At 39.1% G+C, this 57,671-nt stretch carries 41 protein-coding genes and 3 pseudogenes (1 of these 44 running past the window's edge); 24 read left to right on the top strand and 20 right to left on the bottom strand.

Annotated elements, in window-relative coordinates; translation table 11 throughout:
- From HRT50_RS03500 to HRT50_RS03490, 3 genes are all read right to left on the bottom strand, one after another.
- Positions 1-245: the 5' end (the start) of a nodulation protein NfeD gene (locus tag HRT50_RS03500; RefSeq protein WP_291611373.1), read on the bottom strand. 1,081 nt of this gene lie to the left of the window's left edge; only the first 245 of its 1,326 coding nucleotides appear in the window; its start codon is at positions 243-245; its stop codon lies beyond the left edge, outside the window.
- A gap of 242 nt (positions 246-487) precedes the next feature.
- Entirely contained in the window at positions 488-703 is a 216-nt protein-coding gene (locus HRT50_RS03495; protein ID WP_291611371.1) for an acetyltransferase, read from the bottom strand.
- Between the two features lie 177 nt (positions 704-880).
- Positions 881-1,903 carry a DUF3083 family protein gene (locus tag HRT50_RS03490; RefSeq protein WP_291611370.1) on the bottom strand — a complete coding sequence of 341 codons (1,023 nt, stop codon included), beginning with the start codon at positions 1,901-1,903 and terminating at the stop codon, positions 881-883.
- Positions 1,904-2,166: 263 nt separating this feature from the next.
- Between HRT50_RS03490 and HRT50_RS03485 the strand changes: the two genes are divergently transcribed.
- The 6 genes from HRT50_RS03485 (at position 2,167) to HRT50_RS03460 (ending at position 8,815) form a co-directional block, all read left to right on the top strand.
- Complete coding sequence (locus HRT50_RS03485; protein WP_291611368.1) at positions 2,167-2,427, top strand: DUF5062 family protein; 261 nt, start codon at positions 2,167-2,169, stop codon at positions 2,425-2,427.
- A 359-nt stretch (positions 2,428-2,786) separates the two neighbouring features.
- Positions 2,787-3,845: a 3-deoxy-7-phosphoheptulonate synthase AroG gene (gene aroG / locus HRT50_RS03480; protein ID WP_291611366.1), complete on the top strand. Its 1,059-nt coding sequence runs from the start codon at positions 2,787-2,789 to the stop codon at positions 3,843-3,845.
- An 86-nt stretch (positions 3,846-3,931) separates the two neighbouring features.
- Entirely contained in the window at positions 3,932-4,993 is a 1,062-nt protein-coding gene (locus tag HRT50_RS03475) for a MoxR family ATPase (protein ID WP_291611364.1), read from the top strand.
- 22 nt (positions 4,994-5,015) lie between these two features.
- Positions 5,016-6,038 carry a DUF58 domain-containing protein gene (locus HRT50_RS03470; RefSeq protein WP_291611362.1) on the top strand — a complete coding sequence of 341 codons (1,023 nt, stop codon included), beginning with the start codon at positions 5,016-5,018 and terminating at the stop codon, positions 6,036-6,038.
- A 26-nt stretch (positions 6,039-6,064) separates the two neighbouring features.
- A complete protein-coding gene (locus tag HRT50_RS03465; protein ID WP_291611360.1) occupies positions 6,065-8,263 on the top strand; it encodes a DUF3488 and transglutaminase-like domain-containing protein in 2,199 nt (732 codons plus the stop codon).
- Between the two features lie 192 nt (positions 8,264-8,455).
- Positions 8,456-8,815 (top strand): hypothetical protein, encoded by a 360-nt coding sequence (locus HRT50_RS03460; protein ID WP_291611358.1) that lies wholly within the window; start codon positions 8,456-8,458, stop codon positions 8,813-8,815.
- Between the two features lie 590 nt (positions 8,816-9,405).
- Here HRT50_RS03460 and HRT50_RS03455 read toward each other — a convergent pair.
- Entirely contained in the window at positions 9,406-10,884 is a 1,479-nt protein-coding gene (locus HRT50_RS03455; protein WP_291611356.1) for an NAD(P)/FAD-dependent oxidoreductase, read from the bottom strand.
- Positions 10,885-11,623: 739 nt separating this feature from the next.
- Here HRT50_RS03455 and HRT50_RS03450 point away from each other — a divergent pair.
- The 9 genes and pseudogenes from HRT50_RS03450 (at position 11,624) to HRT50_RS18830 (ending at position 19,520) form a co-directional block, all read left to right on the top strand.
- Complete coding sequence (locus tag HRT50_RS03450) at positions 11,624-13,189, top strand: long-chain-fatty-acid--CoA ligase (protein WP_291611354.1); 1,566 nt, start codon at positions 11,624-11,626, stop codon at positions 13,187-13,189.
- Positions 13,190-13,280: 91 nt separating this feature from the next.
- Positions 13,281-14,051 (top strand): enoyl-CoA hydratase-related protein, encoded by a 771-nt coding sequence (locus HRT50_RS03445; protein WP_291611352.1) that lies wholly within the window; start codon positions 13,281-13,283, stop codon positions 14,049-14,051.
- A gap of 253 nt (positions 14,052-14,304) precedes the next feature.
- The gene (locus HRT50_RS18835) at positions 14,305-14,409 is read left to right on the top strand and encodes a hotdog domain-containing protein (protein WP_367238754.1); all 105 of its coding nucleotides are present in this window, start codon (positions 14,305-14,307) and stop codon (positions 14,407-14,409) included.
- Positions 14,410-14,870: 461 nt separating this feature from the next.
- The gene (locus HRT50_RS03440) at positions 14,871-15,827 is read left to right on the top strand and encodes an SDR family oxidoreductase (protein ID WP_291611350.1); all 957 of its coding nucleotides are present in this window, start codon (positions 14,871-14,873) and stop codon (positions 15,825-15,827) included.
- Positions 15,828-15,850: 23 nt separating this feature from the next.
- Entirely contained in the window at positions 15,851-17,029 is a 1,179-nt protein-coding gene (locus HRT50_RS03435) for a lipid-transfer protein (RefSeq protein ID WP_291611348.1), read from the top strand.
- Between the two features lie 15 nt (positions 17,030-17,044).
- Entirely contained in the window at positions 17,045-17,494 is a 450-nt protein-coding gene (locus HRT50_RS03430; RefSeq protein ID WP_291611346.1) for a MaoC family dehydratase N-terminal domain-containing protein, read from the top strand.
- 11 nt (positions 17,495-17,505) lie between these two features.
- On the top strand, positions 17,506-17,907 hold the full coding sequence (locus HRT50_RS03425) for a MaoC family dehydratase (RefSeq protein ID WP_291611344.1): 402 nt from the start codon (positions 17,506-17,508) through the stop codon (positions 17,905-17,907).
- 55 nt (positions 17,908-17,962) lie between these two features.
- Positions 17,963-19,102 carry an acyl-CoA dehydrogenase family protein gene (locus tag HRT50_RS03420; RefSeq protein WP_291611342.1) on the top strand — a complete coding sequence of 380 codons (1,140 nt, stop codon included), beginning with the start codon at positions 17,963-17,965 and terminating at the stop codon, positions 19,100-19,102.
- A gap of 98 nt (positions 19,103-19,200) precedes the next feature.
- A pseudogene (locus HRT50_RS18830) lies at positions 19,201-19,520 on the top strand (DUF2834 domain-containing protein).
- Positions 19,521-20,012: 492 nt separating this feature from the next.
- On the opposite strand, the gene HRT50_RS03415 reads toward HRT50_RS18830, so the two are convergent.
- The 5 genes from HRT50_RS03415 to HRT50_RS03395 form a co-directional block, all read right to left on the bottom strand.
- Positions 20,013-20,858: a universal stress protein gene (locus HRT50_RS03415; protein ID WP_291611340.1), complete on the bottom strand. Its 846-nt coding sequence runs from the start codon at positions 20,856-20,858 to the stop codon at positions 20,013-20,015.
- Positions 20,848-23,304: an MMPL family transporter gene (locus HRT50_RS03410; RefSeq protein ID WP_291611338.1), complete on the bottom strand. Its 2,457-nt coding sequence runs from the start codon at positions 23,302-23,304 to the stop codon at positions 20,848-20,850. The genes HRT50_RS03415 and HRT50_RS03410 overlap by 11 nt, the downstream gene beginning before the upstream one ends.
- A 12-nt stretch (positions 23,305-23,316) precedes the next feature.
- A complete protein-coding gene (locus HRT50_RS03405) occupies positions 23,317-24,477 on the bottom strand; it encodes a YCF48-related protein (protein ID WP_291611336.1) in 1,161 nt (386 codons plus the stop codon).
- A gap of 133 nt (positions 24,478-24,610) precedes the next feature.
- On the bottom strand, positions 24,611-25,978 hold the full coding sequence (locus HRT50_RS03400; RefSeq protein WP_291611335.1) for a DUF1329 domain-containing protein: 1,368 nt from the start codon (positions 25,976-25,978) through the stop codon (positions 24,611-24,613).
- 57 nt (positions 25,979-26,035) lie between these two features.
- Complete coding sequence (locus tag HRT50_RS03395) at positions 26,036-27,655, bottom strand: DUF1302 family protein (protein ID WP_291611333.1); 1,620 nt, start codon at positions 27,653-27,655, stop codon at positions 26,036-26,038.
- A 454-nt stretch (positions 27,656-28,109) separates the two neighbouring features.
- Here HRT50_RS03395 and HRT50_RS03390 point away from each other — a divergent pair, with 454 nt between their 5' ends.
- The 4 genes and pseudogenes from HRT50_RS03390 (at position 28,110) to HRT50_RS03375 (ending at position 33,851) form a co-directional block, all read left to right on the top strand.
- Positions 28,110-29,231, top strand: a complete 1,122-nt coding sequence (locus HRT50_RS03390) for an NAD(P)-dependent alcohol dehydrogenase (RefSeq protein ID WP_291611331.1) — start codon at positions 28,110-28,112, stop codon at positions 29,229-29,231.
- A gap of 304 nt (positions 29,232-29,535) precedes the next feature.
- Positions 29,536-29,706, top strand: a pseudogene (locus tag HRT50_RS03385) (rubredoxin); the annotation flags it as partial.
- Positions 29,692-30,957 (top strand): FAD-dependent oxidoreductase, encoded by a 1,266-nt coding sequence (locus HRT50_RS03380; RefSeq protein ID WP_291611382.1) that lies wholly within the window; start codon positions 29,692-29,694, stop codon positions 30,955-30,957. The pseudogene HRT50_RS03385 and the gene HRT50_RS03380, both read left to right, overlap by 15 nt.
- Before the next feature lie 131 nt (positions 30,958-31,088).
- Positions 31,089-33,851, top strand: coding sequence for a LuxR C-terminal-related transcriptional regulator (locus HRT50_RS03375; RefSeq protein ID WP_291611329.1), 2,763 nt, complete (start codon positions 31,089-31,091; stop codon positions 33,849-33,851).
- Positions 33,852-33,973: 122 nt separating this feature from the next.
- Here HRT50_RS03375 and HRT50_RS03370 read toward each other — a convergent pair whose 3' ends face one another.
- The 5 genes and pseudogenes from HRT50_RS03370 to HRT50_RS03350 all read right to left on the bottom strand — a co-directional run bounded on the left by HRT50_RS03370 (position 33,974) and on the right by HRT50_RS03350 (position 39,505).
- Positions 33,974-35,149, bottom strand: coding sequence for a CaiB/BaiF CoA-transferase family protein (locus HRT50_RS03370; RefSeq protein WP_291611327.1), 1,176 nt, complete (start codon positions 35,147-35,149; stop codon positions 33,974-33,976).
- 63 nt (positions 35,150-35,212) lie between these two features.
- A pseudogene (locus HRT50_RS03365) lies at positions 35,213-35,979 on the bottom strand (SDR family NAD(P)-dependent oxidoreductase).
- A gap of 114 nt (positions 35,980-36,093) precedes the next feature.
- A complete protein-coding gene (locus tag HRT50_RS03360; RefSeq protein WP_291611325.1) occupies positions 36,094-36,993 on the bottom strand; it encodes a fatty acid desaturase in 900 nt (299 codons plus the stop codon).
- A 56-nt stretch (positions 36,994-37,049) separates the two neighbouring features.
- Positions 37,050-38,018 (bottom strand): nitronate monooxygenase family protein, encoded by a 969-nt coding sequence (locus HRT50_RS03355; RefSeq protein WP_291611323.1) that lies wholly within the window; start codon positions 38,016-38,018, stop codon positions 37,050-37,052.
- A gap of 53 nt (positions 38,019-38,071) precedes the next feature.
- Positions 38,072-39,505 (bottom strand): coniferyl aldehyde dehydrogenase, encoded by a 1,434-nt coding sequence (locus HRT50_RS03350; protein ID WP_291611321.1) that lies wholly within the window; start codon positions 39,503-39,505, stop codon positions 38,072-38,074.
- A gap of 656 nt (positions 39,506-40,161) precedes the next feature.
- Between HRT50_RS03350 and HRT50_RS03345 the strand changes: the two genes are divergently transcribed.
- Together HRT50_RS03345 and HRT50_RS03340 are read left to right on the top strand one after the other, a co-directional pair.
- A complete protein-coding gene (locus HRT50_RS03345; RefSeq protein ID WP_291611320.1) occupies positions 40,162-40,695 on the top strand; it encodes a phospholipase A in 534 nt (177 codons plus the stop codon).
- Positions 40,696-40,769: 74 nt separating this feature from the next.
- Positions 40,770-41,141 carry a phospholipase A gene (locus HRT50_RS03340; RefSeq protein ID WP_367238758.1) on the top strand — a complete coding sequence of 124 codons (372 nt, stop codon included), beginning with the start codon at positions 40,770-40,772 and terminating at the stop codon, positions 41,139-41,141.
- A gap of 102 nt (positions 41,142-41,243) precedes the next feature.
- On the opposite strand, the gene HRT50_RS03335 is transcribed toward HRT50_RS03340, so the two are convergent.
- Together HRT50_RS03335 and HRT50_RS03330 are read right to left on the bottom strand one after the other, a co-directional pair.
- Positions 41,244-44,288, bottom strand: coding sequence for an efflux RND transporter permease subunit (locus HRT50_RS03335; protein ID WP_291611318.1), 3,045 nt, complete (start codon positions 44,286-44,288; stop codon positions 41,244-41,246).
- Positions 44,288-45,409 carry an efflux RND transporter periplasmic adaptor subunit gene (locus tag HRT50_RS03330; RefSeq protein ID WP_291611316.1) on the bottom strand — a complete coding sequence of 374 codons (1,122 nt, stop codon included), beginning with the start codon at positions 45,407-45,409 and terminating at the stop codon, positions 44,288-44,290. Before HRT50_RS03330 ends, HRT50_RS03335 begins: the two co-directional genes overlap by 1 nt.
- Positions 45,410-45,626: 217 nt before the next feature.
- Between HRT50_RS03330 and HRT50_RS03325 the strand changes: the two genes are divergently transcribed.
- Positions 45,627-46,586, top strand: coding sequence for an AraC family transcriptional regulator (locus tag HRT50_RS03325; RefSeq protein ID WP_291611314.1), 960 nt, complete (start codon positions 45,627-45,629; stop codon positions 46,584-46,586).
- A gap of 241 nt (positions 46,587-46,827) precedes the next feature.
- Here HRT50_RS03325 and msbA read toward each other — a convergent pair whose 3' ends face one another.
- Genes msbA through HRT50_RS03305 form a run of 4 tightly spaced genes read right to left on the bottom strand, consistent with a single transcriptional unit; the run spans position 46,828 to position 51,659 of the window.
- The gene (gene msbA / locus HRT50_RS03320) at positions 46,828-48,648 is read right to left on the bottom strand and encodes a lipid A export permease/ATP-binding protein MsbA (RefSeq protein WP_291611312.1); all 1,821 of its coding nucleotides are present in this window, start codon (positions 48,646-48,648) and stop codon (positions 46,828-46,830) included.
- A complete protein-coding gene (locus HRT50_RS03315; protein WP_291611310.1) occupies positions 48,645-49,580 on the bottom strand; it encodes a lysophospholipid acyltransferase family protein in 936 nt (311 codons plus the stop codon). The genes msbA and HRT50_RS03315 overlap by 4 nt, the downstream gene beginning before the upstream one ends.
- The gene (locus HRT50_RS03310; RefSeq protein ID WP_291611308.1) at positions 49,570-49,800 is read right to left on the bottom strand and encodes a hypothetical protein; all 231 of its coding nucleotides are present in this window, start codon (positions 49,798-49,800) and stop codon (positions 49,570-49,572) included. Before HRT50_RS03310 ends, HRT50_RS03315 begins: the two co-directional genes overlap by 11 nt.
- Positions 49,800-51,659, bottom strand: coding sequence for an AMP-binding protein (locus tag HRT50_RS03305; RefSeq protein ID WP_291611306.1), 1,860 nt, complete (start codon positions 51,657-51,659; stop codon positions 49,800-49,802). Before HRT50_RS03305 ends, HRT50_RS03310 begins: the two co-directional genes overlap by 1 nt.
- 553 nt (positions 51,660-52,212) lie before the next feature.
- Here HRT50_RS03305 and recC point away from each other — a divergent pair.
- Positions 52,213-55,860: an exodeoxyribonuclease V subunit gamma gene (recC, locus tag HRT50_RS03300; RefSeq protein ID WP_291611304.1), complete on the top strand. Its 3,648-nt coding sequence runs from the start codon at positions 52,213-52,215 to the stop codon at positions 55,858-55,860.
- The coding region (locus tag HRT50_RS03295) for an exodeoxyribonuclease V subunit beta (protein WP_291611302.1) at positions 55,860-57,671 on the top strand (1,812 nt) is incomplete at its 3' end. The genes recC and HRT50_RS03295, both read left to right, overlap by 1 nt.

Raw genomic sequence — 57,671 nt, 5'->3', positions numbered from 1 at the left:
AAGCACAAAAGAGGAATGTCTGAATCAAGTATACGTTGATTTATATCGCGTAAACTACTACTTAAACCTCCTGGTGTATCAAGAATAAGCAGTATGGCCGAAGCTTGAGCCTGTTGATTTGCTTTGCTAATTTCTTTGGCAATATAGTCACTCACCGCAGGGCCAATAGCGCCTTTGATGGTTAACACGGGGATATGTGGTTGGGCAGAAAGCGGCTGCTCTGCAGCTAATAAGTCGCTGAGCATAAAAGGGTTGCTAAGTATGATGAAAAATAACCAGCGCAACATAACTGAACACTCAAGTTAATTACCACTTAGTATTATTTTAGTTCAAATAAGGTACAGTTGCTTAATAGCAGGTGTTTTTATGATTATATGGGTGAGCTAATCGGTGATAAAAGGGGAGAATTAATTATTATCTCCCCCAATAGAAATGTCAGTATCAGTGCCTGTTATCGAGTTGTTGAGCAAAACTGTTTTTAGCAAAGCTACTTTTTATGGCTTCTATAATTAGGGTCGGTCCAACAGCGTGGTAAGTCTTCACCAGATAAAAAGGTTAATTCAGCTTTGGCAAACTCTTGTGGATCTTGTACCTCTTCGCCAACTTGATAACTACCTAAAACCTTTTCATGATACAAATTGGTTAAATCTTGGATTTTATCGACATCGACCATATCACCATTCTTTCTATTTTTTAAAAACATAATAACCTCCAGCAAGCATAACCCCTTGGTTATCAGTATAAGCGTTAACTAGGATTGATGACGGGAAAAGGACTCGAAATTAATAAAAGTAACAAAATAGATTGTTACAAAATAGCCGAACATACTTAGTGAAGACTAACTCTGTTCGGCTAAGAGTTAAATGCAGGGCAAACTTAGCTAGCCTAGTTGAAAGCCAACATGTTGATGCAATCGAACCATCATTTTTTCTTGCTCACTAGCAACAAAAATGAGTTGCACACTGTCGACTAATTTTGCCGAATTCCACTTACAGGTATAACCACAACTGGTATGTTGTGGGTTGTAGCCAAGCATTAATAACTCGCCAGCAGTGACCACATTTTCATCCTCCCCCGAACGTACAATTGGTACTAGGCCATTAGCGACGACAGCACCGTTATTTAAGTTGTGGTTTTTAGCGGTACTAATAAAAGCATCAGCGATAAGGTTATATAAGGGGTTATAACGCTCTTGCGGGTTTTCGTCATGGCTAACCAAGGCACGGACTCGTCGGTTAATAGGGAAATCGACTACCGCATAGGTTAACGCCTTCGTCTGCGCTGGTAATTGGTATTGGTCTGCTAAGTATCTGTCAGAAATAGCTCTAAATTTATGTGCCTGACTACCGTCAATGCCTTTATTTTTAGCAAACAAATCATAGGTTAAATGTTGATGATCACTGACCCTAATCTGTTGCAGGTCAATGTTAGCTTTACTAGCAAAAGCGGTTAATGCCTTAGTGACTAGCTGATGAAATTTGGCTGATTGACCACGAATATCTTCACCGTTAGCTAAAAATATTAACGTTATCTTTTTAGCTCTGTTGGCACCATTGAAAAAGGTATTTCGGCTGGTGTGATATTTAGGGTTGTATAAAAATAACACTTGCTGTTTGGTTTGGGCAGTAAATTTTTCCGGACTAAAGCGTACCCGAGCAAATTTATCATTGGCAATAAACTGAGTACTCTCTAGTGAGAAACTATCATTGATAGCAAAGAACTTGTCGGCTAAGTCTTGATAGAGTTTCTCATAAGGTCTGGCACTGCTTTGTTCAATATGCCCTTGGTATTGTGCTAATAACTCATCGGTTAAAGGAATTTTAGCCATCAAGTATTGATTCTCTCGAGCAGATAAAGGGATATAAGCTTTGTGTTGCAAATTTTTGGTACGTGATAAAGGCATAGTTACCCCTGATATTAAATAGTAATGTTAAATGGAAAAATCAAATGAAAATATAAATTTATAGGCGAATTATACAAGACTAAAAAGTTGTCTATATGATGTAAATCAATAGAATAGTCTGCAAGTCATTAAATTTGTAATTGATTGTTTATTAGTCATATTTAGAGGGCTTTGCCGGTGTTTGTCTGTGTATTTAAGCTTGTGTTTCTTGGGCATTTAACGCATGGTAATAACAATTAAGATTGCTACTAGGACACTATTCGATGAAAAAATTAAAAAATGAAGCTGAATTACTAAAGAAAGCATTAACCATTGGTGAAAAATATGCGGTAAACCGTGGCTATAATGCTTTTGCGGCAACTAATTCGGCCAAAGATAAAATCGAAAGCCTTTATCGTTTATTAGTCAGCGATAATCTCATTCAACCGTTAGCAGTCGACAATGAAGACCAACCTAACATGAAACATAAACTCGCTCTTTGGATCGCCAAGCAGTTACCAGAAGGCCATGCTTTACTTAAGTAATCATTTACTTGAAGGTGTTAAGCCATCTTAACTGTAGCAAATATTGATTAAATATTTGCTACGTCTTTACTGATATTTTCCGCGTTAGAATAAATATTCTAAAAACTAGCTTAGAACAGCAATTTTTCATGGTATTCAACCAGCAACACTGCTAGATTGATTTTGGGATTCTAATTAGGAATTAATAATAGGTACTCAGGGTCAGTTAGTTTGCGAAGACTAAACTATTTGTTAAAGTTGAAGGAAAAGTAAAACTAAGCCAATGAGTATCGTCAACATTCATGCTAACACTACATTAGTGCACAATGAGTACTATGTTAGTGATGAATAAGTAACGAAAGAGCAGTAGAGAGCCAACTATGTACCAAACTGACGATGTACGCATCAACAAAATTAAAGACTTATTACCACCAATCGCTTTATTGGAACGATTTCCTGCGTCAGAGCAAGCCACTAAATCAGTCGTTGCCGGCAGAACTGCTATACACAATATCCTCAAAGATAAAGATGATCGCTTATTAGTAGTGATTGGTCCTTGCTCTATTCACGACACTAAAGCGGCGCTTGAATATGGCCAACGCTTAGTAAAATTACGTGAAAAGTATAAAGGTAGTCTTGAAATTGTCATGCGAGTTTATTTTGAAAAGCCACGTACTACCGTGGGTTGGAAGGGTTTGATCAATGACCCTTATATGGATAACAGTTTTCAATTAAATGACGGTTTACGTCTAGGCCGTAAGTTATTAGTAGAGCTAAATGATCTCGGTTTACCTACTGCGGGCGAATTCTTAGATATGATAACGCCGCAATATATGGCGGATCTTATGTGTTGGGGAGCCATTGGCGCTCGTACTACAGAATCACAAGTTCACCGTGAATTAGCTTCAGGTCTTTCTTGCCCGGTAGGCTTTAAAAACGGTACTGACGGTACCATAAAAATCGCTATCGATGCCATAGGCTCAGCAGCCGCATCACATCACTTTTTATCAGTAACGAAATTTGGTCATGCTGCTATTGTTGAAACCACAGGTAATGGCGATTGCCATATCATTTTACGTGGTGGAAAAACCACAAACTTTGATGCACAAAGTGTTAAATTGGTAACCGAGCAGCTATCAACGTCTGAATTGAAAACCAAGGTGATGATTGACTTTAGCCATGCTAACTCACAGAAAAAGTTTGAAAACCAAATGTTGGTTTCAACAGATGTTAGCGAGCAAATAAGCCAAGGTAACGATAATATCTTCGGTGTTATGGTGGAAAGTCACTTAGTTGAAGGCAACCAAAGTCTAATAAACGGTAAAGCGGCAGTCTATGGCCAAAGTATTACCGATGCTTGTATTGGCTGGAATGATACCGAACAGTTATTAAGTCAGTTGAGTGAAGCGGTAGTTAGCCGACGTAATATTAACTACTAAGCTAAACATATAAGGGCTAGTAATTCCCTTTAATGACAATTCATGCTAAAACGTCTAATTAACTCTTTATAATTAGACGTTTTTTTATGCCGCAAACGCCGCCAATTGTCGATATCGTACAAGCCAGTCAGCAGTCCATTACTGCCATTTTAAATAAAATTGAGTCAGTGGTATTAGGTAAACCGAAAGAATGTCGCTTAGCCCTGGCTTGTTTACTTGCCCAAGGTCATTTATTAATAGAAGACTTACCCGGCATGGGCAAGACAACTCTGGCTCATGTTTTAGCCACCACGTTGGGGTTAAGTTATCAGCGTACGCAATTCACCAATGATTTATTACCCGCGGATGTGGTAGGCTTTTCTATCTTTGATAATGAAACTAATCGTTTTGAGCTCCATAAAGGTCCGATATTTAATCAAGTGGTCTTGGCCGATGAAATTAACCGAGCCAGCCCGAAAACGCAAAGTGCGCTGCTTGAAGCCATGGCTGAGCAGCAGGTGAGTATTGATGGTATTACCCATGAATTACCTATGCCATTTTTTGTTATTGCTACTCAGAACCCCTTGTTTCATGCCGGTACCTATCCATTGCCCGAGTCGCAACTTGACCGTTTTATGATGCGTTTATCGCTCGGCTTTCCTGATTTAAAAGCCGAAAAACAGATACTATTAAATACTTCACAGCGGACTAATCAAACTTCAGCTGATAGCAAAGGTAACAGTAAGGCTGACAATGAAGGCGTGATTGCCGAAGCAGAACTTATAGTGATGCAAGATGCCGTCACGCAAGTGAGTGTTTCCAATGATGTATTGGAATATATTATTGCTTTAAGTCATGTCAGTAGACGGGCATATAATGGTCACATTAGTCCGGTAAATAATACTGACACAATTACCAGCGAGATCAGCTGTAAGCCGTTATCACCACGAGCTTCCAAGGCATTATTGCAAGCCGCTAAAGCGATGGCTTTTATTGATAATCGTGATTATGTCTTACCTGATGATGTCCAGGCAGTATTTTATGTGGTTTGCCAACACCGATTAGAAATGCAACCAAACCGACAGTTAGATGCAAGTCAGCTTGAGTCCTCTAGTGTGGCTAGGCAAATACTCAATAGTGTTGATGTGCTTAATCCCCTTGGTTACTAACAAGGCAGGTAACGGGTAAGTTATGGCAGCAACTGCAAAATTTTCATTGGCTAGGCCGGTTAGGCGTTTTTTTCAAAAACACTTTGAACGTTGGTTGGCGCGAAGGATCCCAAGTCAGCAGGAACATCAGCTAAACAGTCGTAACATCATGATATACCCAACTCGCTTTGGTTTGGCGTACCTAGGGTTTGTGGTATTGGTGTTTTTATTAGGCACTAACTATCAAAATAATATTATTTTGTTGTTCAGCTATTTATTAGCCAGCTTATTTATCAGTGTTATGCTGCATAGCTTTTATAACTTTTCCCAATTGCGTTTTTATAGCGTGGCAAAACAACAAGGTTATGCTGAAGAGGTGTTATATTTTGCCATTAAAATAACCACTGAAAAAACGCATTATGATATCAATGCTCATTTTACTGATAAGGCGTTAAACAGCCAAGTAGAGAAAATAGAACTGTGCCAGCAGGGCAGTCATGAGCTCAGGCTAGTCTATAAAACATTGCAGCGTGGTAAACACTGGCTAGGCAGAGTCACTGTTTTTAGTGAATATTCCTTAGGCCTTTTTAAAAGTAAATCAATTTTGGATTTTGGCCATTACGCCATAATCTATCCTAAAGCAAAAAGCCTAATTGCCGATCAATATCAATTATCTGCGCAAGCCGATGAGCCGAGTATAGATAGTTATCAAAGTACGAATAGTGTTGGTACTGATGATTTTTCCGAATTAAAGAGCTTTGTTCGCGGTGAATCAAAAGCCAGAACGGCTTGGAAACAACTGGCAAAAGGACAAGGACATTACTCAAAACACTATCAAGCAGAGCAAAGTCAATTACATTGGCTAAAACTGAGCGAAATGCCGAGTAATGATGTCGAAATACAATTGGCCTATTTAAGTTTCCTAATTGGTGAGCTGACGGCGTCGAATCAAAGCTTTGGTTTACAGCTTTCCACTGAACTTAGCTGTCAGTCAATGAACATAGCGCCAAACTCAGGCTTTCATCACCAACAAGCCTGTTTGACTGCATTGGCTTTATACTCATGATTTTCTTCAATAATAAAAGTAAAAAAGTGTCAGCAGATGCTGTCGGCGGCGTTAAAATGCAGACCAAGAGTAAAGCCAAAAGCAACTTTGACCTAAGCCGAAAAAATGCTTGGCTACTTTGGCTGTGTCAATGTTTGAATATCTCAGTAATTGCGTTGGAATTAAGTACTTGGATGCTAGCGATTATTGCTTTGTCATTGGCATGGCAAGCATTACTATTACATCAAGGACGAGAAAAGGGTAACAGCCTATCTAAAAATAAAACCGTTTCTGGCCACACTCATCGACAAAATAGTCGCCAGAATAGTAGACAAGGTACTAATGTCTCGCCCATAGTTTTGGGCATATTTGCTTTATTAGGTTGTGTGGCCATCGTTATTACTGCAAAAGAGGTCGGTATTCTAGCTAGTATGCTGCATTTGCTTTGTTTTTCTTATGCGCTGAAAGGTTTTGAATTACGCTCGCGTAGTGATTTTTATCAATTACTGCTGTTAGGATTATTTGTCTTAGCGGCGTCACTCATATTTAGACAAGATCTAGCATTTTCCTTAATAACTTTCGCCTTACTGGTGCTGACTTTAGCGGTATTACTGCAGTTTTTCTCCTTCGAAAAAACTTTTGTTACTAACATCAAAGTGGTGGTTATTTTACTTTGCCAAAGTGCGATTTTGGCTATTGTACTGTTCTTAGTCTTTCCTCGATTATCGCCTTTTTGGCAAGTGCCGTTAGCAAAGTCGGCAGAAACAGGCTTGTCAGATACGGTTAAACCCGGTGATATTGCTAATTTAACCCGCTCGACCAAGTTGGCCTTTCGCGCTGATTTTGGTCAACAAAAAGTGCCTAACTATTCACAGCTATATTGGCGCGCCATGGTGCTAGAAGAATACGATGGTAGGCAGTGGAGCAGACAACATAAGTTCACTCGAAATAAAACTGCAGCAGCGGCTAAAAACTTTAGCTTTGATAACAGTGCAACTGGGGTTTCACCCTTAAGCTATCAGGTTCTTGTCGAGCCGAGTTTTCAAAAATATTTATTTGCCTTAGCACCATCGGTAGTGACGGGTGATGCAAAGGGTATCCAAGCACAAGCCGATCACACCTTTAATAATTCCAAAATAATTAGCCAGGCTAAATCTTATCGTTTAACTAGCTATTTAACTGCGCCACTAACATTAGAATTAACTAAGCAAAGTCGGCAACTAAACTTGAGCTATCCACAAGGCAGTAATCCAAGGCTTGAGCAATTGGCGCTGCAGTTACAGCATAATTATGTGGATGTGCAGGCGCGAGCCCAAGCGGTATTAAACATTATTAATAAAGAAAATTACTCTTATACTTTGCAGCCGCCATTATTGAAAAATAACAGCTTAGATCAGTTCTTTTTTGATACCCAAGCAGGATTTTGTGTACATTATGCCAGTGTGTTTACTTTTGTCATGCGGGCCTCAGGCAGCCCTGCACGTATGGTTACTGGCTACTTAGGCGGTGAATATAATGGCGTGACTAATACAGGTGATAATACCGGGAAATTAGCTAACAAAGGTCATTTAAGTATTTATCAATATGATGCCCATGCTTGGTCTGAAATTTGGGTAGAGGGTAAAGGCTGGTTGCGTATTGACCCAACCAGCTCGGTAGACCCAGAGCGGGTAAACTCAGGTTGGTCAACTCAGTTATTACAACAGCAATCGGAGCTTAATAATGATTTATTTAGCTTATATCGGATGAAGAATATTGCTTGGCTAAATGCATTGCGCCTACAATTTGATGCCCTTGATTATCAATGGACCCGCTGGGTTATTGGTTTTACCACCAAGCAGCAGTATGATTTATTCAAAAACTGGTTTGGTCAGATGGTTTCTTGGAAATTGGCCTTGATTATTGCCGTATCCTTAGTTATTAGCATGTCCATGCTGATGTTGTTTTTACACCTACTAAATCGTAGTAAAACAAAACCACAATCATTAACTAAGTGGCAAATACTTTACCAAAAATCGATGGCGAAATTGGCAAAGCAGGGCATGGATAAACCTTCTAGCATGACAGTTAATGACTTCGCCAAAGAAGTTCGTCAGCAATGCCCAGAATTAGCGATAGTTTTTACCCGACTCAGTGCTAGTTATAATCGATTGTGCTACCAAACGTTATCAACAAATGAACAAGAAAAATTGATGCTAACAATGCAGCAACAATATCAACACTTTATCCAAGTACTAAAAAAGTAGCGATAAAAATTCGCTCGTCTTTATTCATAAAGTTGAAACAATTAGCCGTTACCTTAAAGAGTACAAGATAGATATTTCTTGTTGAATGGCAATATTTTTCCTAAATTTAATGTAAGACCAAGTTAATACTAATACAAAATACTTGGCTGAATTATCATCAATAGAATAGTTATTAATTACGGAGTGTTTGTTATGCCACATATTCCAAGTGATTATGAAAATGTTTTTGAAAAAAAAATGAGTTGGGCCGAGCGACAAAGAATGGCTACACTCGTAGCAGTCATCAGTTACTTCACCTTAATTGGTTGGGTGGTTGCCATGGTTATCTATGATAAACATCAATCCTCCTTAGCCAGCTTTCATCTACGCCAATCGTTAGGACTTATTATTACCGGCGCCGTGCTGTCATTAATTCCCTTAGTGGGTTGGATACTCAATATTGGCGTCTTATTGGCATGGGCAGTTGGACTCTATGGTGCGATTAGAGGACTCGAAAACAAAGTTCCTTTACTCGGTGGTTTTTATCAACAACATTTAGACTTTATTAAGTGACTCTATCATTTGCCAACATGAATTTACTCTAAGCTGCTATTCTGTTGGCACAACTTACTGACAATAAAATCCCAAAGAGCATAGGGGAATTAGCTTGTTGCCCTAAGCTCTTAGCCTTACTTTAATATTATAAATAAAGCGATACCCAGGTAACTTTATAGGCTTGTAATTGTAGAAGCTAAATAAAGATAGAAATAAATTTCACAATGAAATTTTTTTATTTAAAAATGTGCCAAAAATCTAAATGAAGATGGAAACTCGCAATAATATTCCAGTAATTTATTTTATAAAATATATGGCCATTCACTGTCGTTTAGACTAGCTGATCTACCACAGAGTAGACCCTCTCTACATCGAAAAAATTATCTCAGAATAGATCATTTTGGCTACGAAAGCTGACGTTAATAAAAAATAAATTTTAAAACTTAATTTGTTCTGGTGGCATAAAGAATTAGATGAAATCAAAGTCTGCTTTATGAACACACAGCGGACATATATTTCACACTTCTATGGCGGGATGAGGCACTTAGCGAGCTAGCCAATCTGTCAATTCATGGCCAAACGAATAATAATATGCGGCTTGTTTGATATCATGACTCTTCTTTCAGTAAGCATCGTCCTCTTGGCTCATCACCTTCATGAAGTACAACATCGGAATGTAGGAACTGTGCAGCCTCTGCTGAGCCTTTCACTTTAGAAGCACTGCGGGTCAACATTTCTGCTTCAAACTCAGTTAATACACTTGCTCTTACACCCGCTTCGCGCCATTGAGACATAGGTCTACATCCTATGGATATGCCCCGAGCCAATGATAGGGCATCTAACAGAGCTTGATTTGCCCCTTGCCCTTTAAATGGACTCATCGGGTGGGCTGCATCGCCGATCAAGGTTACTTTATCTGATTTTTCCAGCCATTCTGCACTGAGTAATTCACGGTCATAAGCTGGGTAACCAGAAACTAGCGATGACTTAGTAGCCGATAAAATTTGAGGAATGGGATCATGCCACTGACACCTTTTAGAGGCTTCTTCTTTAAGTGCTTGAGGACCTTTAGCGCTCAAGGCCTTAGCATCCTCTTCTGGTATAGGGAAGCTAAGTTGCCACATTACCGACTCTGAATCATAAGGCATGATGTAGATTCGCTCATGGCCATTGGCGGTTTGAAATACCGTAGCCGAGTCGAGCAAAGGGCTTTCAAGCCCGTTGAGATCAGCCAAAGGACAGATACCTAAAATCACAATACAACCTAGGTATTGTAGCGGTCTTAACTCATCTCCAATCAATAATTTTCCTACCGAACTGCGGATACCATCGGCACCCACAACAAGGTCTGCCTTAACATGCTTTATTTCTGCGCTGCTCTCGTTCTTGGTCTTTCCCTTAGTGTTAACTTTAAAGCTCAAATCAACAGGGGCACCTTTAGTTTCCTTAAAATCGACGAATTGGTGATCCCACTTAACAGCATCATGACCTCCAAGTTCTTCAAGCAAAGCAAAGCGTAAAGATTGGCGGGCGATATGTATATTTGTGCGTTTCACCGAGGTCTTTAACTCAGACGGCAACCACTTTCTTATGCCCCATTCTCCAATCTCTTTGCCATCAGTGGTGTGTACCACATGTCTTGTAGAAATTACGCCATGCTTTAGTGATAAAATCCCTAATCCTTCGATTGCTTTACTTGCCTGTTGCAACGTGAGGCCATACCCTTGAGATCGAGCACCAAAGCCGCTATCACGTTCATAAAGTGTAAAAGGAATACCGCGGTGTTTACATGCTACAGCCAAAGCTACTCCACCTATGCCACCACCAATAATAGCAACGTGTGGGTAGCTTTCTGTATCGGCTATAGGATGACTAGCTGATTGAACTAAGCCAGAGCCGCTACAGTTCAAACAATCATAGAGGTGACCTTTCGGTCGAACGGGGGGCGTGCCTTCGCTATTCATTTCTTCAAAGTGCGCTAACGCTCTTTGAAAGTTGAGCTTCACTTTTTTGCGCAGCTTTCTCGTTTTTTTTCCGCGTCCCTGACACTCCTGACAAGTAGTCCAATTATGCTGTGTTTTTTCCAATTTTTTTACCTTTTGGTTTCGCCAGAGATGACTCAGTCGCAATGTATAAGGGGCATTTTAACCGATACATGGATGCTAGCCTAATAGTAATATTGTAGACATGATTTATATTACATTTAGGCTAAGTTAACTTGATAAAAAGTTAATTACATTTCAGTGGTTCAAAGATAGGGCTAAGGTTGAACTCATAACCTATATCGGTCATCAACTGAATTAGTGAATTCCGAATGAAGTAGCTCTTTTGTTAAAGACTTCATGGTGAGCATAGCGGAATAAAACCAGTCTGAATATCAAACGTCAACTTTACGATCATATAGCGGGCATACTCTTATTAGTTCTATCTGACTATGGGGCACATAACGCCATAGAATTAATCTTAACTTTGTACTATATGAAAGAAAATGTATTTTGTGACAAGGTGAAAGAACTTTATGCACCTCACAATGAGCAAACTCAACAATCAAACTAACAATGCTCTCTATAAATCACACGGCTAACCATAGTTGCTATAAAAACAAACTTTAGTTTGTTCATTATTTATTTATAACTAGGCAAGCTATCTACTATTATAAATTTGTTTTTGTACGTCTGTTTTATTGATGTGCTGTAGCAAAAAAATATCGATACATTGTTTGATGCTTATTTAAAATTGAAGCGAAACGAGCAATGTTCTTGCTAGGCTGATTGTGACCTGAACAAGGTTTTACAGGCTTTAGTTTAAAAAAAAAGGCGTTATAAAATGAACCTAACACAGCTTTTACACCGTAATGTATTGCTTCGTCCTGAGCAGGAAGCGATATGTTATCAAAACCAATCTTTAACTTACCGTGAACTGGTGACGCGGGTTGCATGTTTGGCAGGTGGTCTACGTAATATTGGCCTTAAAGAAGGAGAATGCTTACCTTTATTGTCAATGAACTCTTGCCGGTATTTAGAATATTTATTTGCTGTCCCTTGGGCTGGAGGTTTCTACAATTTAGTAAATGTGCGCTGGAGTATTGCTGAAATTTCCTACTCATTAGTTGATTCTGGTGCTCGGTTTCTTGTTGTTGATGATACTTTTGCGCCAATGGTTGCAGAAATAAAAAAGAAGGTACCACTGTTAGAATGTGTAATTTATGCTGGGGATAGTGAATGTCCTGAAGGTATGGTCAGTTATGAAGGCTTGGTGGCAGAGTCAGATCCGATTGAGGATATGTATCGCAATGGCGATGATCTTGCCGGAATTTTTTATACAGGCGGTACAACGGGTTCACCTAAAGGCGTTATGTTAAGTCATACCAACTTAATGGTATTTGCATTAACAGCTAGCCAAATGACCGGATTGTCTGCTGAGCCTCGTTGGTTAAATTGTGCACCACTGTTTCATATAGCTGGTCTTGGAATGTTGTTGATGTCTTTTCTTTTGGGTGGAAGTCAAATTATATTACCTGCGTTTATTCCTGCAGAGGTGATGAAAATAATTAGAGAAAAGCGTGTAAGCGATATGCTACTTATACCTACCATGGTGCAAATGTTGTTGGATGATCCATCTTTCAATAAAGATGATTTTGAGATGGTGCAAAACATTATTTATGGTGCCTCTCCTATGCCTCTGGGGACGATGAAAAAAGCATTGGAAGAATTGCCTAAAATTGGTTTTGTTCAAGGTTATGGTATGACCGAGTGTGGTTTAATTTCTATTTCATCGAAAAACCACCACACTTATGAAGCAATTGAATCAGGAAAAATTAAAAGTGCTGGCATTCCAGGGCTTGTCCAACAAGTTCGTATGGTAGATGAGCAAGGCTGCCCGGTACCAGCTGGAACTGTCGGGGAAATTACGGTTCGTGGGCCTAATGTTATGGCGGGTTACTGGGGAAAACCTGAATTGACGCAAAAAACTATTATTGACGGCTGGCTTCACACTGGAGATGGAGGATATATCGATGAACAGGGCGATATCTTTGTTGTTGATCGTGTTAAAGATATGATCATCTCTGGCGGAGAAAATATCTATTCATCTGAAGTGGAGACCATTGTTTCACAACACCCATATGTTGCTCAGTGTGCGGTAATCGGTATTCCCTCTGCTGAGTGGGGAGAAACAGTTCATGTTGTTATCGTACCTGCTCCTAATGTTGAAAATAGCGAAATTTTGACAACCAAACAGTTACGTAGTTTTTGTAAAGAGCATATTGCAGGATATAAATGTCCTAGGTCTATTGCTTTCATTGATGCTTTACCTATTTCTGGCGCAGGTAAAGTACTTAAAGCTGAGTTACGTAAATTTTATTGGAAAGATCGTGAAGCTCAGGTGTCTTGAACACGTCAATAATTTACTTGAACCAACTGTTTAACCTGTTGATAAAAGCTCAGGTTATAAATAAAAATCATAATTAAAGAGGATATGTTTAATGACACAGTTTGATAGTGTAATTGGTTTTGAGCGTCACCCTAACGGTGTTGCTGTTTTGTCTATGCTTAAGAAAAAAACGCTTAACGCGCTTGATGTTAATTTATTGGTTGAATTGTTAGCAACGCTTAAGGAAGTAGAAAGTGACGATGATGTTCGCGTAGTTATACTTACTGGTGTTGGTCGAGGCTTTTGTTCTGGTGCCGACTTGACCGGTGGTCTATTACAAGAAAACGCAGATAGACTGGAAAATTGGATCAGAGAATTTGCTAACCCAGTTGTAGAGTTTATACAATCAATGTCCAAAGTAGTAATCGCTGCTGTTAATGGTGTTGCTGCTGGTGCAGGCGTTAGTCTTGCGCTGGCCTGTGATATTGTTTTTTCAGCTGAATCTGCTCGTTATTTTTTTAGTTTTGCTAAAATTGGTATGGCTATGGACATGGGCGCATCATGGATGCTTAACCGAAGAATAGGACCTATGCGCACGGCTGCATTAACCATGTCAGCTGACTTTCTTGATGCGGAAAAAGCGCAGCAATGGGGACTTACATACGAAATGGTAATTGATGCAGATTTAATGCCGAGAACTTTAGGATTTGCTAGTCAAATTGCTTGCCAGCCAGCTCCTGCTTTGAAGGCACTTAAATCACAGATAAAATTTTCAGATACTGCTACGTTATCAGAATCGCTTGAGTATGAAGCTCTAATTCAGGGAGTGTTAGTGCGAACTGAGCAGGCTCAACAACTCATTCAAGAATTTTCAGATCGATAAATTTTTAAGCTGAAATAATCGTAAGGTAATAATATGAGAATTTGGAAAAAGAAGGCAACAATTAAAGAAATTAATAAACTTTCAGAAAATACCTTGGTATAGAAGTCATCGAAATTGGTGATGATTTTAAAACAGGTACTATGCTAGTTGAGTGGATAAAACATCAACCAATTGGCTTTCTGCATGGATGTTCGCCGGTCACCCTGGCTGAAACCTTGGGCAGTATTGCAGGTACTTAAGCAGCCGAAAAACCATGCGGTGTGTGGGACTTGAGATGAATACCAATCACCTAAAGAAAATGAAATACGGCAAAGTGATTGGCACAGCGAGGCCCACTCATATTGACAATACGACTTAAGTTTGGGGGTATTCATATTAACAATGAAGCTGACGAATTTTTTGTATCTCAGGTATTACATTAGCTGTTATAGAATCTAAATCTTGATAAGTAACCTGTCATAGAACATCTTCTTGAAAGACTCCATTAATGCTGGAATTAATGGAGTAATGACTATTCCAGCGAACTCTTTTTCTTACAGAAAATTCGTTTTATAAATTTACAATATCTTTCAGGTAAAATAATTTATTTTAAATCAGTCTGATATACCAGTAAAAAATAACCTCCTAGTTTAATTTAGTGCAGAAAACCAACGAAAGTTTGTTGTTTGACTTTCTCAGATGAATGAAAATTTTGTTGAAAATACTTAGCTAATTAAAACTTGCTCCTTAATGCTTTTAAACAAGTAGTAGGAAACTAAATATGATTTTTAGTCTTTGTCTCTCAGTAAGGTTATAGCTGAAACTAGATAAGTTTTAATAATGAATAACTCCGTTAGCAATAAGAGGAAGATAAAAGTGAATGATATCCGTTTTGATAAAAAGGTTGTAATTGTAACTGGCGGTGGCGGTGGCTTAGGCCGTGCGTATGCCCTTGAATTTGCCAAGCGTGGCGCGAGTGTAGTGGTAAATGATCTTGGTGGTACTGGTAGTGGTGAAGGATCAAGTTCAGCAGCTGCAGATAAAGTGGTTAACGAAATAAAAGCATTTGGTGGTGAAGCCGTTGCTAACTATGACTCTGTGGAAAATGGAGAGAATATCGTAAAAACCGCAATCGATAATTACGATCGTATAGATGTTGTGATAAATAACGCCGGTATTTTACGTGATGCTAGTTTTGCCAAAATGCAGGACAACGATTGGGACATCATCTATAAGGTGCATGTTGATGGTGCTTATAAAGTCACTAAGGCTGCATGGCCGTATATGCAAAAACAAGGTTTTGGTCGCATTATATTTACCACCTCAGCAGCAGGTATTTATGGCAACTTTGGTCAAGCAAACTACAGTTCCGCTAAATCAGCATTGACTGGCCTGGGTCGTACGCTAGCTATTGAAGGTGGACGTAAGAATATTCTATCTAATATTATTGCCCCTATAGCAGGCTCTAGATTAACGGAAACCATTTGGCCAGAAGAAGTATTAAAAGCGACTAGTCCAGATTTTGTGGTGCCTTTAGTGGTAAAACTTTGTGCACAAGACAGTACCGAAAATGGCTCTGTGATTGAAGTTGGCGCAGGCTGGTTTAGTAAGCTTAGATATCAGCGTTCACAAGGCCTTGCATTGGGTACAAAAAATCCAATAAGCGCCGAACAAATTGCACAGCAGTGGGATAAAGTTTGTGACTTTACCGATGCAGATGTGGCTGAGTCAATTGTTGATACCTTTAACGCTGTTAGTAAGTATGTTGGTATTGATCTTTTGAATGCCAAGAAATAAACCAATTTTTTAGGATATATAAAATGAAAAATGTACGTATCGCTGGTGTTGGAATGATTAAGTTCACTAAACCAGGAAAACAAGAACCTTATCGCGTAATGGCGTCTAAAGCTATAAAGCTAGCGCTTACTGATGCTGGTATTAACTATGATAAAGTGCAGCAGGCTTTCGCCAGCTATATTTATGGTGACAGTACCTGTGGACAGCACGGTCTTTATGATGTTGGCAAAACAGGCATCCCATTAGTCAATGTGAATAATAACTGTTCCTCTGGCTCCACAGCACTGTTTTTAGCTCGTCAGGCAGTTGCCTCAGGCGCGATTGAGTGCGCACTAGCATTTGGTTTCGAAGAGATGCAACGCGGAGCATTGGGTAGTCATTGGGAAGATCGTGAATCGCCTTTTTCTAGTATGCTTGGAGCGTTAGATAAAGCAGCACCAGAAGCACCCCAGGGACCGTTAGCGTTAAGGCTGTTCGGACAAGCAGGCACCCATTACATTGAAAAATACGGTGCCAACCCTAACATTTTCGGTAAGATTTCAGTCAAAACACGAAGCCATGCGGTGAAGAATCCCTATTCACTTTTTGATAATCCATTGACGCTTGAAGAAGTAATGGGTGCCCCTGTGATTTTTGAACCCTATTTAACTCGACTTATGGCGTGTCCTCCCACTTGTGGTGCAGCAGCGGTTATCGTTTGTAGTGAAGCTTTTGCTAAAAAACACGGTATAACTGCTGATGTTGAGATTGTTGGTCAGTCGATGGCAACCGATTTAGCTGACACTTGGGATAATCCTATCGACTTGATAGGTGCCAAGATGACTGCTAAGGCTGCTCAAGAAACTTACGAGCAAGCAGGCATGGGCCCTGAAGAAGCTCAAGTGGTCGAGTTACATGACTGTTTTACTCCTAACGAAGTGATCACTTATGAAGGGCTAGGTTTATGTGGCGAAGGCGAGGCGGAGAAGTTTATTAACGATGCTGACAATACTTATGGTGGTAAATACGTTGTTAACCCTTCAGGCGGTTTGATGTCTAAAGGTCATCCAATAGGAGCTTCTGGTTTAGCACAGGCTACTGAGCTGGTTTGGCATCTACGTGGTGCAGCGGGTGACAGACAGGTGCCGGGTGCTCGCGTGGCATTACAGCATAACTTAGGGTTAGGTGGTGCAGCAGTTGTGACTATGTACCGTAAAGTATAAAAGAAGGATTACATTATGTTAGATCGCAGTAAAGTTGGCCATGAATTTGACTCATTCAATGTTGATATTGAGAAAGGACGACTGAAATTTTTTGCTGAGGCGATAGGTGAAACTAATCCCGTATATTTCTCTGAAACGGCCGCACATGATGCTGGATATAAAGCGATGCTAGCAGCACCAACCTTTCCATTTCCATTAGATATGGAAGGGCCGGAATTATTGCCCGTATTGAACTTTTTAAGTATGGATATTAGCCGACTTCTTCATGGTTCTCAGGAGTTTGAATACTTAGGCATGATTTACGCAGGTGATAACATCACAGTAACCTCCAAGATTAAAGATATGTTTGACAAAAAGTCTGGAGCGCTAGAATTTGTTGTGTTGGAAAGCACTTACACAAATCAAAATGGTGACTTGGTTGCAAGAGCAATTAATTCACTGGTTTATCGTAATCCAAGTGTTTGAGGAAGATAAGAATGTCTGATATTACAATAGGAACTGCAATCCCATCATTAACACTACCGTCGATTTCTCGTACTACATTGGCGTTATATGCAGGTGCTTCTGGAGACCATAACCCTATACATATTGATAGTGATTTTGCTAAAAAAGCGGGTATGTCTGATGTTTTTGCCCATGGCATGTTATCTATGGCTTATTTGGGGCGTATGTTAACCAACTGGAAGCCTCAATCTCAACTACGTAAATTTAGTAATCGCTTCGCAACAATAACCCAATTGCAAGATGTGATCACCTGTAGTGGTACGGTAGTTGAATTATTTGAAGAGGGTGGTGAACAGCGTGCTCGATTAGAAATTGTGGCGGTTAATCAAGATGATGTTCGCACGCTAATAGGTGAGGCAGTTGTTGCCTTATAAAGACTGTATTGTGATAGCAGTATAGTTAAATACTAATTAAAAATGAGGAGTCGTTATGAAACGTTATTGTTACGAGCATGAGCATATAATGTTCCAAGAGGCATTTCGATCGTTTCTACAGCAAGAAGTTGTCCCTTTTCGAGATGAATGGATAGAAGCAGGGCTAGTGCCTAGAGAAGTGTATTTTAAAGCCGGTGAACATGGTTTTCTGATACCTCAAGCACCAGAATCTCTGGGAGGTGTTGGCATTGATGATTTTCGTTTCCAGCAGATTGTCGCAGAAGAGATTGGTTTATGTGGTGAAACAGGATTTATGCCACAACTTCACAGTACGATGATCGCCCCGTATATTCTTAATCATGGTAGTGATTACCTTAAAGAAAAGTATATTCCAAAAACGATCACTGGCGAGTACATTCTTTCTGTCGCAATGACGGAGCCTGATGCTGGTAGTGACTTGGCTGGTTTACGATCCTGCGCGGTCGATAAGGGGGATCATTATTTGTTGAATGGCAATAAAACTTATATCTCTAATGGAATCTGTGGTGATCTTTTTGTTGTAGCAGCACGAACCAACCCTGAAAAGCCTCGCGCAATCAGTTTGTTTGTTGTTGAAAGCAATTGGGATGGCGTAAGGGTTGGTGCAAAGCTCAAAAAGATGGGGATGAAATCTCAGGATACTATTGAGCTGTTTTTAGATAATGTCAAAGTGCCCAAGGAAAACCTGATTGGTGAAGCGCACCAAGGTTTTAAATATTTAATGGGAGGGTTATCCAAAGAGCGTTTGATCTGTGCTATTCAGAATATCGGAATGGCGGAATATGCTTTTAAATTAACGAAAGAGTTTGTTAGTAATCGTAAAGTCTTTGGTAAGCCACTTTCACAAATGCAAAATACACAGTTCAAGATGGCTGAACTGCGGGCACGAATTGATATGGCACAGGCCTTTGTTGATGCAATAGTTAGTAACACTAACCGGGGGGAACATGATTCTGTTGCCGCCTCAAAAGCAAAATTACTGACCAGTGAGTTATTATGTGATGTTGCTGATGAAGGGGTTCAATTACATGGTGGGGCGGGGTATATGGATGAGTATCCTATCTCTCGCGTTTTTACTGATTCGCGAATTACCCGAATATTTGCAGGAACGTCAGAAATTATGAAGTTGATCATTGCTCGATCTATTTTTGAATAATCCATTCTGTATTTGCAAACTTTATTTACGGGTAACTTAATAGGTAGCCCGTATTTTATTGCAAAAAAAATAAAGTGAAACCTTTCTATAAAGCTGAGATGTTTGACGTGATTTTCTCAAAAAATTGTCATTGTGTATATGCACTTGCAGCAATAACAGGTGCTTTAAGTACCTGGTATTTTAACATTAGTTTTATGATGTTCTATAAAGCGTTTTCTATTAGCCAATTTTTTGCAGACAACTATGTAAATTCTGTTCAGCGTCTATTAGAAATGTTCTGTGGGTTTGTGTATTTACTTTCTTTTTTTTGTCGTACTTTGAAGCAAAGCGAATAAATATGAAAGTTTGGTGGCTATATCTTATCTTAACCTTAAGTGTTGCAATTGCTTTCCCTTTATTTCCCTTGATGCGAGAATGATATTTATCATAACTATTGTGATAAGTGTCAAACAATACCTAAACCACCTTAAGGTGCAAATGTCTGGCTTGTATTTTTCCGGTCAGGATGTATTGGTTGTTGGCCATAGGCGCAGTTACTGCGAGTAAGGTTCTCTGTTTTCTGCTCGCAGTAACTATGTGGCGTAAAATTAGGTTAAAGTAGCCTCTGTAGGCTGGTTTCCTTTCTGTTGGCTAAGCGATACATACCTAGCTTAATGTTAGTTGATTTTGTCCTAAGCTTGGATAGTTGGCTCAAGGTATTTCTGTTATAAATAAGCCGAGGCCATCAGCCCTACACGAATGAGTTAGCCATTTTAAAAAGAAGATCGTATTTATTTTCTCAAAATTAATATCGCTACATGTAAGTCTTTAAACTCACTAAAACCATCTTAGAAGTCGAATAAATGTTACCAATCAAAGTGTCTGAAACTTTGATTGGTAACAGGTATATAGTAATCCCAAAAGTAAAGGGTTACTCAGGAGGTAAAATTAATATATCTGTTTTTAGCCGAGTTAGGACTTGTTCGGCCGTATTACCTAGCAAAATCCCTTGTAACCCTGAGCGTGCAACTGTACCTAAAACGACCATTTTCGCTTTGATTTTCTCTGCGACTTGAGGAATAAGCAACTCAGGTGGACCTTGAACGATATGAATTTGGCTATCAGGGATCTCATGGTTCCCTAACATTTTGTGACAAGCACTACGATAATCTGACTCTAATAAAGTTGGAACTTGATCACTTTCTGAGCCACTTTGCATTATCGATGGGTAGGCACTCACTAAATGACGCTGACCATTACTTACTTTGGCAAGTAAAAGGCCGACTTTAATTACATGGGCATTGAGAACTTGATGTTCACTGTCGTTTGAATTAGCATTAACACAGCATAAAAATGGGCCACCATCCTCCCAATTATTATTTGCATTTACCATGAGCACCGGGCAGCGACTGTTGCGTAATAACTTCCAGTCATCGGATAGAAAAACGTGATCAGTTAAACTGGGTTGATGAGGTTGCTTTATTAACCAACCGAATCCGTGTTCATGCTGAGCACGTAATATGGCTCGTAGTAAGTTATTTTCATCGCTGATTTCGATGGATATAGCGATACCTTTTATTGCAGCTACGCTCAATTTTTTATTAAGGGTCGCCATCAGCTTTGGGATGGCATGCTTTTTTCTAATTAATGCGGTAATAGTGCTCCCTAACTGCTCGGCGAGACGAACAGCTTTATTAAGCGCTATTTGTTCGTCTATATTAGGGTTGATGATGACGAGAATATGCCTATTGAATTGAATGTTATTATTACACAGCATGTTTATTATCTCCCTCTCGAGAATGGTTAGATATAGTCATTTGAACAACATCAACTCCAGGGCTTGATGTTTTAGTGGATGTTAATGGCGCGTTTTTTTTGTGTAATAAACTGGCAATAGCTGGTAGAAAAACCAGTGCGCCAATCATATTCCAGATAAACATAAAGGTTAGTAAGATCCCCATATCGGCTTGAAATTTTATCGGTGATAGCACCCAAGTACCTACACCAACCCCTAATGTTAACCCAGTAAAGGCAACCGCCTTACCTGTAGTTTTTAGTGTATTGAAATAAGCATCTTTGAGGTTCATACCTGCATTTAAATAAGTTGCTAGTTTACTGTAAATGTATATACCGTAATCCACACCAATACCCACACCGAGTGCTATTACTGGTAATGTGGCTACCTTAACGCCAATATTTAAATAAGCCATTAATGCCTGACAAAGCAGTGATGTTAATGCCAGTGGTAACAAAATACAGATGACAGTGCGAATTGAACGGAAAGTAATTAAACAAAGGAGCCCTACTACTGCATATACCCAGAATAGCATTTGATACTGTGCTTTTTTGATCACTATATTGGTAGCCGCTTCAATACCGGCATTACCCGCGGCAAGTTTAAACGTTAACCCCTTTACCTCTTTAAATTCATTGATGAAGGCTTCCGCCTTGGCCACTACAGCTTCGAGTGTTTCCGCCTTATGGTCATTGAGATAAATAAACACTGGGGTTAAACTACAATCAACGTTGAAGGTGCCAGGGCTGGCTGTAACAGAGGCTTGATCCAACAGCGGTTGATTGCGGTTTAGCGCTAACCATTTGATGTTTCCTTCATTGTAACCAGTCATCATCTGTTTCGTGTGATCCACAAGCGAATGGCCTGACTGTACCCCTGGTAACTGCTGCATTCGCCACTGTAACTGATCAATAGCGTCGAGTGTACGGTAGTCAGAGCACTTTTCTTTCTCTGATTGCACCATTATCACAAAGATATCCGCACTGGTGGTGTAGTTGCTGGTAATAAAAGCGTTATCGAGGTTGTAACGAGAGTCAGGTCGTAATTCGGGCGCTCCAGCATCTAAATCACCAATTTTCAGCCCTTGACTTTGATATATGCCAAACGCTGCTATTAGTATAGCTATAACAAGTATGAACCAAGCATTCTTTCGTTGCGTGAAGCGGGATAAAAAATGCCATAATAGGTGTTTACTGTGTTTTTCTACATAGAGTTTTTTGTTGACTGACGATTGACTTACCCCTACATAAGACATTAATATCGACAACAAAATCAGATTGGTTAAAATGATGACTGCCACCCCTAAACTGGCAGCAATAGCTAGATCCTGAATGACAGGAATGTTAATAACCATCAGCGTAGCAAAACCAACACCGTCACTGACTAATGCAATACAACCAGGAATATAAAGAGAGCGGAAGGCTCGGCGAGCAGCAAGTTCTTTATCAGACCCAGTGCTACTTTCATGAGCGATCGCGTTGATGATTTGCACCCCATGACTTATACCTATAGCGAACACAAGAAATGGTATTAACATGGAATAGGGATTTAAACCGTATCCAAGTGTTTTTAAAAGCCCTAATTGCCAAATAACGGCGATTACAGAGCATAGTATTGGAATGATTGCACTTCGTAGACAACGAGCATAGGTATATAACATTACAAAATTGATCAACAGTGCTACGACGAAGAAAATAACCACTTGGTTGGCACCTTCGATTAAATCCCCAACGACCTTGGCAAAACCTGTAATATGAATTTTAATTGTGTCTGTTTGGTATTTATTGCGTATTAATGTTTCTAGTTTTTGGGATAATGCTTGATAATCTATAGGCTTACCGGTTTCAGGATCACTTTCCATTAATGGGGCGTACACCATTGCAGATTTAAAATTATTAGCCACTAAAGCACCCACTTGCCCCGATTTAAAAATATTAGCTTTAAGTTTTTCTATCTCTGTTGGGGAGCCATCATAGGTATCTGCTATCAATGGGCCGCCAGAAAAACCATCTTCGGTGACTTCGTTCCAGCGAACGGCAGAGGCCCAAATTGATTTCATTGCGGTTCGATCAACACCTGAAATGTAGAACACTTCATCGTGGACTTGTTTTAGTACTTCTTGAAATTCTTTGGTGAAAATATCACCTTCTGTGGTTTCCACTGAAATTCTTACGGCACTGCCTAAGCCTTTAAGATCATCTTTGTGATCTAAATAGTTAGTAATGTAAGAATGAAGGGTAGGGATCATTTTCTCATAGCTAGCCTCTAGTCGAATCTGCTTAGCTTGATAACCGAAAAATAATGTCAAAAATACAAATAGCACTAACCAGATAGATCGGTGATTAAAAAATAATCGTTCAATGATTGGTTGACCAACAATATATGGTTTGAGCAACGACTGTTTTAATTGGGTATTTATAGTGCTCATAAGGTTTTCCCTCTAGGACTTATTGTTGTGTATGGGTAGGGGGTGAATTCCACCCAAGCCAACAGATAATAGGCTGTTATCAATTTTGTTTATTACGGCACTGAGCGGTAGTTTTCTAATGGTTTGCTTTAGGTGAGTCACTTTTCCTATGGGGTTGATCTGGATTGAGAAGCCACCATCTCCTACCAACACTATAGAACCATCGGCTAAACGAGTAGAGCCAAACAAACTTGCATCAATACCGGTGTTAATAGTTTTCCATGTATCACCTTTGTTAAAAGAAATAAAGGCATTGCCGCGTAAGCCATAGGCAACTAAAGCATGATCACCTGCACCTATTAATCCAAAGAAGGTTCCGTCATAAGGACTTTCTAATGAAATCCAGTTTTCACCATTATCGTCTGAACGAAATAAAAAACCTGCTTCAGCGGCAATATAAATACTATCATCCACGGGGCTAATTGCGTTTAAATGAAGAAGGTCGGGATTATTTATATGCCTAGTCCAAGGTTGCCAGCTTCTTCCTCCATCTGTAGTGTGTAGGAACAGTCCATATGCACCAATAATAAAACCTTCAAGTTCATTTCGAAACCATACATCTAGAAAAGGACGGCTAGCGCCTTCACCGAGAAACCTGTCAGTATCTCCAGCAGCGATAATTAGCTCCTCTAATTCCATCTCTAACTGATTACGCTGTTCTAGGGCGACTGTTTTAATTGCAATTTCAGCATTAGTTAGCACTGATTGTGCATGTTCGCTCATCAGCTGATTGACTTGTTCTCCATCTAGCTGTTTATGCCAGTGGATACCACCATCTAGCGTATTTAGAACTACACCATCGTGACCAACAACCCAACCTTGTTTCTTATTAATAAAATAGCTTGCTGTTAAAGTAACTCGCACAGGCACCTGCATCTGTTGCCAACTGATTGCCTCGTCTTCAGATATTAAGATATGACCTCGTTCACCAACGGCAACTAACTTGTTACCGACTTGCTCCAAATCTAGTAAAAAGCTGTGTGGTGTTAGTGAGCTGGGCAATGACATGTCTGTTAATGCGTCGTCTTGGGCAAATGTTGTTACTGAGTTAAGACACAAGTAGGCAGTGAGAGCTAAAGCAGTGAAATAGCGCTGTGCTTGATGTGGAGCTAAGTAGCGATAGATGTTCATCATACGTTATATTCTCATGGTCATAATGAATGGGATTGTTTATTAGGTTGTACTGTTAGTTTGAAATTATCGTCAGCGTGTAAAGCACAAAAGGTAAGCTAGTCATAATAACTAGCTTACCTTTATTGATTCTAATTTAACGTCGACTCATTTTTCGTACCTGAGCAGGAGTATGGAATTTTTCATCTTCACCTTCGTAAATTCTCACAGGTGCTCGGTCGACTACGTTAACTACATAGTTGTTGTTTTGAAGATCGACATGGGAGATCACACGTAAGCTTGTCACTGGTATATCATAGGCATTCAACAAGCTAGCAATGCCTACACGCCACAACTCTCCACGGCCGTCGTAGTTATCTGAAATAACTGCTGCCCAAGTATCTTCATCAAGGTAGAAAGTTCTTTTACCATAAACGTGACGTTTACCTTCAGCTAAAGTAGACTCAATTACCCATACACGGTGTAATTCATAGCGAGCATATTTAGGGTTTAAATGAAACGGTGTTTCGATATCCTCTAGCTTATTATTTTTACTTTCAAAAGCCGCTATTAGTCCGTTATTATTATAGGGAATGTACATTTCTTTCTTACCGATTAGCTTCCAATCGTAACGTTCAGGCGAACCGTTGAACATGAACACTTCGTCATAAATACTTTGCCCTGCGAACTGAGCGTTAGGTGTATCGAAGGCTATTGTAGGCGCTCTGCGCACTCGACGTTGACCCGGTATATACTGCCAAGCTTGGCGTGGCGTTTCGGCCGCGTTGACGGCATCACGAAACAATATTATTTCACCTTTACGTCGTACTGGTGTGTCGTATTCAGCGAGTAGCTGTAAAATATTACCGTTATAGTTGCTAGCATCTTTATTGGGGTTGTAGTAAGGGTAACTCTGCCAGACGATACCTCCACCTACAGTTCTTTCACCGTTAGGGTAAACAGTGTCACTACGAAAACTATACTCCTCACTTTGGCCAACCCAACGCAGGAGGTGATTCCAGATAGCTTCATGCCCATTTTGAGGGATAGGGAAAGGGTAACCACCATAGGCATTAATTACACCATTGCCAGCCTCTTTTAATTGCGCGTTTAACGCATTGTTTTTGGTGTTGTCGTATATCCACTGAGGAGCAGCTGCAGTACGGTGAGTTGGGTAAACTGGCATATAGAAAGTTTCAGGGTACTTTACAAATAATGCTTGTTGCCCAGCACTGAGTTTTTCAGCGTGCTGTTTATAGTTACTGGCATCTATAGTAAAAATGGGCTTCTCATTGGCAAATGGGTCAATACGGGTAGTACCTTCACCTTTATAGCCAGCAGGAGGGGTAGTCATGCCTCCAGTCCATTCAGGAATAGTTCCGTCAGCATTACTAGCGCGTTCAGCGCCCACAGGTGTTAGTTCAGCAGTTAATTTTGCTACTTCTTGTTCAGAAGACTTAGCAAGTGAGCCAGTCGAATGCAGTGCTATTAATGCGACTGAAACAGTAAAAATTATATTTTTCATTATTTAGTTCCTAAAATCTTAAAAGTTTTTATGATGTTTTTTATTTATTGCTCTTTGTTAGAAGCGATACTTGTAGTACAAGGCTGTGAAGTCACGGTCAGCATTTAAATGCCCAAGTTCTAACGCACCAGCATTAGCGATAATATCATCGGGGTCTGTTATGAAGTTTACGTAGGCAAGACCAAAACTGTGATTATTGAGATAATTGAAGTCAGCTTTAATTGATAGTTGTTTTGTTCCTTCTGTAAAGGTAAAACCTACTGAAGATACACCATCAAAGTCGTTTCTATAAATACCGCTAACAGCCAGATCTAGACCATTTGAAATGTTAAAGTAATCGGCTTTAACACTGATAGTTGCACCAGCGGCACTACGATCATTATCCAATGAGGCATCAATATTATTGACATCTATCCCTAAGGCTTGAGCAGTGTCCTCAGCATCAATACTCAGTACATTGTTGTAGCCTATTTCCCCCACTAAAGTGATACTGTCAGCAATAACTGTTGTACTGATCAAGTGTATTAATGAAACTTGAGCCTGGAATGTTTCAGCTTCACTAAAATAAAAGGCGCCTGGAACTTTTAGTTGTACTGGTTGGCCGTCACGGTAGGTGATTTCACCGCTCACATTGGTATCGCCAAATACGGCACTAAAACTCGCACCGAGCAATTTGATATCTTCAAAATATTGATGGGAGAGTTGTGGTCCAAAAAATGGCGGTAGTAGCTCTGGCGTAGGAACGAAATCATTGTATTCTAGCAAGTAAAAGCCAAATTCTGTGTAGTTTAGCTGTTTAGCCAAGTAACGTATTGCAACCCCCCATTGTCCTTCATCAGTTTTTTTTTCTGTAATTGGCAAACCTTTTAGATCCAGTGTGTCGCCGACGGAGCCTTGGCCCAAACCATCAGTGGCACTGAAGTATGTGCCAGGGGCATCGATTCTGACCTCTTCCCAATCGTACTGATAATAAGCTGCTAAGAAGATTGTTTTAGTGATATTTATCTCACCGTATACTTGCCCGATTGGTATAAAAATGTCTTTTAGTTCAACGCCTGGAACATTGATTTTGGTTGCATCAATAGGCCCTTGAGCTGAGGATATTCCGCCAAATACAAACAAGCTTTCTCCCCAGTTAACTACCTGTTCACCCACACGTAGGTTTAAGTTTCGCTCACCGATATCGAAGTCGTGATAAATAAAGGCATCGAGTAATTCAACCTTTGATTTATGCATGTCGATACCGTCTTGCTGAAAGCTCTTGGTACCCGTAAGAGTTGTATTGTTATAGGCATCGTCGTACCAGCCACGAACTCGAAGGAAAACTCCGCCAGAGTCATAGTTAATATCAAAATCAGAACTGAAGCTTAGTCGATTCTGAGTAATATCACCTTTTTCGAAATTTCTATTACCATCATCGGTCAAAAAGCCTGGGAGACCGCCACCGCCATTATCGAGGATAGTGTTATCAATGCTTTCTAGTCGCCACTGAGCGTCGTAGGTTAAAGTAGTATCTAAGTCTATTGTAACCCCATTGTCTAACGTGAACTCCAACGCATTCGCTTGGTTAATAGTTATAGCTAGTAAATAACTAGCTATAACAGGCTGGTGTATAAATCCAGCTGAAGATGGCTTTTTGATACGTGCTTTAACGATAGTTTTTTCGATAATATTCATAGTTATCTTCTACCTGTAGTTTTTATTATTTAGTCTACTTACAACAGAAAATTAAATTTTTTAGTTATTGTGCATTACCAACATATTCATATATTTTGAATCCTATCCTGAACAGTAAAAATTACAGTCATTCGAATTTTGAGTGCATTGGATAACATCACCCTAAAGGATCCTTTTTTACTTGAATAGCCAACCAAAGTTGGGGAAATTAAAAGTGATGGGTTTGCAAAATAAAAGAGGATTAATTTTTAAATGAATTTGTTACTTAGGGAAAACCAACGAAAGTTGGTTGTATCGGCTTGTAAGCTTGGATAGGTTTTACAGTAAATGGCTATTGTCGTGATAACAACATTAAGTACGATTATCAGGACGTAGCTATAGCAGGTGCCAAGGAGATACTCCTTACCCTAAATAATTAAAGTCAGTTTGACTCAAACAATAGGTGCGATTAACTATGATTAGTAAAGATAATAAATATGAAGCGACAGCAGCAATTGCCCGAGGCTCTTCTGAACCATTAACATTTGAAAAAGTCACATTGCAATCTCTTAGAGAAGATGAGGTATTGATTAAAATTGTTGCCTCTGGTCTTTGTCATACCGATTTGGTTTGCATGCATCAGATTTTACCCGTTCCAATGCCTATTGTATTGGGACATGAAGGGGCTGGAGTGGTTGTTGAGACAGGGAGAGCGGTAAAAGGTTTGTCGCTAGGTGATCATGTTGTTTTATCGTTTAATTCCTGTGGTGAATGTCCATCCTGTGAACATGAATTACCTTCTTATTGTTATAATTTTTTGGTAAATAATTTTAGCGGTGGCCGTAGTGATGGTTCAGGTACTATGGAACAAAATGGCGAACAAGTGAATGCAAATTTTTTCGGTCAATCTTCCTTCGCAACAATGGCTATTGCTAATGTTAGAAATACTGTAAAAGTGAGAAAAGATCTACCGCTTGAAATGTTGGCACCATTGGGTTGCGGCATACAAACTGGTGCAGGAACAGTACTAAATTCACTATCTGTTACCGATGCTAATTCGATAGCTATTTTTGGTGGTGGCGCTGTTGGCTTAAGTGCTTTGATGGCTGCAAAATTAGTAGGCGCATCTCCAATCTTAGTTATTGAACCGTTACCCGACAGAAGATCATTGGCGTTAGAACTTGGTGCTGATTATGTAATAGATCCTTTTTCGGTAGAAAATATTGTTGAAGAAATTCAACGTATTGTGGGTGGTGTCGACTTCAGTTTAGAGATGACTGGGTTTCCTGAAGTAGCCAAACAGTGTGTCGACATACTAAAACCATTAGGAACTTGCGCTTTGGTTGGTGCAGCGCCTGCTGATGCCGAAGTGAATATTAATATTATGGAAATGCTCTCTACTGGAAAAAAAATTGTTGGCATAGTGGAAGGTGATTCTGATCCTAAGGTGTTTATTCCTCAATTGATTAAATATTATGATGAGGGGCGCTTCCCTTTCAATCGTCTTATTGATTACTTTCCATTCAAGGCCTTAAATGAAGCTGTTAGAGCTCAGGAAAGCGGACAAAGTATTAAGCCTGTGCTTCGTATGGAATAGCTAATACGCACATTGTGGGATTACTTCTTTCTATAGGCCGTCTTAAATGGCAGCCTGTTTTAAGGCGTTTTATGAAACTATCCATAATTATATCCAACTTTAGTTTGTTGTTTCATTATTTATCTTCAGACATAATTTTTTTTAATTACAGTCGGTGCATGTATCGCAGCATTGTGATTTATTGAGTTCATCCTTTTAATGACTTAATAAGTGATGAGTTACTAGTGTCTTAAAATTTAGGTCTTAATGAAATAGCAGGAATAACAACTTATTTTATTAGGGGTTACATATTTAGAGGTGAAATATGAGTTATAACATTTTGGAATGTATGGTCTGTGGTTTTATCTACGATGAAGGTAAAGGTTTACCCAAAGAGGGAATACCAGCAGGGACTCGTTGGGAAGATGTTCCTGAAAATTGGGAGTGTCCTGATTGTGGAGTAGGGAAGTCAGACTTTGAAATGGTAGCAATAAGCCGAATTGCAGTCGCAGTAAATAAACAAGTAATTGATAGTGTTAAATCTGAGCCCGCAATTGCAGCAGTGGTTGAAAAACCATCTGTAATTGAAATTGACAGAAGCCGGAAACCAGTGGTTATTGTTGGAACAGGGTTAGCTGGCTACCACTTAGCACGTGAGTTTAGGAAACACGATCAGAAAACGCCATTGATAATGATTACCAGCGATGATGGCCGCTTATATTCTAAACCTATGTTGTCTGTAGCTTTTGCTAAAGGTAAACAACCTGATCAACTTGCTAGCGCAACTGCTGCGGATATGGCTGATGAATTACAAGCAGAGATTAGAATTTTTAACAAAGTTACAGAAATATATTCTGATCGTCAGCTGTTAAGAGTTGATGGAGAAATTATTGAGTACGGGAAACTGGTGCTAGCAACGGGTGCTAAGTTTGTTGAATCTTCTATTTCGGGAGATGGCATTAATAGTATTTATAATATAAATGACTTGTTGGATTATACCCGTTTTCGTACTGCAATTGTGGGTAAGAAAAAAGTTTTAATTATTGGCGCTGGCTTGATTGGCTCTGAGTATGCCAATGATTTGGTTCAGTCTGGCTATTCTATTGAAGTCGTTGAACCTATGTCTACTGTCCTAGGCACACTATTGCCACAACAAGCATCACTTGCTGTTCAAGAAAATCTTGAAAAATCAGGGGTGAAATACAACTTTGGTACGGTTGTTGAAAAAATAGATAAAACTGTAAAGGGAATAGAAGCGACTCTAACCAATGGCAAAGTTATCGAAGCAGATATCGTATTATCTGCCATTGGTGTGCGACCAGACTTAAAATTAGCTAATGTTGCCAATTTGAAATCAAATCGAGGTGTTTTGACCGACCGATCATTACAAACGAGTGCAGAAAATATCTACGCGTTGGGTGATTGTGCTGAGGTTGATGGCAATTTATTATTTTATGTTTCACCGTTAATGGAAAGTGCAAGAGTGCTAGGAAAAGTGCTTAGTGGTCAACAAGCGCAAGTGAATTATGGTGTGATGCCTATTATGATAAAAACCACACTGTGCCCAGTAGTTGTTGTACCACCACCAAAAGATTCTGATGGGGAATGGCTAGTTAAAGTGGATGGCTGTAATGTACATGCTCGCTTCATCACATCGGAAGGAAAACTTCTTGGATTTGCTCTAACGGGTGATGCGGTAGGGGAGAAAGATGTGTTAAGTTCAAAAACACAGCATATAATGGGATGAATTTTACTCAGTTGAACAATAAATAATTATTGTTCAACTTTGGAAAAAGTAATATTTGAGCACAAGGTTGCTGTGCTCAAATATTACTTAGAATATAGTTGTAGTTCAATTTTTATTAAAGGTGGTTGCTCGTGAGTAAAAACAGGAAAGATAGAATTGTACGTCAGCCAGCCATTTTTGGAGGAAAATTCCTCAAACCTAGAGTATTTGATAATTTTGTTCAAAGACAAATTGTCACCACATTATCCACTAAGATTATTCAGGGAATTAAAGCCGCATTAGTTGTGGCTCCAGCGGGTTATGGAAAGTCTATACTTTTAGCGCAAACTTCAGATGCTTTGACCAATAAAGATTATCATTGTTATTGGCTAAGTATTGATAATAAGGATAATGATCCCCTAAGGTTTTTATCTCATTTAATTACCTTGATTTGCACGCCCGATGTACTTGAACGTCATTTTACTACGAGCCATTTTGTCTCTGAACGAAAAGCGACGATTGATTATATTATCGCTGATATAGCTGATATTTTAGAAAGAAAAACATCTAAGCACACCATATTTATTGATGACTATCATGCGATCAATAACCCTGAAGTTCATAGTATTCTTAATCGGTTAATTCTTTATTCATCGGAGCAAACCGTTTTTGTTATTGCAAGTCGTAATGAACCTGACTTGACTCTTAATGCGGTCAAGGTCCGCAGTGAGGTTTTTCAACTATCGAGGAAAGATTTGACTTTTGACTTGGATGAAACTGAAAGGTTTCTTAATGCCTCAAAGCAATTGGGGCTGAATCATAAATTTGTATCTGCATTGGCTCATAGAACAGAAGGTTGGGTTGCAGGATTACAACTAGCTTCGCTAGCTATGATAGGAAATGATGATTATGAAACATTTGTTAATGAATTTACTGGCACTGACAGAGATGTTACCGACTATCTCGGTGAAGTAATACTTGCACAGCAAAGTGATGAAATTAGGAGGTTTTTATTATTATCATCAGTATTAGAACGTATGTGTTCTGATCTTGTTAACTATGCCCTTAATATAGAATTGGGACAGATGATGCTTGAACAGGTAGAAGATAGAAACTTATTTATTATTCCTTTGGATAGAACCCGCACTTGGTATCGTTATCATCACTTGTTTGGTGACTTTCTTCGCAATGTTTTAAATAAAGAATACCCAAATATAGCAGAAAAAATTTGCCGTCGAGCATGTACATGGTGTGTTGAACATGGCCTGATCCACGAGGCTATTAATTATGCAATATCAGGAGGGAATTACGATTTAGCACTTGAACTCATAGGTCAAATTTCTGAGGATCTGATACTAGAATCGGGTGAAAATTGGACACTAATGAATTGGATACAAAAGTTGCCAGGTGGGTTTGTATTGAATAAACCAAGAATCAGTCTAGCTTACATCTGGTCATTAGTATTTTCTCGACAATATTGTGTAGCTCGAGAACAAATTAATATGCTAAAACGATACTGCGAACAGTATAAAGATAAGACCAAACCGGAAAAAGTCATTCAAATAAATAGTGGCATCAAGTTGCTGTTATGCCTTATGGAAACCGCCAGTGATAACTCAATTTATGCTAGAGAATTACTTAAAGAATGGATCCATGAAAATCCCTCAGCAACGAATCAAGAATTACTAATAACCCATGTACTCCAGACTTATAATTCACTATTTACACTTGAATTGAATTTGGCAGAAGCTTCAGCGAAAAAGGCTATCGCATATGGGGAACAATGCTCTATTGGTTACTTGGTTTCTTGGACATATACGGTTTCGGGGTTGGTAGATAAGATTCGGGGCAACTTGAATAATGCGGCAGAGCAATATATTAAGGGGCTAAACTCTAATAACAAAGGTGCAAATGAATTTTCGTATATGGGCTCGTTAAATACCGTATTACTTGCTGAAGTTTATTTTGAGCAAAATGAGCTAGATAAAGCTGAAGAACTATTGCAAAACCGTTTTGAGTATATCGATAGTGAAGCTGTGGTGGAAGTCGCTTTTGCCGGTTATAGAGTAATGGCTAGCTTACATTTTTTAAAGGCTGGCCTTGATGAGGCTTTAGAAATTGTTCATTTAGGACAAGAGTCAGCTGACCGGGTAAAATTACCGCGATTGAAAGCATTGCTTAGTGCATTGGAAATTCATTTTTTATTAAAATCTGGCCGAGGTAAAGATGCTCAAATAGTGGCTAAAAATTGTGGTTTTGATGAATCACGGGCACCAGCATTCGATCAAGATTCACGTCAGGTTTTTCAAGAAATAAGAGAACTGGTTCGTGTAGAACTTAATCTGCATAATCATTTACCTAAAAAAGCGATGAGTATATTAAATACGCAAATTCTACTGTGTAAAGAGATTGGACGATATCGCCGTTTAATGAAACTCTTACTGAGCCGTGCCAAGGCATTTTACGCTCTAAAGCGAACTGATGATGCGGTTGCTGATTTATCACTGGCTTTAGAAATTGCCTCCAAAGGTGGTTTTTATCGACTATTTCTTGATGCGGGTGATGAAATACATCAAGTGTTGCGTCTAATCGTGAAAGATTATTCGAGTAAACAAACAGAATCTGTAATTGTATTTTTAGGTAAAATTAATGAATTATTGTTTAAAGAAAATAATAATAAACAAAGTGAAACTGCACACGATATGTTAGTTAAAACTTTACTTGAACCAATGACCAAGCGAGAGAGGCAAATGTTAGATTTTATTAAAACGGGAGAAACTAATAAGAGTATAGCTGACCAGCTATTTATTTCAGAGCAAACGGTTAAATGGCATATACATCAACTCTATAAGAAACTGGGTGTAAAAAATAGAACAAGCGCTATAGTTAAAGCAAGCTCTTTATCGCTGATATAATCTTTTGTTTTTAATGATTAATTTCAAACCCATGTTTGTTTACACTTTTATACCCTGTAATTTATTTTATCTAGAATAAAAAGGAGGAAATTACCCTCCTAGAAGAATAACGTTGTTGATTTTTAATTAGTGTTATTTACCACGCCATTTTTTTTAAGCATTGCTATGCTTGTAGCATTAAACCCAAGTTGACTGAGTATCTCGTTACTATCGGCGCCAACTTCACCACCGGTTTGCTGATATTTTACTTGATAATTTGAAAATTTAATTGGATTACTTAGCTGCTTTTGTAGGCCATTCTGTTTTTGTGGTACGTCAATAATCATGTTTCTAGCAATTAATTGAGGATGGTTACTGGCCTCTTTAAGATCTAATACTGGTTCAACACATAAATCTAAATCTGCAAATATGCTTTGCCATTGAGTAAAAGACTTTTGCTTAAAAGTCTGTGTAAAACTGTCTTTTATCTGTTTCTGTGCTGAGGCTTTATTAGCGAGTGGTATCAAACTCTCTAAATTAAGTAACTTACACAAACCATTAAAAAACTTCGGCTCTATGCTTCCAATAGATATATACCGTCCATCGCTAGTTGGATAATAATCATAAAAACTCCCACCATTAAGTAAATGTGACTCGGCATTTGTTGCATTATTGCTAGCCAATGTTTCCGGCATGCCCATCGCATTTAAAGCAAAGGCACAATCGGTCATACTGATATCAATGAATTGACCTTGACCCGTTTTTTGACGGTGATGTAGGGCCGCTAATATACCAATAACGCTATGCAGGGAGCCTCCTGCTACATCAGCGATTTGTATCCCTTGTGGAACAGGAGCTTGTTTTTTTCTTTTTGAGTAACTGCTAATACCAGAAATTGAAAGGTAGTTTAGATCATGACCGGCACGATTTTTATATGGACCTGTTTGGCCATAACCAGTAATTGCACAATAAATTATACTTGGATTTATTGCTTTTATTTTTTCATAACCAATGCCTAATCTATTCATAACACCGGGTCTAAATTGTTCAAGTACGACATCATATTTTTTGACAAGCGCTTTGATTATTTCAATAGCCTCGGGTTTCTTTAAGTCGAGAGCAATTGATTTTTTTGAACGATTTAAATATTGATGTGCAGCAGACGATTCACCCACTTTTGGCATCATTTCACGCAATAAATCAGTACGAGTTGAAGACTCAACACGTAACACTTCTGCGCCTAAATCGGCAAGCATCATTGAAGCGTATGGCCCTGGTAGTAAGGTTGATAAATCTAATATTTTAATATCACTAAGCATGGAGAGCACCTTAGAAAAAAGAGGTTAGTTATAGCCCCCAATAGGGGAAGTTTTACAATGATTTTACCTAGGTTCCATCCGAATGGAGCCATCTAGACGAATAACTTCTCCATTGAGATAGCTGTTGGTAATTATATGTGACGCTAATTCAGCATACTCAATAGGGTCACCAAAACGCTTAGGGTTTTGTACCCTTTTGAGGAAAGGGTCATGGACTTCATTACTCAACCCTTTCCTCATCGGCGTATCGCAAATGCCAGGGGCAATGGCCATGATACGGATGCCAAGTGGGGCTAGGTTTCGGGCAATTGGTAAGGTCATCGCTGCTATCCCCCTCGACTTGCGCTATAAACTGCTTGACCTATTTGACCATCGAATGCTGCAACTGATGCCGTATTAATAATAACACCACGATCACCTTTAACGTCTGGTTCGTTTTTAGCCATTTGTTCTGCGGCTAAACGCAGTACATTAAAACTTCCAGCTAGGTTTATATTAATAACTTGAGCGAATATGTTTAAAGCTAAAGCACCAAAACGACCAACGGTTTTGCCACCTGAAATAATACCAGCGCAGTTGATGCAAACATGAATGCTGCCAAAGGTATTAATAGCTTGTTGTATGCCCTTGGCAATAGGGGTTTCATCGGTAACACCTACTTTGGCGAAAATGACATTATCACCTAAACCCGTAACAAGTAATTTTCCTGCATCTTCGTTTAAATCAAAAACTACAATTTTTTCACCCTGTTTAGATAATTCTTGGCAAGTTACGAAACCGAATTCTGAAGCACCACCTGTTACTTTGACGACTTTTTTATTTAATTTCATAATAAGTCCTTAAATTAGCTATTTATAAATCACTCTTGTGATTCAGGAGTGGAGGTATGTTAAGACCCCTCTCTTAATATATGTAGGATATTCAACGGTGTTATTTTACCGTGCTTAAGAAGGTGTTTCTTGAGTAATGACATTAACCGGTGTAAGACTAAAAGGTTTTTGAATTGCAGGGTTATGTTCTACTATCTCATCGTATTTTAGATGCCAGATTTTTATATAATTATAAAATGGGGCATTCGGATAAAGGTGATGAATAAGATGGTAGTTTTGATAAAGCATAATAGGTGTTAAAAGCCATTCGAAACCAAGTCTAGTTGTTGTCGCATGATAAGGATTTTCATCTGCCGAAGTCACTCCAGGGTAATGGGGTAAAAACACAAACACAAAAGCTATCATTGCTAGCGCTATACGTGAAGGTAAAAACCAGTAAAATAGTACTTCCATGCCGTAGCCAAAATAGGTCAATGTTGCAATTATAGCTGCAAAAATGCTAACCGAAATAACCAGTGGTATTGCATGGCGTTTTCTGTGTTCTCCACCATCTCTAAAAAAGATATACATGTAGTTCATATCAAAGTTTGCCCAGCGTAAAGGCATGGTCCACCATTTACCATGATGAATAAAGCGGTCAGGATCCTTTGGACCGTTGGTAAATCTATGATGCTGTAAATGAGCCCAACGTGCAATTTCATAAGGGGCTGCAGGTACAAGTATCCACATGGATACACGGCCTAGAAATGAATTGATAGGGGCTATACTAGAAAGACAGCGATGCATAGATTCGTGTGCTATAGAAAAAAGAAAATAGATTCCGAATCCATTTGCCACAGTCGCAGCCCATACTGGTATTTCACCTGAAATGGACAAATACGTACCGCCAGCTAAAATGGTCATTCCAAGTACGAATAGAAAAAATGCTGGTAATGAAAAGATAGGACTTCTTTTAAGTTTTTGAAAATATTCATCTTTACTAGGTATATGTGAGTTTTGTGCTGTTGTATTCATAGTTTTTCACTCTCTATTTTTATAATAATTTTATTAGGATAAAGTCAGTAATTTACTTACTTTCCTAACAATCGATCTTGTGCTACGTAATATTCATGTTCTAGCCTCGATATGACATCTTCGGTTGAAAGAAGTTCTTTGACAGCACCTATTCCATGACCACAAGCCCATATATCCCTCCAGACTTTTACAGAAGTAGCTTTATTATCGACACCAAAGTTCATTTTTGATGGATCACTTTCTGGTAAATCTTTAGGGTTTAGACCTGCAGCTTCTATGGAAGGACCTAGGTAATTGGCGTGGATGCCAGAGAATAAATTAGTGTAAATAATATCTGAAGACGAATGATCTATTACCGCTTGTTTATATTCATTGGTTGCATTTGCCTCCTTAGTGGCTATAAAGGTTGACCCCATATAAGCCATATCTGCCCCCATCGCTTGAGCAGCTAGTATTGAATTACCTGTAGCAATGGAACCTGATAATAATAAAAGTCCATCGAACCACTCTCGGATTTCTTGTATGAGAGCAAAAGGAGAGGTCGTGCCTGCATGACCTCCTGCGCCAGCGGCAACAGCAATAAGTCCATCTACGCCTTTAGATACCGCTTTTTTTGCAAAGTCGTTGTTGATCACATCGTGAAAAACTAATCCACCATATGAATGTATTGTATCAATGACGAATTGCTTGCACCCTAGTGACGTAATTACAATGGGTACTTTGTATTTAACGCACAGAGCTAGATCGTGTTCTAACCGATCATTGGAGCTATGGACAATTTGATTTACAGCGAAGGGAGCCGCACGTCTTTGAGGATCTGATGCATTGTGTTTTTCCAGTGCACTGCTAATTTTCTCTAACCAAACTTCAAGCTCTTCAGCAGGTCGGGCATTGAGAGCAGGAAAAGACCCTACAATTCCCATTTTGCATTGAGCAATGACTAGGTCTGGATTTGAAAGAATAAACATTGGTGCTGCTACAACAGGTAGAGATATGTTATCTGATAATGAAATAGGCAATGTCATACTAATTACTTCCTAAATGAAAATTAAATTTGAACTAATTCGTGTAAATATGATTAAGCTTCGCTAATGTTTTTCTCTAGCATGTCACGTATAGTATCGTTATAAGGAGGTCGCATAAATCCGGCTATTTCCTCAGAAGGCGTTTGTGTATAAACCCCTTTTAAATGAGAAAATTCAATAAAGCCTTCAATACCGTGATAGCGACCCATACCACTAGCACCGACACCACCGAACGGTAGTTGATCACAGATCACTTGCACAACAACATCGTTGACAGTCATGCCACCCGATAATATATTGTCACGCAATAGCGCTTTGTTTGTCTCATTTTCGCCAAAATAATAAAGCGCTAAGGGGTGATCTTTTGTATGCAAATATTCGATTACTTCATCAAGTTGGTTGTAGCTTTTTAACGGAAGTAGGGGGCCAAAAATTTCTTCTTTCATCACCGCTGTTTCATCCGAAGGATTCACTAGTACTCGTGGTAATAGCTTGCGATTTACTGATTCATCATAATTTTCGTCTGCTGGGTTGAATGTTACAATTTCTACGCCTTTTTCATTTGCATCATCAAGTAGGTTTTGTATTCGACGAAAATGGTTCTGGTTAACGATTGAGGTATAGTCAGGATTATTTTCAATGGTTGGGTATAAAATTTTGACTGCATTTTCTAACTCGATGAGTAAAGCAGGCAACATTGCTTCTGGTACAAATGCGTAATCTGGACATACACAAACTTGTCCTGAATTAAATAGTTTTCCGGTTATGATACGCAAAGCAACAACAGATAAGTCAGCACATTTATCAATTATTACCGGAGATTTACCACCCAGCTCCAAAGTGACAGGTGTAAGATTATCAGCAGCAGCTCGCATTACATGTCGGCCATTATCCGTTGAACCTGTAAAGACTATGTGATCGAAAGGTAGTTTGGTAAATTTATCTGAAACATTATTGCCCGATATGACAGTAACCTCTGTTGGATCGAAAAATTCTGCAATCATTTCGCCAATTAATTCTGCAGTTTTAGGTGTTACAGAAGAAGGTTTAATCATTGCTCTATTACCAGCAGCTAACACGCAAACTAATGGCGCAATGACTAAATGTACTGGGAAATTCCAAGGGCCAATAATACCGACAACCCCTTTAGGCATGAAACGTATCTGGGCAGTAGCTCCTGCGTCTGAACCGGGTGACATTGCTTTACGCTGCTCAGGAGACATCCATTGCTCTACATTAATAATGGCATCTTTGGCGTGCTCTATTGTTGCATAAACTTCAGCCAGAAGAGTTAACTCTTCTGGGCGAGTGCCAAAATCTTCTGCAACAACTTTACAAATTTGACGGTCGTATTTCTTTAGCATTGCCAGTAGGCGATCAAGTCGGCTAATTCTGATTTCTAAATCTGGGTAACCTGCCTTTTTAAAAGATTCTTGCTGCTGACTAAGTAACGTGAACATACTATTTCGATCAACTTTTACACTCATATCAATTACACCCTTTAGTTATATAATTAAAAGAATTGTCTCTGTAGGACAATAAGTTCATTTCATCTAAGAGTGCTTACTCATGAGTCTAATGGAAACCAACGAAAGTTTGTTTTGTAAACCCATTACCCAAAATTATATTGACTTTTTTGTTTCGCTCAGGAGGCGTAAGCGACTTAGGTTACATATTTTAATTCTAACCTGAAGGGCATAATAGTAGGGTGAAGTAAGAGGAAACTTTAACTTTGAATAATTTATATTTTGATTTATCTACAAGCTAAAACAATGAGTTAAAGTGCAGTGTTTAGCTGACTTATGTGGTCTATTCAACTAATTTATTAACCGCTTGATCTATTTGTTACAGCTAAAGGTTTTATTATATAGTCCTTTAAAATTTTATTGTTATATTAAAGTAGGGTACGCATTTTGGTACGCCAAACGTAAAATTTATACTCTAAACTCTTCACACTCAATTATTATTTACGAAATTTAAAAAGATTAATTAAAAATTAAAACGGAATTTTATCGAGTTTTTTATCAATTTAAGCTCATTAGTATGTCTGCCATTGAGTGAACTTTTGTTATATTGAACAGAGGCTATTTCATAAAATATTTTTAATTTAATAAATTGATAATAAATAAAAAATTTGGTGTATATGAACAATAAAATAGTTAATCTAGTACTTGTATCAATCTTATATTGGCCATCTTCTTATGCTACGGATCAGGTTGGAAATATTGTTGTTGATGTCTGTATAGCCAGAGAAAGCACACTAGCTGCTAATGAACAAACTATTGGTGAAATAAGAAAACTTTGTCAGGATAAAGAGCATACTTTAATAGGGGAAAGACGGGCATTAGAGAAAAGTGTCGCATCCAACCCTTTTGCAATAGTGCCATATAAGCCCAATTATATATTGCCTTTCACCTATTCAAAAATAAACAGAGAGCCTTATGAGGAACTGTTAGACGGGAGGGAACTCAGCGATACAGAAATAAAAATTCAAGTTTCAATAAAGTATATAGCGATAGAAAATTTATTCGTTAATGATTTGGAATTTGCATTGACGGTTACCAGGCGGTGGCAAGCCTATAATACTGATATATCTACGCCATTTAGAGAAACCATTTATGAGCCTGAACTCATGTTACTTACCAACAACCTTGGTCTCTTTGGGGCTTACCAGTAGAGAAAAGTTATATTTCTTTGAACCATCAATAAAATGGTCAAGCTGATAGTTTATCGCGCAGTTGGAATAGGGTTATCGGTGGTTTAATTTTCAACACCGGTGATTTTGTTTGGGGAGTAAGAGCATGGTGGCGAATCCCAGAAGAGCAAAAATCATATGAGTTAGATCCGACAGGAGATGATACCCCTAATATCGAAGATTATATCGGCTATGGTGAACTTATTTCTCTATGGAAAATCGCTGATGGTCATAATGTAGATATACAGTTACGTAATAATCGGCGTAGTGATAATAAAAGCTCAGTTATGTTAGGTTGGTCTTTCCCCTTGACCAAAAATTTGAGGGGCTCTGTTCAATATTTCAATGGTTATGGCGAGAGTCTCATTTATTATAATCATCACTCGGAACGATTAGGCATTGGGGTAAAATTAACTGATTGGCTTTAGTCTCTATTAATTTTCTAACATCAATACTATTTATGTTATAAAATTGCGCTATAACAACCTTTGTAATTACAGGCTGTTATAGCTAAATGTTACTTATTTAGACTACTTGCTCGGTGTGGCTCGATAAAATATTGAATATAATACGGGCAATAAAATCATGGTAAGCAGGGTACCAAAAGTTAAACCAGCCATAATGGCAATGGCTAATCCTTGCCAAAATACATCAGGTACTAGTGGGGCCACGCCAAGCACAGTGGTAGCAGCCGCTAAAAACACTGGCCTAATGCGAGAAATGGTTGCATCCACTATGGCTTGATAGACACTTTTGCCCGCGAGCTTTTCAATATTAATTTGATCTACCAAGACAATGGCATTTTTTATCATCATGCCTGACAAGCTCATTACCCCTAATAAGGTAACAAAACCAAAGGCAGCGCCACTGACTTGCAAACCAAATGATACGCCAATCATGACAAACGGAATGATCAACATGATGATGATCATAGGCCGTATTTCATTAAATAATGCCACCAGAATAAATAAGATAATCGCTAAGGCGGGTAGCACACCCGGAATTAACGAATCTTGCGAGTCAATGGTGTTTTTGTGCTCGCCAAACCATACTAGTTCATAACCTGCAGGCAATGCTATTTGCTCAAACTCTTCCACCACTGATGCTCTAAGTTTAGCGATAGTGACTCCCACTGGGGAGGCTTGCACAGTAATAGCTCTGTGCCTGTTATAGCGCCAAATTATAGGATTAACCCATTGAGTAGATATTTTATCTATCACTTGCCCTAAAGGAATGGGACTGCTGCTTCCTGAGGGCGTGATCTGTAAAGATTCCAAGCTACTAATGGTGCGAGATTCATCTTTTTCACGCACGATAATAGGTAACAGTTTATCGCCTTTTCGATAAGCACCAATAGTGTAACCATCAAATAGACGTTTGGTGGTGGTAGCAAGATCTACCGGAAGAATAGCACTTTGTCGACCTTTGACTTGATTATACTCGGGCACAATTTCCAGTACTTGTTGGCGCCAATCGGTAGATACTTCTTTTGCCAAAGGGTTGCGATGTAATATATCCATACCTTGCACGGCTAAAGTTCTAAGCACTGCGGGATCTGCATCTGGCGGGCCAATAAACCGAGCTTCAAAGGTCCAAGTAATTGCTGGGCCAACGGAATATTTTCTTACTCGGGTCATCGCTTCGGTGACATTTTTAGCGAGCCACACTTCCAATTCATTGACCATGGTATCTATATCGTCGAAACTTTGCATATTGACAATAATTTGTCCATAGGCCGGATTGGGGTTTTCAGGGTCAACCGGTAAATAAAATCGTGGTGAGCCTTTGCCTATAAAGGTAGATACTGTGTTGACTCGTTCATCAGACAGTAACTTTTCTTCTATTTTTTTTAGTCCCTCAGAAGTTGCTTGAATTCTCATGCCTTCTTGCGCCCAATAATCTATGGTGATTTTTGTCATTGCAGAGCTAGGAAAGAAGATTTGTTTCACGTTGGAGAAAGTGCCTAAAGATATTACCAGTAAGGTCACAACCCCGATTATAGTTAATACTCGATGTTTTAACGCCCCTTCTAAACTCAGGCGAAAAAGTGATAATAACTTGCTTTCTTTATCATTTTGTTTGGCTTCAACCTTTAACATGAACATGCATTGTAAAGGGGTAATAGTCAGTGATACTAGCCAACTTACCATTAGGGATATGGCAACGACAATAAATAAAGTACGGCAATACTCACCGGCACTCTCAATGGAAGCAAAAATAGGGTAAAACGCCATCACTGCAATAATCGTTGCACCTAATAATGCCATCGACGGGGCTTTAGCTGATTGCACCGCCGCGTCTTTTTTACTCAAACCATTTTGAATTTTTACCACGTAACCCTCGGCGACCACAATGGCATTATCAACCATCATGCCTAATGCTATGATTAATGCGCCTAACGACATGCGGTGTAAATCAATGCCAAAAACTGCCATCAACATAAAGGTAGCTAAAATAGTTAAAATCAAAGCAGTACCGATAACAATGCCAATACGCCAGCCCATAGCCAAGGTAAGAATTACCAAGACAATTAATACCGCTTCGACAAAGTTAATTAAAAATGCGTTGACGGATTCATTAACCACATCGGATTGCCAATGAATTTGGTTTATTTCGATACCCACAGGTAAGATTTTTGTTATTTGTGCTAGTTTGGCGGCAACTCTTTCGCCGACTTCTACCACATTGATGCCATTTAAGGGGGACACTGATAATACAATTGCTTCTTTGCCATTTAATCGCATCAGGGCATCTGTTGGCTCTATATAACCTTCATTAACGGTGGCAATATCACCAATACGGATAAATTCCCCCATGTTATTTGATGACTGACCATAAACAACAATATCAGCTATTTCTTGTGGTGTTTTAATATCACCACTTGGATTGACCCTTAAGCGGTTATTACCCGACTCAATATGACCAGCATCTACCACCATATTTTGACTGGTTAACAGGTTGGCTAAAGTTGCATTGGATATACCTAGATTGGCTACTTTACTTGCTGAAATATCAATGAATACCGCTTCTTGTTGATTTCCCCAAAGATCAACCCTTGCAACCCCCTTGAGTAAACTGATCTTTTTTTGCAGCATTCTTACATAGTCATCGATTTCCGCATAGGTGAATCCATCGCCAGTGATGCCGAGCATTAAGCCATAGACATTACCAAAATCATCAACCACTTGGGTTTCACTTACCCCGTAAGGTAATTCTCGCTGCACATCACCGACTTTACGTCTTAGTTTGTCCCACACTTGTGGTAAGCGATCTGCCCAATACTCCTCTTTAATTTCTACTTTGATCAGTGAAAATCCGGGAGTTGAACGAGAATGTAATGAAGAAAGCTCAGGCATTTCTTGCAAGGCATTTTCAATGCGGTCGGTAACCTCTTGTTCTACTTCCTGTGCAGTTGCCCCGTTATACATAGTGAGTACTAGCGCATTTTTTACCGTGAACTCAGGATCTTCGAGTTGTCCTAAAGAAAAAAAGGCGAAAGTACCGGCTAGACTTAGTAAGACAATAGTAAAATAGGTGACGACTTTATTTTCGATAGCAAGTTCAGTTAGGTTCATTACTTACTCCCGTTAGCCAATAATGTTACCGCTTGCCCTTCTGTGAGTATGTGTATGCCTGCTATAGCAATAATATCGCCATAGTGAAGGCCCTTTGTTATCACTAAACCTTGATCGACTAAAACTCCTTTTCCTATCTTGTGTTTATTAACTGTTTGTAATTTCGCATTATATTTCCAAACATAGGTTGATTTAGCATCCGAAGAGCTAAAAACAGCCGATACAGGAATAATGATGTTACTTGCCTTGATGTTGTCCTTTATAACGTCCCCATAAGCGCGTCCGGTCATGCCGGGTAATACTTTAATACCGTTAGGGGGAGTCATAATCAGTCTTACTTGATAAGTTCTGGTTGATAAAGACGCTTCATTACTGACTTCTTTTATTTCGGCAGGAATGGTTATCTCGGGAAATGACTCAAAAATCACGCGAATATTTCTGACGTAGGGTAAATTGGAAATCAAATTTTCAGGGATATGAATATCCATCTCAATTTTTGATATATTGACTAATCTAAAAACAGCCTTATTGGGGATGACATCTTGAAAATTCTCAATATAACGGCGTACGATAATACCGTCAAACGGCGCCTTAAGGGTTGCATAACTTAATCTGTCTTTGGCTGCATCCATTAGCGCTTGGGATGAGGCATATGCTGCTTTGGCTTGTGCAAAATTGGCTAGGAGCAAATCAACAGTGGATTTGCTTACCACATCGGGATTGTTTTTTTGTACCTTGACTACGCGTTGATATTCGACTGTTGCATTGGCCAATTGGGCTTTGGCACTGGCAATGCTGGCCCTGGCGTTAGCAAGCTCAACTTCAAAGTCTCTGGGATCTAAATGCGCTAGTTCATCACCTAAGCGGACTTTTTGTCCAACCTTGATTGGCATTTTTGCCAATACACCGGCAATCCTAAACGATAAATCAACTTCTTGGGTGGCTTTAGCAACGCCGGGAAAATCCTTGCCAGCAAGAATGTCAGCATCCCCTATAGTTAACGCTTTTATAGGCCTGACAATTTTTTCCGCCTCCGGCTGAGCGGGTTGACAAGCTGATAATAGGGTTAATAAGACAGCAAGGGCTAGTAGTTGTTTTTTCTTATTGTGTATTTTAATCATATGTTGTTCCTCACATTAAGGTCTAATTAGCCGCTTCTCTATAGAGTAGGTTACTAATTGAACTTTTATCAAACGGGAAAATTTAGAATTCCGATGTAACACTCAGTGGCTAAATCATCCATTATTTTTTAGATGGACTAGTTTACGCTTGAAGAACTAGCTATTTATATCCTAAAATAGACATAAGGATACATATAACGACATCTGGTTTACAGGAATGATGAAAGATAAAAAGAATGAAGAATTTTTTGAAACTGAAGATCTCTTTCAGGCGAGCCAAAAAATCAGATCGTATTTTGGTTACCATCGCTTAGTCAATTCTGATCAAACGAACTTTTACTTTATAGAAAATACGCTGCATTTAGCGAACTTGTCACTCTTCGAATATACGCTGATGGGTGAACTATCGGTAGAGCACTATTCCCTTGGGGATGCTTATATTTTTCACTTTCCTCTCAAGGGGAGGGTTCTGGTTAAATCAGGGCTTGAAGTGAAACAAGTTAGTCCGGGACAAATGTTTATCTTGTCACCTAATGATGCCCCCCATTTTAGCATCCCAGAAGGGGTCAAAGTGCTCATTATCCATATAGAAGCTAAATACTTAGTTAACTTTGCCCGAGAGGTATTACTGCATCAACCTGCAATTGATTTAGTTTTCCCTTTAACGGGTCATCCTGAAGAAGTGGTGGTCAGTATTTGCGATTCAATATTAAGTATTTTGGCTAATAACAAACTCATTACCAAACAAAGTGTAAAAGAAATACATTTAAAGCAAGCCCAATCATACTTATTAACCTTGTTACTGACGCTTATAGATAACAGTTTCACCAGTTTATTACACTTAAGCCATAGCAAGTCATTACCTTTGGTTGTCAGGGAGGCAAGACGTTTTATGCTAGAAAACATTGGCGAAGTCATTACTCTTGATAATTTGTGCCAAGCAAGCAATGCCAGTAAAAGAATATTGATTTATCAATTTAAAAAATCTACTGGCGATACCCCGATGGTTTATTTATTAGGGCTGCGTTTGGAAAGGTTGCGCGAAGAAATTAAACAATCTCAAGCCAATCAAAATATTTTGGTAATGGCGATAAAGTTAGGGTTAAACCATCCGGGGAGATTGGCAAAGTACTATAGAGAAAGATTTGGCGAACTACCATCTCAAACGAAGCGTTAAAGTCGTGTTGGAATTGTTCAGCTCTATCACGCAACTGGGTCGAAATCGCCATAGAGTATATATCCGAATGTCAGCTATCCCTTGCAATAAAAAGTAGGAATTAAAATTCACCCATCAATCTCTTCTTTTAGCGATCAGTTTACCTAAAGAAAGGTAACTTTCGTTTAATACATAAAATTGTCAGTTTCCATCTTTATTTAGAAGGTTCCAACTTTATTCCGCTTTTACAGTAATACCTAACTCAATCATTTTTCTGGTGCAATGCTTGGTAATAGCCTGCTTTAGCGAGTAGCTCTATATGAGTGCCTTGTTCCACTAATTCCCCTTTGTTGAGCACAACAATTTCATCGGCACTTTTGATGCTTGATAACTTATGAGCAATAATCAGTAAGGTTTTGCCTTTACTAAGACGAGTAAAAGCTTGTTGTATATGTTGTTCACTATGGTTGTCTAAGGCAGAAGTCGCTTCATCTAAGATGATAATGCTAGCATCACGTAAAAACGCACGAGCTATGGCAATACGCTGTCGTTGCCCGCCCGATAAATTGCGACCATTTTCTCCTATGGGTGTATTCATCCCTAAGGCAAGCTCTTCAGCAAATTCTGTCACATTTGCATCTCTTGCGGCTTGCTCAACTTCTTCGTTTGATACCTGGCGATTACAGCCAAAACGGATATTGTTTGCTAGGGTGTCGTCTATTAAAACAATATCTTGTGATACAAAAGCAAACTGTGCTCTAAGTGAAGCTAAGCTATATTTTTCAATGGCAATACCATTGATGAAAATGCTTTGCTGGGGAGATTGATATAAACGTAATAATAAGCGGGCTAGGGTGCTTTTACCGCTGCCAGATTCACCAACAAAGGCAACACGGGTACCGCCTTTTATATTTACTGAAAACTGTTTTAATGCCGGTTGATTTTTACCTTTATAGGTGAAAGATACATTCTTGAAAGTGATGTTTGAACATGGTGCTAATAATGGCGTGCTGCCAGTATCATGTTCTTCTTTTTCATCTAGAAAATTGAATAAGCTGCTTGCTGCAGTTAAACCTTTTTGCAAGTGTTGATTAATATTACTTAATTGCTTTAATGGTTTGAGCAATGAAGCCATGGCAATTAAAACGAGGGTGAACGTGCCAGGGGATAATTGATTAAGTACTTGCTCATTACTGGCAAGTAGTAGTACCGCAGCAATAGCAAACGAGGCAATAAGTTGAATTACCGGGTTACTTACTGCAGTTGTCGCTTGTAACTTCATGTTTTGTTGGCGGTTATGATTATTTATTTTCTCAAATTGACTGCTTATTTGACCGCTAGTATTTAATAGTATTATTTCTTGTTGGTTTACAATTGCTTGCTCTGTTGCTTTACTGACGTCTCCCATACTATTTTGTAATCTGCGGCTAATAATTTTAAAACGCTTGGATACCTTCTTAATAATCAACGCTATTATCGGGGCTATAACAAGGAACGTTAACGATAATTGCCAACTGTTGTAAAACATCATAGTTAATAATACTAAGATAATGACAGACTCTCGGATGACAATAACTACAGCACTGGAAAACGCTTGAGCTAGTTGCTCACTATCATAGATTAATTTGGCAATAAGACTGCCACGGCTATTGTTATCAAAAAATGCTCTGGGTAAATATAATAATTTATTAAAAGCTTGTTGCCTTATTCGATAAGTCACCTTGCTGCTGACATAGGCAATTGCATAGTTAGAGCTAAAACTTGCCAAACCACGTAACAAAAAAATGCCTATGACTAATAAAGCGCCTAGTTGTAAGGTATTACTATTGGCTTTTCCTAAGCCTTGATCAATTAGAGGTTTGATGAAATAAATCATGCCAGCATCAACCAAGCTAAATAAACACAAGGCCAGCAAGGCAATGAAAATAAGCTTTTTATGTACTAGATAATAAGACAGTAATCGGCGATATAATATAGCGCTTTTTTTTTCTGCCTTATTTGAAGCCTTACTTGAAATAGTATTTACAGTGTTGCTTGCAGACTTATTTGATGATTTCTCTAAACTATTTATATTGCTTATCATGATGAGTAGTTTTTCCATCGGTTATATGACCAATACCATTGACTTGGGTATTGTCTAATTATCTGCTCGAAGCGTTGGTAAATTTGTGCCATCACTTGCTCAACAGTTTGCTCACTTTCTTGCGTTGTTTCTTGCTCAGTATTTTGTTCGGCCAATTTATCACTTGTTAACGTTTCAAAAAAAACTTGTACTTGGCCATCGTCTTGATAGACCGCATAGGCAAGTAATAATGGTTTTTTAGTCAATTTTGCGAGTAAAACTACGCCTGAGGGCGCTTTAGTTTTTTGTCCAAAAAAGGTTACTTCAGTTTGGTTGGCATAAAGATCGCAATGCAAAGAAATATACGCATTATTTCCTGCCCTTGTTACTAACTCGCTAAAAGCATTTTCAGACTTTTTGTTGATGGCGGTAATATTAACCTCAGAATAAAAGTCCATTGTATCCGCTAAAAAATCAGGGATGTTAGTTAAGGTAACGGATTGCTTAGCAAATTTAGCCACCGCAAGCGGAACTGCTTCGTAGCAGCCTATATGCATGGTAGCAATGCAAGCACCTGTGCCTGATTGTAAAATTTGTAAGGTTTCTTCATCACAAAAAATATCTGGTTCAATTTGTGATAACCAAAATGATTCGGCCACGCCATAGGCACAATTACCATAAGCGTCAAAGGCCAAGTCAGTTGCTTCTTTGATACTGAATTCTGGCATAGCGTTAATAATATTGTTTATCGCTCGTTTTCTCGTTTTATTGGCAAAACGTAATATTGTTTTACCAATGTTTTGGACCAATTTTTTTCTTCGGTTTCTAGTTAACTTCAATAAAGTACTCACTAATAATCTTATGCCAAGACTAATTGTTTTCTGCTTTATTAAGCTTCGTTTTGAGTTTGTTATATCTGTGGTTGTAGACTTGCTGGCGTTGTTAACTTTCATGGTGCAACTCAACCCAACAGATAAACTCATCTATTTGTCTTAAGTTAGTGCTAAGTGCCTGCTCAAAGGGCAGTTTCAGCTTGAATTTCTGTTCGAGTTCCAGCATAAGCATCATGAAATCGAATGATTTTATTGTGCCGAGTAAGTTGTCAGTTAGATCTATTAACGGGCTATGGGTCTTTTCTTCAATGAACTGAATGATACTTTGTTGTATTGACATTATATTGTCTCCTTATTCTTGCTGCTGTTATTGGTGTAACTTTTGTTGTAATTATTGTCGTCATTATGGTTACCACTCAGTAATGCTTTGATATCCACTTTGCCACTGATATTACGCGGTAAAATCTGCTGGAGATTAAACTCATCAGGCACCATATAAGCAGGTAAATGTTGTAAACAATGTTTTCTTAGTTCGCTAATAGTGTCTTGGTGATTGCCTAAGCCTAAGCCTAAGTTAGAACTTGGACTTGAACTCGACGCTGAACAAGAGGGTGAGTGTCGCTTGTATTCAATGAAAGCTATGATCTTGGTATTACCGCTCTGTTCAGTTTGTGCAGCAACAACACACCAAGATATATCGTTGGAAAAGCTAACAATGGCCGTCTCAATCTCAGCGGCTTCGACACGGTGACCTGATACTTTAAATTGGTGATCATTGCGGCCATGAAAAACAATGTTTTTTTGCTCGTCATAATAGACTATATCGCCGGTACGGTAGAAACGTGTTGGTGTCTGCGTTAACGGGCTTGATAGGGAGATAAAAGCTTGAGCTGTTTTCTCTTTGTCTTGATAGTAACCTGCAACAAGCTGATCCCCTGCTAGATACAACTCGGCTAAGGAGTTGCTGGTAGTGATCTTTTTGTTGTCCGTTACCAATATCGCCGTTAATCCAGGCAGCGCTTGACCAATGGGTACCGATGCAGAGGTGATTTTTTTCTTATTCGTCAATTCAAAGTAAGTGGCTGTAATTGTGCACTCAGTTGGTCCATAGAGATTAATTACTCGGCTTTTATGGGCACACTTTTGCCACTTTAGCGCCTGGTTGGTGAGCAACTTTTCACCACCAAAGCAGCTTAGTCTTAGGCTAGGTAATTGCTGTGGTTTTAGTAAACGCATTTTATCCATAAAAGATAAAGCTGAAGCAACGGCAGAAAAAACAGTTAATTGGTGTTTTTGAATAAATGCCATAGGACAGATAAGCTGCTCCGCTGGAATAATATACAGTGCAGCACCTTTGTGCCAACAACTGAACATATCATGCACGGATAAATCAAAGGTTAATTCAAAAAACTGACTGACTTTATCTTTTGCTGTTAACTTTAATAACTTATCGAGGCGATGAAGATGATTGATAATATTTTGATGACTAACGGCAATGCCTTTTGGTGTTCCGGTACTGCCAGAGGTAAATAAGATATAAGCATAGGGGTTCTGAGTTAGTGGCTTATTTTTCTCATTTGTTGATTTAGTTGATTTAGTTGATTCAGCTGCTGCAGAGGTAATCGGGCTTAAATCAGTGTTATTGATGGCAGCAGGCATTGGTGTATCTATTACTGAAGAGGGTGTCATTGAGTTGGCTGTGATTAAGTTAGCATCGTCAATATTAAAACACTGATGATGTTTGTTATTAGTTAACCAACTAGGTGTATCTGTTCCTAAATAAAGCACAACTAATGGCTGTTCAATCTGTTGCAATATCTCGGTTGGGTCTTCGTTATCAGCAACCAAAAGTACTTGGCTATTAATTTCAGATAATACCTTGTTATTACGCTTAGCCGGTTGTTTGATATTTAGCGGAACATAGGCGTTATCACTCGCAAGAATGGCTAGTATGCCGGCGTACATCTGCCATTGTCGGCCACCATAAATAGCCACTGGGCAATGTCCATTATTAAAATAACTAATGCTTTTTGCCCATTGTTGACTCAGTTCAAATAAAGCTTGGTAAGTAAAAGTTTTTACTTGTACTTTATTGGCTCTTACACTGTTATTTATTGTTGCACTTGCTTCAACATAAAGTGCGATATTATTGGGGAACTGCTTTGCGGATGTTGCAAAGCTTGCTTGATATAAATTCATTAGTTGTCGTTTGGCAGCAGATTTGATGAAAGCTAATGTAACCAATAAGCGCATTTTCTTCGGTGACTGTTTTGTTAACAAAATGTCGAAACAGTGTGTGATTTTGTCAAAAAGTGTAATCTAGCGCGAAATAAAAGCATTTTTTTCCTTAGATAAAGAGTTAATACCAAGTCCATTAAGTTTGTTCCCACTCAGAGCTTGCCAGCGTTTTGAGAACAAATAGAATTTTTTGCATATAGTCACTCTATATGAAATGAATTCTGTGCGGTTATCGAATCACTGTTAAGCTCCCAAAGGGCGAGTTTAACAGACTTATACGCAGCGTTATTGACTTTGAGAAGGGAATAACCATTCTCTACAATCAATGCCTTGCCTCTAAGACTTTTAACTCTCGCTGAGTGAGAAGAAACTTATTGGAATTGGTATGATTTAACTCGTATTCTTTAACGCCTTATGGTTAAATTTAAGGTAATTTTATTGCTTGTTTTCTTATATCATCCTCAGTGTTTTTTCGCCACTGGCAAGCAGAGTCATTTACAATTAAGGCATTATCTTGATCCATCTTTATCCTGCCAACAAAATGGAAAATTTGTTGCTCTTGCTCAACAAAATATCGCAACTTTCCCCCCTAGGTGTATTTAATCAAGAAGTCATTGTTGTGCAAAATGCCGGTATGCAGCATTGGCTTAACTTAGCTATTGCCAAAGAACGGGGTATTAGCATGAATATGCGTTACGCGTTACCGGCGCAGTTTTTATGGAAGTTAATACGCTCGCTAGCTAGCGAAGATAAGGTGCCTGATCAGTCACCTTACTCAAGAGAGGTGCTTTGTTGGCGTATCCATGCACTTTTAGCCTTAGATTCTGTGGTTGAGGATGAAGATTTCAGCCAAGCTACCCACTATTGGCGTGGTGAAGACTCAGCAGAGACTAGTGGTAATATCGCAAATAAAGAAAGTAAACATGCCCAGTTAAAACGCTATCAACTAGCGACACAATTAGCCGATCTATATGAGCAGTATTTAATTTTCAGACCTCAGTGGTTAGACAATTGGCAAAAAGGTATTTTTGAGCTTAAAGGTTTAGAAAAAGTAGCTAGCAGTGAACACAAATGGCAAGGCAAATTATGGCGCTTGTTAATTGACCAGCTAGCTTATAATCCGGTTGAATTACTCAATGATGCTATGGCTAATATAGCCAACAAAAAAGACCTTATTCCGCCACGCATTAGTTTCTTTGGTCTGAATACTATGGCACCAATGTGGTTAGATTTTCTTAATGCCTTGAGTGAACATGTTGAAGTCCACTTTTTTCACCTTAATCCGTGTTTCTCTTATTGGGGAGACATCATTACCGATAAACAAGCAATGACTGCAAAGCATGCGCTGAATAAGTTATCACAATGGTCGGATGGTGTTTCAGCAGATGAGAGTGATGTACAAAACTTTGTCGGTAATCCACTATTGGCTAATTTAGGCCAGCAGGGTCGTGAATTTATCTCAATGCTGCAAAATTACAGTACTATAGATATTGATTTATTTGAGCAAGCTAAAAGTGCTCAACCAAGTAATGAACTTGCTGAAAAGACCAGTGTTTTACATCAGCTGCAAAATGATATTCTCTCACTCTCTGATGCCAGAAGTTACTCCAGAAATGACGAACAAAATGATGTTAGTAATGATGAAAATGAAGCCAAGAGAACTACTGGCCAAGACGACTCCATTGTTATCACCAGTTGTCATAGCGCCTTACGGGAAGTCCAAGCCCTACACGACTACTTATTGCATCAATTTAACGACGATAAAAGCTTAACACCCAAAGATATTTTGGTGATGTGCCCACAAATTGAAGAATACGCACCCTATGTTAATGCTGTGTTCACCCGTGGTTGGCAAGATATAGCCGGTGAAGTACCGCCACTGCCTTGTTCAATTGCGGACCGTAGCGCTAAAGATAGCGATCCATTAGTTGCCGCTTTTACTGAGTTACTAAGCTTACCCGACAGCCGATTTGGTGTTTCACAATTGTTAGCGTTTTTACGCTTACCAGCCATGGCGAGCAACTTTGCTATTAACGGTGAAGACTTAGTTAAGATCACTGCTTGGCTAGAGCAAGCAACGGTGCATTGGGGTTTAGACTTAACTCACAAGCAATCATTGCTGGGACCACAAGCCAACGCTGCTTTTACTTGGCAACAAGGTTTGTCACGTTTATTACGTGGCTTTGCTTATGCCGACAGCGAACAAATTTATCAAGAACAATTGTTGTTGAGTAATGTTGAAGGCAGTGATGGCGTGTTACTGGGTCAGTTGATGCTCTTTATCGAGCAATTACATTATTTTAGTGAAAACCTGCAGCGCTCTCGCACCGCTATACAATGGCAAAGCTTTTTGCTTGAGCAATTGAATAGCTTATTTAGTCGAGTTGATGTCGACAACGTTAGCAATGAAAATAGCCTGATGGTGATTGAACAAGCCATTTCTGGTCTGGTTGAACATTGTCACCATGCGCATTTTGAAGATGACATTTCCTTGTTAATTGTCGTTGATTATTTAAGCCAACACTTTAGTCAAGGTGATGCCAGTAAGCAGTTTATGGTCGGTCAGGTGACTTTTTGCTCTATGTTACCTATGCGCAGTATTCCTTTTAAAGTTATCGCGGTATTAGGTTTAAATGATGGTCACTTTCCTCGGCAACGCCAAGCGTTAGGCTTTGATCTTATGTCGCTTTCTAAGGCTCAATTGGGCGATAGGTCACGCCGCGGTGATGACAGGTACTTATTCCTTGAAGCGATTATTTCCGCTAGAAATTCGTTATATCTGAGCTATCAAGGGCGAAATATTAAAAATAATAGTGAGAAACAACCGTCACTGGTAGTAAAAGAGTTGATGGAGTATTTAGCCCAAGGCTACGATTGGAATTTCTCAGAAGGCAATACCGAAAATGCCGACAAGTTAGACAACAGTAGTGATGGCGGTGTTCAGCCCCAGGGTATCTACCAATTAGCCATGCAAGCATTTAGTGTCGACAACTATCAAGGTAAATGGCCAAGTTTTGATGCCAATTGGTTAGCACTTGGACAAAGCAAAGCTGATAAAGACAGTTCGGCTGTTAATTATAGCTCAGGCAATGACTCTGCACAGCTAGCCATGCAAACATCAGAAAGACCGACAGAGCTGAGTTTATCTGGCCAGCAATTAATCCGTTTTTATCAGCACCCGACAAAAATGTTTGCTCAACAGCAGTTTAATTTATATTTCGATAATGATCATAGTTTACTCGAAGATGTTGAGCCTTTTAGTGTTAATCACTTGCAAAGCTACTTATTACGCCAAGACTTACTCAAAGCCGAATTAGAAGGCGAGGAATCTGCTGAGGCATTAACCCGGGCGCAGTTATCGGGTAAATTCCCCGATCTACCGACAACAGCAACGCTATTTAATGATTATCAGCAAGATGTGCAGCAGTTTAGCGCTGAAATAAACAAACTAAGCTGTGATAACCCGGAGATCATTAACTGTACTTTAGACCTTACTGTTGATGGCATAGGTAGCGATAGAGTAACTGTCGCTTTAACCTGCCAATTAGCCGTTAAGCATAATTTGTTGGTGCACTATCGTAGTTCCAGTGCTAAAGCTAAAGATAAATTCACCATGTACTTCAATCAACTCGTGGTACAGGTTTGGCAAGATCAACTTATTGCTAATGAACTAACGAGTCCAAATGATAAAGGTGTTGCAGACAGCGATGGGAAAAAATTACAACAAGTCACTGAAACTATTGGCTTATATTTTAATACCAAAGTGCAGAAAGTAGAGCAGTTTGCTGTCGCTAATATTAATGATGCAAAAACAAAGCTGGTTAACCTTATAACGATGTTCTTTAAAGGCCAACACCAACCCTTGTTGTTAAACGGCGAATTGGCAGAGAAGGTATTTACTAAAAAACGAGGTCAACTAACGGAAATGACCCAAGCTCGTTTTGAAGGCATTTGGTTAGGGGATATGAGTACACGCGGTTTAAGTGATGATGATTATCTGAGTTACTTTTGGCCAGAGTGCCCGCAGTACGCTATGCATCAAGCTGACATTGAATTTATTTATCAGGATTTATATCAAGTGGTCGTTAAACAAGCAGCCAAAAAACCAAGTAAACCAGCAGCTAAAAAAACAGCTACTAAAGCTGCTCAGGAGAAAAAATAATGACACAAGTTAATACTCCTGACGCTAACCAAATATCTAATAAACAGGTAGTTAACAGCCTAGATAACAAGGTAGCCAGCGAAACACTAACGCTGAAAAACCTTGATGCCGCCTCCATTAGCTTAAGTGGAAAACATCTGATCGAAGCCAGTGCCGGAACCGGCAAAACTTATAATATCACCCGTATCTATTTACGTTTATTGCTTGAACGCGAATTAACGGTAGAGCAAATATTGTTAATGACCTTCACCAAGGATGCCACACAAGAGTTACGTGGTCGTATTGATGTTTTTATTCGCTTAGCGTTAAGTGACTGGGATCGCTTGTGTGAAGATGACGCTTATTTTGCCGTACTCGATACACGTATTGAAAAAACGAAGCGAGAGTTTTTATTAAAACGCGCATTACTGTTTTTAGATGAAGCAGCAATTTTTACTATTCATGGCTTTTGCCAACGGGTTTTAAATCAATATGCCTTTACCAGTGGTTTACCTTTTAATGCCAACATGGCTGCAAACTCTACTGAGATAATCTTACAAGTTTGCCAAGATTGGTATCGTAGTTTAGCCAAGTCAGATGATGACAGCTTTATGTTACTGGCGAGTTTTTGGGCAACACCCCAAAGCTTTCTATCCAGTTTTAGCAAGGCTATAGGACACACCAGTACATTATCTGTTGTTGATGTTGAAAGTATTGGCGCTGAATTTATCGCGCTGGTACGTCTAGCACAGCAGAACTTAACGGCGAACAGTGATTTATTTGAAAATGCCTTAATATTGGTGAAAAAGGGCGCCGAGCAAGATAAAAGGCGCAGCGAACTAGCTCAGCTACTATCATGGCTTGAAAGCATTATCAGTGAAGAAATATCTCTGATGGATGTCGGTCAGGGTAAAGTAAAAATGCCCGATGGTTTTTTTGATGGTAAACGCTATGCCAGATCCACTTATAAAACGGAGCTACTTGAGGCGTTTTCAGCGGTAAAAGAAGTTAAAGAGCAAGTTAAGAAATTAGCCAACAATATTAATAAAGCTAAAGCCTACGCCATTGTTAAATCAGCTATTTACAGTATCAGGCAGCAAGTGATTGAACAAAAACAAGCGCTTAACTTACTCGATTTCGACGACCTTATTAATACCTTAGCCTATTGTCTTAGCCCAGCTTGTTTGAGTGATAATAGTTCCAACGGTGAAAGTTCAAGCGATGAGAATTCGAACCAATTAGCTAAGCAGTTACTGGCGCAATATCCAGTGGCATTAATTGATGAGTTTCAAGATACCGACCCTAAACAGTTTGGTATTTTACAAGCTATCTATTATGGCAATAGCGCGGTAAAAGCGAATGCCGGCTTGTTTCTCATTGGCGATCCTAAGCAAGCTATTTACGGTTTTCGTGGTGGTGATATTTTTGCCTACTTAAATGCCCGCAGTGGCTGTGATTATCATTGGTTGATGGATACCAATTGGCGCTCCACGCCCGAAATGATTGCTGGCTATAATCGACTCTTTGATAAAAACGCTAATGAAGCCACTGCTGAAGGCGCCGTCAGTAAAGTCAGTGAGAGTGTCTTTGGTTTTGGTATTCCTTATTTACCGGTACTGGCCGGAAAAAAACCGTCTAATGTAAACCTAGAAAATCCTGAGAGCGGACAAGTGCTGCAAGACAGTGATAAAGCACTGCAGTTTATTCACTTCACTGACGATAACGGCGAAAGTGACCAGAAAAATGACAAGGTTAGCCAAGGGTCTCGTCCTATGTTGGCTAACTGGTGTGCCAATGAAATAGTGACCTTGTTAACCTCGAATGAGCATCCG

It is taken from the genome of Colwellia sp. (genome assembly GCF_013215345.1).
Lineage (GTDB): Bacteria > Pseudomonadota > Gammaproteobacteria > Enterobacterales > Alteromonadaceae > Colwellia.
Note: the sequence above shows the minus strand (reverse complement) of the source record. Positions and strands in the feature narration are given on the sequence as shown.

Bases quoted from the DNA above. Each gene is read 5' to 3' on its own strand.
- HRT50_RS03310 (WP_291611308.1), bottom strand. From the start codon at position 49,800: ATGTCAATACAACAAAGTATCATTCAGTTCATTGAAGAAAAGACCCAT.
- HRT50_RS03305 (WP_291611306.1), bottom strand. From the start codon at position 51,659: ATGAATTTATATCAAGCAAGCTTTGCAACATCCGCAAAGCAGTTCCCC.
- HRT50_RS03440 (WP_291611350.1), top strand. From the start codon at position 14,871: ATGAATAACTCCGTTAGCAATAAGAGGAAGATAAAAGTGAATGATATC.
- HRT50_RS03475 (WP_291611364.1), top strand. From the start codon at position 3,932: ATGCCGCAAACGCCGCCAATTGTCGATATCGTACAAGCCAGTCAGCAG.
- HRT50_RS03360 (WP_291611325.1), bottom strand. From the start codon at position 36,993: ATGAATACAACAGCACAAAACTCACATATACCTAGTAAAGATGAATAT.
- HRT50_RS18835 (WP_367238754.1), top strand. From the start codon at position 14,305: ATGCGGTGTGTGGGACTTGAGATGAATACCAATCACCTAAAGAAAATG.
- HRT50_RS03355 (WP_291611323.1), bottom strand. From the start codon at position 38,018: ATGACATTGCCTATTTCATTATCAGATAACATATCTCTACCTGTTGTA.
- HRT50_RS03390 (WP_291611331.1), top strand. From the start codon at position 28,110: ATGATTAGTAAAGATAATAAATATGAAGCGACAGCAGCAATTGCCCGA.
- HRT50_RS03395 (WP_291611333.1), bottom strand. From the start codon at position 27,655: ATGAATATTATCGAAAAAACTATCGTTAAAGCACGTATCAAAAAGCCA.
- HRT50_RS03370 (WP_291611327.1), bottom strand. From the start codon at position 35,149: ATGCTTAGTGATATTAAAATATTAGATTTATCAACCTTACTACCAGGG.
- HRT50_RS03450 (WP_291611354.1), top strand. From the start codon at position 11,624: ATGAACCTAACACAGCTTTTACACCGTAATGTATTGCTTCGTCCTGAG.
- HRT50_RS03415 (WP_291611340.1), bottom strand. From the start codon at position 20,858: ATGCTGTGTAATAATAACATTCAATTCAATAGGCATATTCTCGTCATC.
- aroG (WP_291611366.1), top strand. From the start codon at position 2,787: ATGTACCAAACTGACGATGTACGCATCAACAAAATTAAAGACTTATTA.
- msbA (WP_291611312.1), bottom strand. From the start codon at position 48,648: ATGATAAGCAATATAAATAGTTTAGAGAAATCATCAAATAAGTCTGCA.
- HRT50_RS03400 (WP_291611335.1), bottom strand. From the start codon at position 25,978: ATGAAAAATATAATTTTTACTGTTTCAGTCGCATTAATAGCACTGCAT.
- HRT50_RS03325 (WP_291611314.1), top strand. From the start codon at position 45,627: ATGATGAAAGATAAAAAGAATGAAGAATTTTTTGAAACTGAAGATCTC.
- HRT50_RS03350 (WP_291611321.1), bottom strand. From the start codon at position 39,505: ATGAGTGTAAAAGTTGATCGAAATAGTATGTTCACGTTACTTAGTCAG.
- HRT50_RS03460 (WP_291611358.1), top strand. From the start codon at position 8,456: ATGCCACATATTCCAAGTGATTATGAAAATGTTTTTGAAAAAAAAATG.
- HRT50_RS03425 (WP_291611344.1), top strand. From the start codon at position 17,506: ATGTCTGATATTACAATAGGAACTGCAATCCCATCATTAACACTACCG.
- HRT50_RS03485 (WP_291611368.1), top strand. From the start codon at position 2,167: ATGAAAAAATTAAAAAATGAAGCTGAATTACTAAAGAAAGCATTAACC.
- HRT50_RS03420 (WP_291611342.1), top strand. From the start codon at position 17,963: ATGAAACGTTATTGTTACGAGCATGAGCATATAATGTTCCAAGAGGCA.
- HRT50_RS03410 (WP_291611338.1), bottom strand. From the start codon at position 23,304: ATGAGCACTATAAATACCCAATTAAAACAGTCGTTGCTCAAACCATAT.
- HRT50_RS03490 (WP_291611370.1), bottom strand. From the start codon at position 1,903: ATGCCTTTATCACGTACCAAAAATTTGCAACACAAAGCTTATATCCCT.
- HRT50_RS03470 (WP_291611362.1), top strand. From the start codon at position 5,016: ATGGCAGCAACTGCAAAATTTTCATTGGCTAGGCCGGTTAGGCGTTTT.
- HRT50_RS03330 (WP_291611316.1), bottom strand. From the start codon at position 45,409: ATGATTAAAATACACAATAAGAAAAAACAACTACTAGCCCTTGCTGTC.
- HRT50_RS03315 (WP_291611310.1), bottom strand. From the start codon at position 49,580: ATGAAAGTTAACAACGCCAGCAAGTCTACAACCACAGATATAACAAAC.
- HRT50_RS03405 (WP_291611336.1), bottom strand. From the start codon at position 24,477: ATGATGAACATCTATCGCTACTTAGCTCCACATCAAGCACAGCGCTAT.
- HRT50_RS03345 (WP_291611320.1), top strand. From the start codon at position 40,162: ATGAACAATAAAATAGTTAATCTAGTACTTGTATCAATCTTATATTGG.
- HRT50_RS03335 (WP_291611318.1), bottom strand. From the start codon at position 44,288: ATGAACCTAACTGAACTTGCTATCGAAAATAAAGTCGTCACCTATTTT.
- HRT50_RS03445 (WP_291611352.1), top strand. From the start codon at position 13,281: ATGACACAGTTTGATAGTGTAATTGGTTTTGAGCGTCACCCTAACGGT.
- HRT50_RS03495 (WP_291611371.1), bottom strand. From the start codon at position 703: ATGTTTTTAAAAAATAGAAAGAATGGTGATATGGTCGATGTCGATAAA.
- HRT50_RS03380 (WP_291611382.1), top strand. From the start codon at position 29,692: ATGGTAGCAATAAGCCGAATTGCAGTCGCAGTAAATAAACAAGTAATT.
- HRT50_RS03430 (WP_291611346.1), top strand. From the start codon at position 17,045: ATGTTAGATCGCAGTAAAGTTGGCCATGAATTTGACTCATTCAATGTT.
- HRT50_RS03435 (WP_291611348.1), top strand. From the start codon at position 15,851: ATGAAAAATGTACGTATCGCTGGTGTTGGAATGATTAAGTTCACTAAA.